This window comes from Polaribacter sp. M10 (assembly GCF_054968445.1).
This window is the reverse complement of the sequence record NZ_JBSSBG010000024.1, coordinates 1-42196: the sequence shown is the minus strand read 5'-3', so window position 1 is coordinate 42196 and position 42196 is coordinate 1. Positions and strand designations below refer to the sequence as shown.

Annotated in this window: 65 protein-coding genes; 52 read left to right on the top strand and 13 right to left on the bottom strand. The window is 32.6% G+C overall.

The genetic code is table 11. The features are described from left to right. Positions 1-94: 94 nt before the first annotated feature. Entirely contained in the window at positions 95-796 is a 702-nt protein-coding gene (locus ACWYN7_RS15845; protein WP_462860952.1) for a suppressor of fused domain protein, read from the bottom strand. A gap of 571 nt (positions 797-1367) precedes the next feature. Beyond that, the gene (locus ACWYN7_RS15840; RefSeq protein ID WP_462860951.1) at positions 1368-2147 is read right to left on the bottom strand and encodes a S24 family peptidase; all 780 of its coding nucleotides are present in this window, start codon (positions 2145-2147) and stop codon (positions 1368-1370) included. 64 nt (positions 2148-2211) lie between these two features. Between ACWYN7_RS15840 and ACWYN7_RS15835 the strand changes: the two genes are divergently transcribed. The 23 genes from ACWYN7_RS15835 to ACWYN7_RS15725 all read left to right on the top strand — a co-directional run bounded on the left by ACWYN7_RS15835 (position 2212) and on the right by ACWYN7_RS15725 (position 13269). Further along, entirely contained in the window at positions 2212-2442 is a 231-nt protein-coding gene (locus ACWYN7_RS15835; RefSeq protein ID WP_462860950.1) for a hypothetical protein, read from the top strand. Positions 2443-2448: 6 nt separating this feature from the next. Next, a complete protein-coding gene (locus ACWYN7_RS15830) occupies positions 2449-4494 on the top strand; it encodes a hypothetical protein (RefSeq protein ID WP_462860949.1) in 2046 nt (681 codons plus the stop codon). Positions 4495-4504: 10 nt separating this feature from the next. Further along, positions 4505-5350 (top strand): AAA family ATPase, encoded by an 846-nt coding sequence (locus tag ACWYN7_RS15825; RefSeq protein ID WP_462860948.1) that lies wholly within the window; start codon positions 4505-4507, stop codon positions 5348-5350. Then, entirely contained in the window at positions 5350-5805 is a 456-nt protein-coding gene (locus tag ACWYN7_RS15820) for a hypothetical protein (RefSeq protein WP_462860947.1), read from the top strand. Before ACWYN7_RS15825 ends, ACWYN7_RS15820 begins: the two co-directional genes overlap by 1 nt. Further along, positions 5798-6424 carry an ATP-binding protein gene (locus ACWYN7_RS15815; RefSeq protein WP_462860946.1) on the top strand — a complete coding sequence of 209 codons (627 nt, stop codon included), beginning with the start codon at positions 5798-5800 and terminating at the stop codon, positions 6422-6424. Before ACWYN7_RS15820 ends, ACWYN7_RS15815 begins: the two co-directional genes overlap by 8 nt. Before the next feature lie 6 nt (positions 6425-6430). Next, positions 6431-6787 carry a hypothetical protein gene (locus ACWYN7_RS15810; protein WP_462860945.1) on the top strand — a complete coding sequence of 119 codons (357 nt, stop codon included), beginning with the start codon at positions 6431-6433 and terminating at the stop codon, positions 6785-6787. A gap of 5 nt (positions 6788-6792) precedes the next feature. After that, positions 6793-6966, top strand: coding sequence for a hypothetical protein (locus ACWYN7_RS15805; RefSeq protein WP_462860944.1), 174 nt, complete (start codon positions 6793-6795; stop codon positions 6964-6966). 12 nt (positions 6967-6978) lie between these two features. Further along, positions 6979-7605 carry a DUF3164 family protein gene (locus ACWYN7_RS15800; RefSeq protein WP_462860943.1) on the top strand — a complete coding sequence of 209 codons (627 nt, stop codon included), beginning with the start codon at positions 6979-6981 and terminating at the stop codon, positions 7603-7605. Between the two features lie 245 nt (positions 7606-7850). Next, the gene (locus tag ACWYN7_RS15795) at positions 7851-8033 is read left to right on the top strand and encodes a hypothetical protein (protein WP_462860942.1); all 183 of its coding nucleotides are present in this window, start codon (positions 7851-7853) and stop codon (positions 8031-8033) included. Next, positions 8030-8248, top strand: a complete 219-nt coding sequence (locus tag ACWYN7_RS15790) for a hypothetical protein (protein WP_462860941.1) — start codon at positions 8030-8032, stop codon at positions 8246-8248. Before ACWYN7_RS15795 ends, ACWYN7_RS15790 begins: the two co-directional genes overlap by 4 nt. Next, positions 8217-8666: a hypothetical protein gene (locus ACWYN7_RS15785; protein ID WP_462860940.1), complete on the top strand. Its 450-nt coding sequence runs from the start codon at positions 8217-8219 to the stop codon at positions 8664-8666. Before ACWYN7_RS15790 ends, ACWYN7_RS15785 begins: the two co-directional genes overlap by 32 nt. 4 nt (positions 8667-8670) lie before the next feature. Continuing rightward, on the top strand, positions 8671-8823 hold the full coding sequence (locus ACWYN7_RS15780; protein ID WP_462860939.1) for a hypothetical protein: 153 nt from the start codon (positions 8671-8673) through the stop codon (positions 8821-8823). Positions 8824-8975: 152 nt separating this feature from the next. Continuing rightward, on the top strand, positions 8976-9128 hold the full coding sequence (locus ACWYN7_RS15775; RefSeq protein ID WP_462860938.1) for a hypothetical protein: 153 nt from the start codon (positions 8976-8978) through the stop codon (positions 9126-9128). A gap of 187 nt (positions 9129-9315) precedes the next feature. Beyond that, on the top strand, positions 9316-9549 hold the full coding sequence (locus tag ACWYN7_RS15770) for a hypothetical protein (protein WP_462860937.1): 234 nt from the start codon (positions 9316-9318) through the stop codon (positions 9547-9549). A gap of 1 nt (position 9550) precedes the next feature. Next, positions 9551-10096 carry a hypothetical protein gene (locus ACWYN7_RS15765; protein ID WP_462860936.1) on the top strand — a complete coding sequence of 182 codons (546 nt, stop codon included), beginning with the start codon at positions 9551-9553 and terminating at the stop codon, positions 10094-10096. 37 nt (positions 10097-10133) lie between these two features. Then, positions 10134-10580, top strand: coding sequence for a hypothetical protein (locus ACWYN7_RS15760; RefSeq protein WP_462860935.1), 447 nt, complete (start codon positions 10134-10136; stop codon positions 10578-10580). A 37-nt stretch (positions 10581-10617) separates the two neighbouring features. Continuing rightward, entirely contained in the window at positions 10618-10824 is a 207-nt protein-coding gene (locus tag ACWYN7_RS15755; protein ID WP_462860934.1) for a hypothetical protein, read from the top strand. Between the two features lie 2 nt (positions 10825-10826). Further along, complete coding sequence (locus ACWYN7_RS15750) at positions 10827-10973, top strand: hypothetical protein (RefSeq protein ID WP_462860933.1); 147 nt, start codon at positions 10827-10829, stop codon at positions 10971-10973. Between the two features lie 5 nt (positions 10974-10978). Then, positions 10979-12028: a nucleoid-associated protein gene (locus ACWYN7_RS15745; protein ID WP_462860932.1), complete on the top strand. Its 1050-nt coding sequence runs from the start codon at positions 10979-10981 to the stop codon at positions 12026-12028. Between the two features lie 120 nt (positions 12029-12148). After that, complete coding sequence (locus tag ACWYN7_RS15740; protein WP_462860931.1) at positions 12149-12343, top strand: hypothetical protein; 195 nt, start codon at positions 12149-12151, stop codon at positions 12341-12343. Between the two features lie 184 nt (positions 12344-12527). After that, a complete protein-coding gene (locus ACWYN7_RS15735; protein ID WP_462860930.1) occupies positions 12528-12692 on the top strand; it encodes a hypothetical protein in 165 nt (54 codons plus the stop codon). After that, entirely contained in the window at positions 12689-13135 is a 447-nt protein-coding gene (locus ACWYN7_RS15730; RefSeq protein ID WP_462860929.1) for a hypothetical protein, read from the top strand. The genes ACWYN7_RS15735 and ACWYN7_RS15730 overlap by 4 nt, the downstream gene beginning before the upstream one ends. 2 nt (positions 13136-13137) lie before the next feature. Beyond that, positions 13138-13269 carry a hypothetical protein gene (locus ACWYN7_RS15725; RefSeq protein ID WP_462860928.1) on the top strand — a complete coding sequence of 44 codons (132 nt, stop codon included), beginning with the start codon at positions 13138-13140 and terminating at the stop codon, positions 13267-13269. 410 nt (positions 13270-13679) lie between these two features. Here ACWYN7_RS15725 and ACWYN7_RS15720 read toward each other — a convergent pair whose 3' ends face one another. Further along, complete coding sequence (locus tag ACWYN7_RS15720) at positions 13680-13943, bottom strand: hypothetical protein (RefSeq protein WP_462860927.1); 264 nt, start codon at positions 13941-13943, stop codon at positions 13680-13682. Between the two features lie 140 nt (positions 13944-14083). Here ACWYN7_RS15720 and ACWYN7_RS15715 point away from each other — a divergent pair, with 140 nt between their 5' ends. The 5 genes from ACWYN7_RS15715 (at position 14084) to ACWYN7_RS15695 (ending at position 16279) form a co-directional block, all read left to right on the top strand. Further along, positions 14084-14452 (top strand): hypothetical protein, encoded by a 369-nt coding sequence (locus tag ACWYN7_RS15715; RefSeq protein ID WP_462860926.1) that lies wholly within the window; start codon positions 14084-14086, stop codon positions 14450-14452. Positions 14453-14454: 2 nt separating this feature from the next. Continuing rightward, positions 14455-14670 carry a hypothetical protein gene (locus tag ACWYN7_RS15710; RefSeq protein ID WP_462860925.1) on the top strand — a complete coding sequence of 72 codons (216 nt, stop codon included), beginning with the start codon at positions 14455-14457 and terminating at the stop codon, positions 14668-14670. Between the two features lie 91 nt (positions 14671-14761). Next, entirely contained in the window at positions 14762-15427 is a 666-nt protein-coding gene (locus ACWYN7_RS15705; RefSeq protein WP_462860924.1) for a hypothetical protein, read from the top strand. Positions 15428-15593: 166 nt separating this feature from the next. Beyond that, positions 15594-15791, top strand: coding sequence for a hypothetical protein (locus tag ACWYN7_RS15700; protein ID WP_462860923.1), 198 nt, complete (start codon positions 15594-15596; stop codon positions 15789-15791). 2 nt (positions 15792-15793) lie between these two features. Beyond that, positions 15794-16279 (top strand): hypothetical protein, encoded by a 486-nt coding sequence (locus ACWYN7_RS15695; RefSeq protein WP_462860922.1) that lies wholly within the window; start codon positions 15794-15796, stop codon positions 16277-16279. Positions 16280-16575: 296 nt separating this feature from the next. On the opposite strand, the gene ACWYN7_RS15690 is transcribed toward ACWYN7_RS15695, so the two are convergent. The 7 genes from ACWYN7_RS15690 to ACWYN7_RS15660 form a co-directional block, all read right to left on the bottom strand. Next, the gene (locus ACWYN7_RS15690) at positions 16576-17121 is read right to left on the bottom strand and encodes a hypothetical protein (protein ID WP_462860921.1); all 546 of its coding nucleotides are present in this window, start codon (positions 17119-17121) and stop codon (positions 16576-16578) included. Then, on the bottom strand, positions 17118-17639 hold the full coding sequence (locus ACWYN7_RS15685) for a phage virion morphogenesis protein (RefSeq protein WP_462860920.1): 522 nt from the start codon (positions 17637-17639) through the stop codon (positions 17118-17120). Before ACWYN7_RS15685 ends, ACWYN7_RS15690 begins: the two co-directional genes overlap by 4 nt. Positions 17640-17710: 71 nt before the next feature. Continuing rightward, the gene (locus ACWYN7_RS15680; RefSeq protein WP_462860919.1) at positions 17711-19540 is read right to left on the bottom strand and encodes a tape measure protein; all 1830 of its coding nucleotides are present in this window, start codon (positions 19538-19540) and stop codon (positions 17711-17713) included. Further along, positions 19541-21991 carry a phage portal protein family protein gene (locus tag ACWYN7_RS15675; RefSeq protein WP_462860918.1) on the bottom strand — a complete coding sequence of 817 codons (2451 nt, stop codon included), beginning with the start codon at positions 21989-21991 and terminating at the stop codon, positions 19541-19543. Between the two features lie 3 nt (positions 21992-21994). Beyond that, positions 21995-22435: a phage protein Gp36 family protein gene (locus ACWYN7_RS15670; RefSeq protein WP_462860917.1), complete on the bottom strand. Its 441-nt coding sequence runs from the start codon at positions 22433-22435 to the stop codon at positions 21995-21997. Positions 22436-22454: 19 nt separating this feature from the next. Continuing rightward, positions 22455-24023: a hypothetical protein gene (locus tag ACWYN7_RS15665; RefSeq protein ID WP_462860916.1), complete on the bottom strand. Its 1569-nt coding sequence runs from the start codon at positions 24021-24023 to the stop codon at positions 22455-22457. After that, entirely contained in the window at positions 24023-24454 is a 432-nt protein-coding gene (locus ACWYN7_RS15660) for a hypothetical protein (RefSeq protein ID WP_462860915.1), read from the bottom strand. Before ACWYN7_RS15660 ends, ACWYN7_RS15665 begins: the two co-directional genes overlap by 1 nt. A 183-nt stretch (positions 24455-24637) precedes the next feature. Between ACWYN7_RS15660 and ACWYN7_RS15655 the strand changes: the two genes are divergently transcribed. The 24 genes from ACWYN7_RS15655 (at position 24638) to ACWYN7_RS15540 (ending at position 40666) form a co-directional block, all read left to right on the top strand. Further along, on the top strand, positions 24638-25804 hold the full coding sequence (locus tag ACWYN7_RS15655; RefSeq protein ID WP_462860914.1) for a Clp protease ClpP: 1167 nt from the start codon (positions 24638-24640) through the stop codon (positions 25802-25804). 3 nt (positions 25805-25807) lie between these two features. Then, positions 25808-26722: a hypothetical protein gene (locus ACWYN7_RS15650; RefSeq protein ID WP_462860913.1), complete on the top strand. Its 915-nt coding sequence runs from the start codon at positions 25808-25810 to the stop codon at positions 26720-26722. Positions 26723-26795: 73 nt separating this feature from the next. Next, the gene (locus ACWYN7_RS15645; RefSeq protein WP_462860912.1) at positions 26796-27242 is read left to right on the top strand and encodes an N-acetylmuramoyl-L-alanine amidase; all 447 of its coding nucleotides are present in this window, start codon (positions 26796-26798) and stop codon (positions 27240-27242) included. 20 nt (positions 27243-27262) lie between these two features. Next, entirely contained in the window at positions 27263-27832 is a 570-nt protein-coding gene (locus ACWYN7_RS15640) for a hypothetical protein (protein ID WP_462860911.1), read from the top strand. A 12-nt stretch (positions 27833-27844) separates the two neighbouring features. Then, positions 27845-28348, top strand: coding sequence for a hypothetical protein (locus ACWYN7_RS15635; protein ID WP_462860910.1), 504 nt, complete (start codon positions 27845-27847; stop codon positions 28346-28348). 5 nt (positions 28349-28353) lie between these two features. Then, entirely contained in the window at positions 28354-29580 is a 1227-nt protein-coding gene (locus tag ACWYN7_RS15630; RefSeq protein WP_462860909.1) for a DUF2586 family protein, read from the top strand. Positions 29581-29585: 5 nt separating this feature from the next. After that, positions 29586-30011 carry a hypothetical protein gene (locus ACWYN7_RS15625; RefSeq protein WP_462860908.1) on the top strand — a complete coding sequence of 142 codons (426 nt, stop codon included), beginning with the start codon at positions 29586-29588 and terminating at the stop codon, positions 30009-30011. 5 nt (positions 30012-30016) lie between these two features. Next, on the top strand, positions 30017-30454 hold the full coding sequence (locus ACWYN7_RS15620; RefSeq protein WP_462860907.1) for a hypothetical protein: 438 nt from the start codon (positions 30017-30019) through the stop codon (positions 30452-30454). Between the two features lie 192 nt (positions 30455-30646). Next, positions 30647-31264, top strand: a complete 618-nt coding sequence (locus ACWYN7_RS15615) for a DUF6046 domain-containing protein (RefSeq protein ID WP_462860906.1) — start codon at positions 30647-30649, stop codon at positions 31262-31264. Continuing rightward, entirely contained in the window at positions 31264-32241 is a 978-nt protein-coding gene (locus tag ACWYN7_RS15610; RefSeq protein ID WP_462860905.1) for a hypothetical protein, read from the top strand. The genes ACWYN7_RS15615 and ACWYN7_RS15610 overlap by 1 nt, the downstream gene beginning before the upstream one ends. Further along, positions 32241-32744, top strand: a complete 504-nt coding sequence (locus ACWYN7_RS15605; protein WP_462860904.1) for a hypothetical protein — start codon at positions 32241-32243, stop codon at positions 32742-32744. The genes ACWYN7_RS15610 and ACWYN7_RS15605 overlap by 1 nt, the downstream gene beginning before the upstream one ends. Beyond that, complete coding sequence (locus ACWYN7_RS15600) at positions 32744-32926, top strand: hypothetical protein (protein ID WP_462860903.1); 183 nt, start codon at positions 32744-32746, stop codon at positions 32924-32926. The genes ACWYN7_RS15605 and ACWYN7_RS15600 overlap by 1 nt, the downstream gene beginning before the upstream one ends. Further along, the gene (locus tag ACWYN7_RS15595; RefSeq protein ID WP_462860902.1) at positions 32926-33219 is read left to right on the top strand and encodes a hypothetical protein; all 294 of its coding nucleotides are present in this window, start codon (positions 32926-32928) and stop codon (positions 33217-33219) included. Before ACWYN7_RS15600 ends, ACWYN7_RS15595 begins: the two co-directional genes overlap by 1 nt. A gap of 15 nt (positions 33220-33234) precedes the next feature. Further along, positions 33235-33651 carry a hypothetical protein gene (locus ACWYN7_RS15590; protein WP_462860901.1) on the top strand — a complete coding sequence of 139 codons (417 nt, stop codon included), beginning with the start codon at positions 33235-33237 and terminating at the stop codon, positions 33649-33651. Then, positions 33648-33935, top strand: a complete 288-nt coding sequence (locus tag ACWYN7_RS15585; protein WP_462860900.1) for a hypothetical protein — start codon at positions 33648-33650, stop codon at positions 33933-33935. The genes ACWYN7_RS15590 and ACWYN7_RS15585 overlap by 4 nt, the downstream gene beginning before the upstream one ends. 4 nt (positions 33936-33939) lie before the next feature. Further along, positions 33940-35907, top strand: a complete 1968-nt coding sequence (locus ACWYN7_RS15580) for a hypothetical protein (RefSeq protein ID WP_462860899.1) — start codon at positions 33940-33942, stop codon at positions 35905-35907. 18 nt (positions 35908-35925) lie between these two features. Then, positions 35926-36723: a hypothetical protein gene (locus ACWYN7_RS15575; RefSeq protein ID WP_462860898.1), complete on the top strand. Its 798-nt coding sequence runs from the start codon at positions 35926-35928 to the stop codon at positions 36721-36723. 74 nt (positions 36724-36797) lie between these two features. Beyond that, on the top strand, positions 36798-37646 hold the full coding sequence (locus tag ACWYN7_RS15570; protein WP_462860897.1) for a hypothetical protein: 849 nt from the start codon (positions 36798-36800) through the stop codon (positions 37644-37646). Beyond that, positions 37646-38128, top strand: coding sequence for a hypothetical protein (locus tag ACWYN7_RS15565; RefSeq protein ID WP_462860896.1), 483 nt, complete (start codon positions 37646-37648; stop codon positions 38126-38128). Before ACWYN7_RS15570 ends, ACWYN7_RS15565 begins: the two co-directional genes overlap by 1 nt. Next, positions 38125-38895 (top strand): hypothetical protein, encoded by a 771-nt coding sequence (locus ACWYN7_RS15560; protein WP_462860895.1) that lies wholly within the window; start codon positions 38125-38127, stop codon positions 38893-38895. The genes ACWYN7_RS15565 and ACWYN7_RS15560 overlap by 4 nt, the downstream gene beginning before the upstream one ends. Positions 38896-39072: 177 nt before the next feature. After that, on the top strand, positions 39073-39213 hold the full coding sequence (locus ACWYN7_RS15555; protein ID WP_462860894.1) for a hypothetical protein: 141 nt from the start codon (positions 39073-39075) through the stop codon (positions 39211-39213). Continuing rightward, positions 39210-39905 carry a hypothetical protein gene (locus ACWYN7_RS15550; protein ID WP_462860893.1) on the top strand — a complete coding sequence of 232 codons (696 nt, stop codon included), beginning with the start codon at positions 39210-39212 and terminating at the stop codon, positions 39903-39905. Before ACWYN7_RS15555 ends, ACWYN7_RS15550 begins: the two co-directional genes overlap by 4 nt. Next, complete coding sequence (locus ACWYN7_RS15545) at positions 39886-40017, top strand: hypothetical protein (RefSeq protein WP_462860892.1); 132 nt, start codon at positions 39886-39888, stop codon at positions 40015-40017. Before ACWYN7_RS15550 ends, ACWYN7_RS15545 begins: the two co-directional genes overlap by 20 nt. Further along, positions 40010-40666, top strand: a complete 657-nt coding sequence (locus ACWYN7_RS15540) for a formyltransferase family protein (protein WP_462860891.1) — start codon at positions 40010-40012, stop codon at positions 40664-40666. The genes ACWYN7_RS15545 and ACWYN7_RS15540 overlap by 8 nt, the downstream gene beginning before the upstream one ends. A gap of 170 nt (positions 40667-40836) precedes the next feature. Here ACWYN7_RS15540 and ACWYN7_RS15535 read toward each other — a convergent pair whose 3' ends face one another. The 3 genes from ACWYN7_RS15535 to ACWYN7_RS15525 form a co-directional block, all read right to left on the bottom strand. After that, a complete protein-coding gene (locus ACWYN7_RS15535) occupies positions 40837-41373 on the bottom strand; it encodes a hypothetical protein (protein ID WP_462860890.1) in 537 nt (178 codons plus the stop codon). 144 nt (positions 41374-41517) lie between these two features. Then, a complete protein-coding gene (locus tag ACWYN7_RS15530; protein WP_462860889.1) occupies positions 41518-41817 on the bottom strand; it encodes a type II toxin-antitoxin system RelE/ParE family toxin in 300 nt (99 codons plus the stop codon). After that, entirely contained in the window at positions 41810-42058 is a 249-nt protein-coding gene (locus tag ACWYN7_RS15525) for a type II toxin-antitoxin system ParD family antitoxin (protein ID WP_462860888.1), read from the bottom strand. Before ACWYN7_RS15525 ends, ACWYN7_RS15530 begins: the two co-directional genes overlap by 8 nt. Positions 42059-42196 lie beyond the last annotated feature (138 nt).

The following is a 42196-nucleotide window of genomic DNA, read 5'->3' as shown; positions in this document are numbered from 1 at the left end:
AAATAAAAACCGAATAGAAAATCCGCGAGGATTTTCGTAAGTAGGCTAGAACTAGCAATAAATTATATACGGTGTTGGCAATTGGCTTTCTTTTTTATTTTCCTAATATTCTATTCCAAATCGACTTTTTGGAAAGTAGATTTTCCCTTTTCAAATCCAGCATTTCCTTTCCGTTCGATTTTATTAATAAGTCCAACAACTTATTATATCCGTTTTCTATTTTAAATTCCATCTCATTTTTATAAAGAGGTAGAACGTTGTAAATATTTATTTTTCGACCATTTTTCTTTATTTCTGTAAAATCTTTTCCGAATGTCACAGAAGGAAGAATTAATGCACCTACATAGTCCGTATCTGTGCTATAAGGCGTCAAATCCTCTTCTGCTTGTATTGTATGTCCAATTCCTATCCAAGTATCATAAAAGTGAGGAAACTTTGCAGTCTTTTTAAGAATAGTAATTATCCAATCATTTTTGTTTTCTCCTGTGTAAATTTGGTCAAATTCAATGTCTTTTGGGATTAACATCATTAATTCTGCAAATTCTAATTCCTTTGGATTTTCGGCTTGTTCAGACACATTCATTTTTAGAGTGCTCATTCCAGAAGTCAAAAGAATATTGAAAGGTGCATTTTTTGGTTTTATAAAATAAACATCAAGATGTATGTCAAAAGTTGGAATTTCGTGAAATACTGTTGTTAAATTCTCGTCAAAAAAATCATCTATATGTTCAGCAATCCATTCAGTGTGTTCGTAGTAATGTTTTCTGTCCGAGAACGGATTTTTGTATTCAGCCATAAGTTCTTTTTCAGCTTGTTGCCAACGTTGTTGTATAAGGTTTGTTGCTTGGTTTAAGCACTAAATTACCCCCCAAAAAACGAAAAGTACAAAAAGGTTTTTTAAATAAAACCCCAAAAAGCCAATAAAAACAAGGGTTTTGAGCGTTTTAGGTGTTTTTACATAGCTTAACAAAAAGTACAATATACTATAATTTAATGCCATTTAACTATAATACTACTACCAGTTAAATACCACCTTTTAATAATTTACTACTACTATTTTGTAATAATGCTATAATACTACTGTATTTAAGGCTTTAGCGCATATTTAGTACCCTTTAAATAACTGTTTAAACCCATTTTTGGGCCAAGAATGAGTACCTTTTTGTTGATGCTAATAAAATGGTAAAGAAAGGGTTTGCAGTCACTATAGGTGTCACAAAAGGTGTCACAAAAAAAAGTAAAAAACTGGTTGAGTTTGTGTAAAAAAGAAGCTAAAAAATGCTTAAATACTCAAAAAAAGTATTGAGTTGATAGGGGTATGATGTATGATTAAGATTGAGTTTATTTCTTAAGGTGTTGTAATATAGTTACTTAGAGTTAATTTGATGTTTTAGGTTATATAATTCTGCCTCTAAATCATTCATTCGGTCATATAAATCTGTAGGATCTGGCAGATTATATAATAACGCTAATTTTACTTCCCAAACTTCTTTTATATTAGTTACTTCTACTGGGTAACTTGGGTATTCTCTTCTATTATCTGATTTACAAAAGATGGTGCCATATTTTTTTATTCTATTTAAGCAGCGTTTAATTACAACACCCTCATTATCAGTTACAACTATGTAAATTCTGTTGTCAACAATATCATTCTGCCAATTTTCTACAAATTGACCTGTAACTATCGATTTGTTGTGTAGAGTTGGAACCATTGAAAAACCTGATACCTGGAACATTCTAAAAATACCATTATTTACATTTGGAAGCCTGTAGCTTGGTAATTTTTGTATGAACTTAGGACTGTTATATCCGTTTAAATAACCGGCTTGAGCCTTTTCAGGTACAAACACAATATTATCTTCTTGTTGGCTATCAACTGTAACTATTTGAGGTGTTTGGTAACTTATAGGTGGCTCACTAATTAAGTTATCTTTTTTTATCATATCTCCCCTATTAGCTAAAAGCCATTCGGCACTGACTTCTGGGTATGTTGCGAAAAATTTCGCAATATTATCTTCTGATAAACCTGTTTTTTTATCTAATGTGCTCCTTGTAATACCAGTTTCGCGGTAAAAAGTCGCTTTTTTAATCCCTTTGAAATCAATGAATTGAAGTATTTTTTTCTTGAAAAGCGAATTATCTTGCATAATATTTTGTTTTTAAGCGAATTATTTCGTTAAATTTGTCCTGTACAAAAAGACAAAATAAACAATGTGTAAACCTACGAAAAAAAGAATCAATTACAATGAGGATATTCTAAGTGCTTTAAATATTAAGTACGGATACTCTATTGACTATATCAGAAAGTCTATACGTGGAGATCGTAAAGGTGTAATGCCTGACCAACTTACCAAGGAGTATAAAAAATTAGTTGCAGAGGATAAGCTCCTTAAAGAAGAGGCAAAAAAGCAACTTCAAGAAAAAGCAAATAACTTAAACTAATAAATTATGTTTGAATACCACCAAAATACGTTATGTGTAAGGGCTAATTGGCTTGATGAAATTGGAGTAATATCTTCATCTTACATTCAAAACTTAAAAAGTCAAGGCAAAGTTAAAAAGGCTAAAGCTGGTGGTGGCCTTGGAGGTTATGCTTGGTACGTATACGAAAGTTTACCACAACGTTTCAGAAATATTATCGAACACGATTTGCAAATAGATCCTTATGAGCAAAGTAAAACAATTGACTTCTCTAAATATTTAAAGTACGATGAAAATGCGGCTGCTTTCTTTGCAAATTACGAGTTGGAAGATGGGCGTTTTTTAAGTGAGGTTAATGAGGGAGCAGTTGAAGAGTATACTGCTAATGCAATTGTTTTTAATGCTATTAGAACAGTCCATACAAAAGTAACTACTGCAAACCCAAAAATTAACAAAGGCGAATTATGGACCAGGTTTGCGAAATCAATTCAGAATTTATCCAATGATATTAAACAACGTTATCCTTTTGATGTACCAACCAATCCAAGAGCTTTAAGAGCAAAATACGAAGCCTGTATTTTACAAAAAGCAAATAAGCGTTATTCAAGAATTGGACTTGAAGGTTTAATTCACGATAACTATTGTAATAACAACTCTACTAAGATTTCTGATGAAATTGGTGACTGGTTAATGGCTTACAAGTGTTTACCTATCAATTATTCCTATTACGAACTTTGGGATTTGTATAATGAAACAAGAGCCGAAAAAGGCTGGAGTTATTTATCTGAAGGCGCAATCCATAACTTTTTAACCAAGCCAGAAAATGTACGTATTTGGACTTTAGCATCTGAGGGTAAAGACGAATACAACAAACAATATGCGCATACTTTAAGTAAAGACAAAAACAGATTATTCCCCAATGCACATTGGGCAATTGATGGTACAAAATTCGATGCAGTGCATTATTGGGACACTAACTCAAAAATGGCAGCAGTTTGCAAAATCAATGTGGTTATGGATGTCTATTCAGAAAAGATAATCGGCTATTCCTTCTCACAAACAGAAAATCATGTTGATCATTTTATAGCTCTAAGAATGGCAGTTGATGAAGCTGGGGCAAAGCCTTACTTATTTACCTATGACGCTCAATCTGCCCACAGATCTAAAAAAATGCAAGAGCTGTACTCTAAAGTAATTGCAAAAGGTGGGCAACATTATCATCATAAAGTAGGTCGTAAAGGTAATCCTATAGAGCAACGTTTTAACAGGCTTCAGCAACAAGTTATTATGAAAAGATGGTTTTCTGATGGACAAGGGATTAAAACCAAGCAAAGCAGATCTAAGGCTAATATGGATTTTATCCACGAAAATAAAGGTGCATTACCAACTTTTGAGGAATTGCAAAAACATTGGGAGCTAATGGTTCTGGAATGGAACAACAGCAAACGAACTAGAAAAGACACCAAAACTAGAAACGAATTTTTCAATACGGCTTCTAAATACACTCAAAAATTAGACACGTTAGATAGAGTTTCACTCTTCTGGATTAACGAGCGTAAACGTAAGCATTTAGCACACGGAATGCCGTTAACAGTTGCTGGTGTAGATTACTTATATGAAGTATATACAGAAAATGCTGAAGGTAAAAAAGTGGTTGATATCGATTTTAGAAGAAAGTACGTACAGCAAAGTTTAATTGTGAGTTATGACCCTGATTATCTAGATGATTTTGTGGCACTCTATAGGCTTAACGAAAAGAATGAAAAGGTATTTGTGGCGTATGCTGAAAAGAAACGTACCAGTGTAGAAGTTGCCATTTTACAGCAACCAGGAGAATATGACAGGGTGTTGGAAGATATCGCAATAAGAGCCAAAGAAGAGGCCAGAGACTGGAACGCATATATGGAAATAGTAGAACGTACTGGAATTAGTAGAGAGGCCTTAATTGATGAACAAAACAGCTGGGTTGCCAATAATGCAGAATTCAATGCAAAAAGAGCCGCATTTGCAACCAAAGAAGAAAATTTAGAAAGTGATAGCAACTCGCTATTTGATAGAATGTTAAATAAATAATTACAAAACGATGGAACAAAAAGAGAAAATAAAAATAGTTGACTTGTTAAAAGTATACATCAGCAACAAAGGTTCACAAAATAAGGCAGCGGCTTCTTTAAAAGGAGTTTCGTCAGCAGTAATATCTCACTTGGTAAATGGCAATTGGGAACCTTATGCAGATGATATGTTCAGAAAAATAGGAAACCAAATTGGCTATAACTCTCAAAACTGGCAATTTGTTAATACAGAAAATGCTAAAACTTTATTTAATGACTTAGATAGCGCAAAGCAGTCTCAATCTGTTTTAACTTTTTTAGCTCCTGCAGGTTCTGGTAAATCAGAAATTACAAAACAGTATGCTAAAGAAAATCCAGACGTAATTAGAATTGAATGCGCTGGTCATTGGGATGATAGATATTTCTTACAAAAATTATTGAAGCAAATGGGTGTTAAAAACCCGCATAACAAAGTTCCTTTTATGGTTGAGGAAGTTATAGACTGCCTAACAGCATACGACACACCCCCACTTTTAATATTGGATGAAGTTGATAAGTTAAAAGATCCTTTGTTGTGGTTTTTAATCACCTTTTATAACGAATTAAAATGGAAATGTGGTATCGCCTTATTTTCAACTTACTATTTCAAAAAAAGAATTGAAGATGGTGTTAGGGTTCGAAAAAAAGGTTATGAAGAGCTACAAAGTAGATACGGAACCTACGTAGAATTTGAACAAACAAGTGCCCTAGATGTAAAGAAATTGTGCGAGGGGCAAGGAATTATTGACAGTACTGCTATTTCTAAAATTCAGAAAAGTTGTAAAGGAGATTTAAGAATAGCATCTGAAGCTATTAGAATTTTAAAAACTTGTAGATAATGTATAGATATCACCCAGAAATAGAAGGCTTAAAAGTAAATGAAGATGGTACCTCAGTGCTTTATTTAGGAGAAACCTTAGAAGTTAGAAAAGCCAACAGAAGCTCTAGAAACAACGATTTAAAATACGTCTACTTTAAAGGCAATATGTACAGCATAGCAAAGTTAGTTTGCGAATGTTGGAATGGAATGGCAGAAAATCCAAGATGGTGTGCCACCAGAAAAGTAAAAGCAAAAGGTTTTCATTATACCAACTTATTTTTTGCGCCTTGTGGTACCAATCCAGAAAAGAAAAATGCCAAACGATCTTCAAGAAGTAAAATAGCTAAAGTGGATATCCCAAAAATAGAAAAAAGATTAAAAGCGGGCGAAACTTTAAAGACAATTGCCAAAGATTATAACACATCTGATATGTCTATTTCAAGAATTAAAAAACGAATGCAAAAGAATGAGTAAAAGAGCCTTTAATGTAAAAGATTTATTAAGTAAAAAGTTCGATTTAATGCCTTTTACTGGTTCTTGGGAAGAAAGCTTTGGTAAACCCTGTAAACAATTTAGTATGATAGTTTATGGCGAATCTGGAAGCGGAAAAACAGAGATGGCAATTCAGCTGAGTAAGTACTTAACCAATTTTGGTAAAGTAGCTTATAACAGCATTGAGCAAGGATTTAGCCACACTTTACAAATGGCTATGGAACGTAATAATATGGAACAAGTAGCAGATAAGTTTTTGATTTTAGATAAGGAACAACTGCCAGAGCTTACGAAAAGGTTGAGAAAGCAAAGGTCGCCAGACTTTGTAGTTATTGATTCTATTCAATATTTCAGAATGAATAAGGCTGAGTATTTCAATTTCAAAAATGAGTTCTACCCTAAAAAAGGAATCATCTATATCAGCCATATAGACAAAGGAACCCTAAAAGGAGCATTAGCAAAAGACATCTGGTATGATGTAGATATACAAGTGCCAGTTGAAGGTTTTAAAGGTTTCCCCAAGAAACGATTAAATGGTGGTGGAGAGCCTTATGTAATTAACGCTGAAAGAGCAGCAATTTATCACGGAGACTTAAAATAAATAACGATGGAGGAAAAAATTTTACAATTAATAGGAGGCTCAAAAGCAAAATACGAGCGCATTCTCTACAGTACTTATATGCACTGGTGCAGAATACAAAGTAGTGAAAGCAGTATTGTTTTACAACGTATTATGCTCGATAAAAAAGTGAACAGCTGGTACATCTTAGAACAGCAGAAATTAGAAAAGAAGTTTTTAAAAGAAAACGAATGCTTTTTAGGCTCAAAATATATCAATCAACAAAATATGAGAGACGCCTATAAAATAACGCTTCAAAAAATATTTCTTTTTTATCCAAAGCCGCTACTAGATAGTTATAAGCCTAAGAAAGCAGACTACATTAATTTTCATCAACTAAACTAAAACCTATGGCAAAGCTAACAGTAACTCAACTAGAAAAAAAAGTGCAAGAATTAAACGATTTAATGTTAACCAACGGACTACTGCACAAAGATTACAAACAATGGGAAAGTAGCCGAAATTACTATGTAGGCAAACTCACAGAAATGGACGAAAAGGATTTAAAAACAATAGAAATTTAATAATCAATAATTATGAAATACAATCAGCAAAAAGCATCAGATAAGGTTTGGATAGATGAGTCTGGAACAAAAATACCTTACAACAGAACCACAAAAGTAGAACGTTTGCACGAACGCTCTGCAAGTAAAGCAGTAAAAGCTGCCTTAGATGTAAATAAAAGACTGCAAGCCTTAAACGATTTGTTAACAGATTTATCTCAAGAAGCTTATGACGCTTATATGCTATCTAAAGGCATCAGCAAAAAAACGAAAGGAAATTATACCTGGTACAATTTTGATAGATCTATTAAAATTGAAATTAATGTTAACGAGCCAATTGTATTTGATAGCCTAACTATAACAGCAGCCAAAGAAAAACTAGACGAGTTCTTAGATAATAATATAGAGTCTAAGAACGAATTTATAAAGCCAATGGTTATTGATGCTTTTGAGGCACAAAGAAGTGGCAATTTAGATACTAAGCAAGTATTAAAGCTTACCAGATACGAAGATAAAGTAAAGTCTCCATTATTTTCAGAGGCTATTAAATTAATTCGAGAAGCAATTAGAAGACCAAGATCTAAAACATATAGAAGGGTTTGGATTAAAGGTGAAGATGGTAAATACCATAATATAGAACTTAACTTATCTAGCCTATAATGGAAAAGATATTACCATACTTAATATTTTTCATCTTGATTTTAGTACTGCTAAAAAACAAGAAACCGCCAGAAACTTTTAATTAAGGGGAGGTATCCCTTGAAGCGTATGCTTAGCAGTTGGGGGACTGCTCCAAAAGCGATTTTGGCAAGGGAGCATAAACAAGAGCCGAAAAGGCATAGACTATTGCAGCGCCTCAGCAGGCAAGGAACTGCTGAGGCAATCACTAAAAACCACTTATCACTATGAAAAAACATACCAAAGCCGATGTTGATAAAGATAACAGAAGCTATTTACAAACAAATCCGAAAGATCTAAGAGAAAAAGCCAAAGAAGCATTAGCCAAAGCCAAAGCATTAGAAGCTGAGAAAATGGCAAATGGTAAAAAATGGGTACGAGTTGATCATAAGACAGAAGTATTAAGATGAAAACGAATTATACAATCTCAACACCTTTAAAAGATGGTGAAACTAGATTTAAAATAGTTTTCGAAGGTTTTGGAGTTGAGTTTTCAACAGAAATTGATGCTAAGGATAAAGATGAAGCTCGAGAAAAATTTAAGGGATGCTATTCATATGTAGCAGAAATAAAACAAATTTTAAAAAGTAGAAATGGAAACAGCAGAAAAACCAGTACTAATTGACAAATACCAAGTTCAGCAAATACAAATTAAGCTGAGCAAAGAAAAGCTAGATAGAGCTGAACGCCTTACTTTTTTATCAGCACAAACTGGTAGAAAAATTACAACCACAAAAGAACTCACCAGAATTGAAGCTGAAGACATACTTTTCTTTTTAAATAATGGAGAGGTTGATACCACAAGCTGGGGCAAGTTCGATAAAAATAACACTCAGCACATGTCTTTACTCAGCAGGCTAAGAACTGCACAATGGGTGGTAAAACATAATGATTATGGAGAGGTTGCAGATTTAGAACGTTTGCACAATTTTTTACGATCAGACAAAAGTCCAATTAAAAAACCATTGCGTGCAATGACACCTAATGAAGTAAGCAAACTCATTTTTGTTTTTGATCAAATTATTAAAGGAACTTATAAGTAGCATTATGGCATACAAATTCAAAGAACTAGAACCAGGAACCTACCAAGTAGAAGACCATACCATTATAAAAGATTGCAATGGTAATTGGATTGCAAACCCACCAATAGAAAAACCAAGTTTGCAAACAGCTTTTTTTAACTATATAAAAAATTTATAATATGATGGACGATAAATGCCCAACGTGCCCAATTTACGGAACAGGCCAAGCTTGTAATTGCGCACCAGAATCTAACCCAGTTGGTGTAGGTTGCTTTTTATTAATTGCAGTAGCTATGATATGCCTAACACTAATAGTAATCTTTGGTTAATATGTACACAATAACCACAACAGACGCTCAATTTAAATTTGAAAGCCACAAGAACTTTAAACTTGCTGAGGCTGTAGAGCGTACGCTTAGAAACGATTATACAATTCAATTTCCAGATGGTGCCATTTTAGAGTGCCAATTTAAAACCAAGTAATATGCCTAAAGTTCAAAAAGTCTTTACATTAGATGTAAATCCTAACACTTATTTAAGGGCTTGCTCCACAGAAGAGCTCGTGGAACTACAGCTGCTTTTAAATAAGCCTTGTTACAGTAAAAGAATAAATAAGGCTCTTAACCCGAATTCAACAAAATAAGGTATTTAACCCGAAGAAATAAAAAGTATGCCACAACTAATAAGAGATAAACAAGCAGAAGTTTTAGAGATGTTTTTATCAAAATTGATAAAAAGACACCTCAGAAAATTCGCTAAAACTACAGAAATGGAAAGATCCAATTTTGAAGATTTTTTACAAGATTGGGTTTGGTCATTAAAAGACAATTCAGAAATAGCCCATCTATATCAAGTTTATTTACAAATTAATGGAAGAATCTCGATAATAGAAATAGATTTTTAAAATGACTACACACCACAACATACACCTTGTAGAGCAGAAAGTAGATTTAAAGGTTACTTACAGAGATGGCAAGTTTCTGCAAGTAAAAAAAGTTCGAGGTCCTTTAGATGAACTTGTTTTAAAATATATTGGCTATCTATTCCCATTAAATGAAAAAGACTTCGACGCTTTTATAAAAAAGAATCAGGCCACTGTGGTTTATACTTCAGAAGTGCAAAAGCCAAAAACAGAATTCTCAAAGTTTTTAAGTGCCTGGTACCAATTCTACAGAAAAGAAAATAACAATCTAGATCCTAAACACGCTGGTGCAGAAACCAATGCTTTAAAAGCCATCATTGTTTATCTCAAAAAAATAAATAATGGCGATGAAACTGCAGCCTTAGCCAACTGGAACCTGCTCTTAAATAGTTGGGACAGCTTAAGTGAATTTCATCAAAAGCAAATGGATCTAAAATACATAAACAGTAAGCTAAATGTCATTATCAGAGAAATCATCAGAGAAAACGGAGTTAACACTACTGGATCTAACAGCTCAGTCTCAATATAAAAACAGACTGGTTGTTAAACATTTTGGCAATTTAACTATGCAGAGTGCCTTAGAAAGTAAGAGTAAAAGTATAGGCTTAATTGCCAAGGTAGATGAAGACAAAGCCATTAGATGTATTTGCAATTTATTTCAGTCAGTTGCTTTGTATTTCGATACTAAAATGCCATTTAGCAAAGCTGAAGCAATAGCCACAGAAATTTTATACAAGTACGAATACAGAAATTTAAAGCTCGAAGACTTAGTAGTAATCTGCATTCGATTAAAAGAAGCCGAAATCTACAAGCTTTCTCCAGCACGCATTTTAAGAGAAATAAAAAAATACAGCCAAGAACGCGAAAAAATGGCTATTAAAAAGAGTTTGAGCAGAGAAACGAATATGAATGAAGATTTGGAAAAAAGATTGCAGAAAAACTACTATTTAACCCCAGATGCAGAAAAATTAGAGCGTAAAAGAGTAGCAACCGAACACAAATTTAAAAAGTAATTAACCCGCCTTTAAAAGGCAATTAAATAGAGAGAAAATGGAACAAAAAAAAGTAATTGACCGTAAAAATATTCCTACAAGATTTCCAGTTGTGGGGACTTATGTAATTGTACAAGGTTTGCATTATTGGAATGCACCACAATTGGTTTGGGGTATTGTCATCACAATTTTAGTATTGTTTTGGGTTGCCTTATTCGTAACCTTTTTTAATGAAGATAAAGTAGATGTTTTAAAAGATAAATAATTATGCCAGAAACAAAAGAATACATTCCTTATGGGGCAGAATGGAAAGCAGAAATGATGAAGCACCCCAAAAAGTTTTTAGTAGACGAACTAAAACGAGCTTACATCGCAAAAATTGAAGCAGAAACAAAATTAAAAACCCAAAAATAAAAGTTATGATTAATACAACCAGAGCAGAAATGCCAAAAGTAATTCTACACAAAGTAGCCAATAAGTTTAATAGCGGACACAATGCATTTTCAGATGATACCATAAAGTTCGATGAAGAAAGCTATGATCTATTAAAAAGATTTTTGTTAAAACCATTTATGAGCTTAACGCAAAGTTATCGTTTTTTAAACTTCAAAGATATAAAGTTAAATAATTTGAAAGATTTTTCAGAAAGGATATTTGAAGAGCCTTATGACTTTATTGACGTATCCAAAGAAATAGTTGATCATCTTTATAAACAAAGTAACTCAGCCCAAATAAAAACAGGAGACGTATTAGTTGTGTATTTTGAAGGCCTACAATACCAGGATATTTTAACAGAAGCTGTAGGAGTTTTTAAAATAGAAAACAAAGCCGATTTTTTTCAGACCTACAAAGAAGACAATGTATTTGATGTAGCCTTGCAAAAAGGGATCTCTACCCAAAAGCTAGACAAAGGCTGTATCATCTTAAATACTTCAGATACAGAAGGCGCAATTGTATTATCTGTAGACAACAATAATTATGATGCCCAATACTGGATTAAAAACTTTTTGGGTGTTAAACCTGCAGATGATTATAATGCGCACACCAAAAATTATTTACAATTATGTAAAGACTTTGCAGATGAAATGATACAGCCAGAATTCGGAATTCAAAAGAAAGCCCAATTTATTGCAGATACAATAGACTATTGCAAAGAACACGAATCTATTAAAATTGATGATTTTGAAGATGAAGTATTAGAAAATGATAGCTTAAAAGAATTGTTTTTCAATTACAAAAAACAATTTGAAGGTTTAAATGATGTCTTAATAAGAAACTCTTTTGATATATCAGACAAAGTACTAAAAAAGGAAAAAGCCAAGCTAAAAACCGAAATTAAGCTAGATACTAACATCAGTATAAAATTAGATGTAGATGCACCAGATGCAGCCTCAGAATATTTAGAACGTGGTTATGATGATGAAAAGAAAATGAAGTTTTACAAGGTTTATTTTAATGATGAAAAGTAGTTCTCTGAATTTGACCTAACGCTTGGGCTATGAATTGAAGCCCTAATACTAAAGTTTAATTCACACAATAATCTTAACAGGGCTTTTATTTATAGGCTTTGTTAGCATTTCGTTTTAGCGATGGCAAATAAAAATTTAACATCTTGGAAAGACCAAGTAAGACTTCAGAAAAAAATAGGAAAACTTAAAGATGCAGCTTGGAAAGAAATGAACGAAGTAAGCGGTTTAAGCCCTTTGTATGGAAATAGACTAAAAGTATGGCAAGCATTAGATAAGCTGCATACAGAACTTGGTGCGGTGGCAAATGAATGCTAACTACTAAAATAAAAAACGTTTTAATGTTTTTTTATTGGCGGTTATGTCAAGTTCAAAAATTAACGAGACATCAAATAAAGCAATAATGCAGTTGCACAATCTATAGCCAGAACCACAAATAATAAAAGCAAAAGCCTTTTAAATAACGAGATAACATTTTTCATTGCTTAAAAATACTAAAAAGATGAGCACCAAACCAATAGAAAAAACTAAAGTACACCTACAACCACATATTTTAAATAAACAAAAAGTGTTTGATTTAAGTATTGGTATTAACTCATTAGGTACCTACACAGAAAGTGAGCTGTGCCACATAGTGCAGCAAATAGATAATACAATTATGCAATGAAAACCTACGTAATAACATTTTCAAGAAACTTTTTAAAAAGTCATCCTGCAGCAGGAGAACCAACCCATTTTGTAGAAAGTATTTTAGAAGGTAGCAAAACCACAACCATTAGAAGTGATGAAAAAAGCCATTGGAAAAAAGTTGCACGAGCTGTAAATAAAGGAGAAGCCATTCTCTCAATGCGCTTTTGGAAAGGTGAAGCTTACAAAAGCAAACAACAGGAGTTTGCAAAGTGCACCAAGCTTTCTACCAAAAGAGTTTTTGTTACTAATGATCATAATGGTTTTGAAATGTCTGTTAATGGACAATATCAATATAAATGGGATATACAAGACATCATTGAAAAGGAAGGTTTTAAAGATGCAAATAACTTTTACGACTGGTTTTCTCAAGATGAGTTTTCTGGTATTATGTTGGGCTTTTTAGAATTAGAGAAAGTTTAAATATGACACCAGAACAACTAGCAAATAAATGGATTAAACAAATGCAAGATTTTGGATTAACCCCAGATGAAATGCTAAACGTTATTGCTCTTGCTAAAAGGAAAATACAATATTTAAATATTCAAAAAACTTAATAAAGTACACAAAACTATAGCAATGTACATAAAACTATAAAAATTAACTTTTTTGTGTACATTTGTACAACATATATATATATATTTGTACTGAAAAAAAACAAAGAGTGCAGCCCTTCCAAGACATGCACCCTCTGAAATTTTAATGTAAGGATAAGTTACATTGAGAGTATTAGGTAAATCCATTTAAGAATTTCTCTAATAACCTCGGACATCTTGAGCCATTGCTCCCTTGGAGTGTTTGGCTCTTTTTTATGAATACTCATAATCTTAAATATCTTTTTTAGTTAATGCTGCCTTATGAGTACCAAACCTATTCACAAAAGTAGGGCATTAGTTTTGGTTAAAAATTAAATTTAATTGCAGGTTATCAACAAAAAAAGTGTTAATTGTTAAAAGTTTCTTAGACTTTAAATTTCACAAACCAACTCATAAGCCTCTTCTTTTATTCTAATTGCTTCCGAAATTACATTGTAGTCTATATCTTCAATAGTTCTATATGAGGCAGGAAATTTTTTAATCTCTTTATAGAGCTCTTTTAGACGTTTTACAATATGCTTTTGTTTTTTTACGTTTTTGTCATTTAATGCCCCAATAATTCCCATGCTAATATTGTTAACAGCATACCTGTAACAAAGCGTTTCTCCTTCTAATTTTTGTAAATAAGGTTTCATAAATTATGTTTTAAATTAATAATATTCAAAAGTGCTGCTTTTTGCTAAAAACAAAAAGGACAAATTTTCTACAAAGGTATTTTAGCTGTTTTAGCTTTTTGTGATATGGAGAAAGTATGATATCTTTACTAAAAAAAAATATGGAGTATTTCGAAAAAGAAGTTTTAAGTTTTGTAAAAAACAGCGATAGTGATGTATGTAAGTTTATTATAAATCACTGGTCAGGACAATATGCAAGATTTGGATTTAACCATTATTTCCAAGAAGTATTCTTATACAAAACAGGAGCAATTTCTGTGAATACAGTTCCAATATTAAATTCTAATAATAAATGGGCGGCTGAAATAACTTTTACAAATGATAATTTATATTATGAGCAATCTGGAGGTAAATTATTAACAAAAAATCCGTTAAATAAAAAGAAAGCCGAATTGAGAATTGCAAAATATTTTATTGAAATTCTTAATTTTATGCCTCTGGATAAGGTTAAAATCTATCTTAAAAAATAATTATGAAAAAACTACTATTACTATTATTAATCACATTTGCAAGTTGCACTGAAGAATGCTCCATAGATAGCGAAAAATTAAACACTTTAGGTGCAGAAGCCGAAATTATAAGAGAACAATTAAATAATGCGCCTACAGAAGCTTCAAGAAATATATATCAATTACAATTAGATCAAAAGCAAAAAGAAATGGATGCAGTAGCACAAGCTTGTCAATAGCAGTTTAACTGCTTTTTGTTTCTTTCAAGCACTTTATTTTTTATATTTACAAAAAAAAATGTAATACTTATAAATATTTAATAAAAGAAAAATGAAAAAGTTTTTTAAAATTGCGGGTTTAGGATGTGCTGGTTTAATTGGTTTATTTATTGTTTTGGGAATTATTGGTGCAATTTTCAGTGATGAAACAAAAACTGAAATAATTGATAATAATAGTAATTCTATTGTTAAAGATAGCTCTGAAATAAAAAAACAAATTAGAATTAAAGATAGTATTAACCTTATAAATCAAGAAAAAAAAGATAAGGCAAAAATAGCTTTAAAAAAATTTGAAAATACAGTTGACGAATTTGAAAATACTATTTTTTACAATGATCCTAGAACACCTAACTTTATCAATGTAAATTTTATTTATCCTTATATTGGTCAAAAAGGTGAGAACTATTGGTTAAGATTAAAATTGCAATACACGTCTAATGATTGGCTTTTTATAAAAGAAGCAATTTTTTTAGTTGATGATGAAAAATTTACACTAACTGGTTCTTGGAAAAAAGATAATGATTCAAGAATTTGGGAATGGCTCGATATAAATGTGGGTAACTCAGAATATCTTCTACTTAAAAAGATAGCTAACTCAAAAACAGCAAAAGTAAGATATGTTGGTTTGCAATACCATAAAGATAGAATTATTACCAGAAAAGAAAAAAATATCATCAAAAGAACCTTGGATACATATGATGGTTTAATCTTGCAATAACTTTTAACTTGACAATTATAAAATTTTACTATATTTGAATAGAGGCAAGGCCTCATTCTTTTTCACAGCAATTTTTTTTAAACCACTCAATTTGAGTGGTTTTTTTATATAGCCTATTGTAATTCTAACAAATAAAAGTTATTTTTGAAAAACCACCACAACAAAAATGCCTGAAGTAAAACAAATAAATCCTAAAGTATTAGCTCGTAATGAACGTATTAGAGAAAAGTATTCTAAATATGTTGATAGTAAACGTTTGGCTAGTGATTATGCTTTAGAATTGTTAGAAGAGGAGTTTTTGCCATTAACACAAAAAACCATTTGGTTAATTGTTTCGCAAACTGGTTTTTATAAAAACTACTAAAAATGAAATTGCTATTCCTTTTTTTGATATGTCCTTTGTTGACATTTGCTCAATTACAACCTAAAGATAGTATTGCTTTACAAAGTGTCTTGAGCCAAGCTTCTGGTTTGTCTGAATATGATTACAAAACAGCCTCAACAATTTCTGAAAAGCTATTGTCTAAATACCCAAACGATTCTTTGGTATTGCTTACCCAAGTGAATTTGTACAATATGTACATCAAAAAAAACAAGTGCCAAAGTTACCTGGTACCTAAAAATAGTAATCTCTGTAACAAAGCCATAACGTTTTACAACGCTGTTGATGATAAACTCAATAACCCAAGGCTTGCCATTGCAAAAGGGATGGTGTACTACTATTTAGCAAAAAAAGGCGACAAAACCGCTAAAAACAAAGCCACAACTTATTTTAATGATGCTATTACTACTGGCAATCTCGCTGAGTTTGAAAAAAGAGAACTGAATTTGTTAATTACTAGATTGCAATAATGGAAATACAAAAATTCACTGCTAATTTACCGACAAAAAAACGCACTTTAGAGAATTTTCAAAACCCTAGAGGTTTGAGAGAAGGAGATAAAAGAGTTTTGACATACGATGTGAAAATTGATAAAAGATACAATAAGAAAGAATTAATTCTATTATCTAGGTACTTACAAGATTTAATATTTACAATGGAAAACGTAAAACTAAACTGATGAATGAACAATAGTAATTCATCTTTAAATAGCCTTTAAAGGCAAATATGTAAAAACTCCATTAATTAAATTAATGGAGTTTTTTTATTAAGGCAAAATAAACTCATCACTTTCACCTTCAACTGGCTTTGTTAAAACTACTTTGTGTTTCACTTCTAGATCTGGTTCTACTAGCGTAAAGTTTTTTCCCTCTTCAGCAGCATCATTAATTAAAGTACCAGAAAACTCCATAATGGTAACAATTACATTTTTATGGTCAGCATCATCTTCATCTGCAGATAATTCTAAGTTTCGTAAATAGGTAGTGCTTAAACCTTGCAAAGCCTTAAATACTTTTTCGTTAAAATCAAAAAATTCCAAAGCTTTCTCCTGGTTAATAGATCCATCAAAACTATCTGCATAGTTTTCGTAACCAATTCTAAAACGTAGGGTAACATTACCTTTTAATACTTTATTAGATAATGTTTCGTAAGGAGTTCTACCATAACTCATTAAAATATAGGGAAAAGGCAACACGTGGTTGTTCATGTTTTCAAACTGGCCTTTGTCCTTGTCAAAACCTTTTAAGTCGCTTAATTCTTGTTTTAAATAGGTTTCAATTTCTTTGTGGGTATGTCCTTTTACGCTGCTCATTTGGTATATTTTTGAGTTATTTTTTTCAGTTCTTTACTGGTGCGTCTGTTTAAACGAGGTTCCATTGCTAAAGTGTTTCCAATAAACTGTCTTTTTGGAATATCAAAATGTGTTTTTTTGGTTAAAGCCATTGATTTCCACATTTCAGCTTCAGCATTAATTTCTCTATTTTTTTTAGTTCTTGCCTCTCTTTTTAATTTTACATTAAAAAGAACTTGATTGGAAGTTTCAATATACTTCGCCCAAAAAAAACGTCTCATTTTCGGTGTGATTTCTAACTTTCCACCAGAATTATGGAGCTCTGCATATTTAATATTGGTATCTACACTAATAACAATTTTTCCAGCAGAATAACTTTTCATATGTATTCCCCTTTTTAACCTTCTGGATTTCGTTAAAATTTTTCTACCTTTTTTTCTATTAGTAGGTTTCCATTTTTGCAAACGTCCATTACCAGCAATAAAGCCTTCTTTGTCAAAGTTTTCTTTAAATAGATTCACAGCTTCAATACCATACATTCTAGGTAGCTTTCTACGTAAAGCCTTATAATCTTTGAGAAACTGTTCAAAATGTTGGGCGTTGTTATTCATTAGTTAAAAGCTTGGGTTTCTACATCGCGCATCATTCTAATAAAAATATCTTTCACTTGCTTTTCAACATCAATCATTCCTTCTTTTAAAGTTTGTGGCTGTATTTTCAATTCTTTAACCAAGCTCTCAATTTTAAAAGTGATGTTCTTACTGGCAGTACTACCAGAAACGCTTCCAGACAATTTTTGTGAATTGCCTGCAACATTGCTACCTGCAACTGCATTGGCATTGCTATTGGCGGTTGCAGTTCCTTTTACGGTATTAGTTGTAACTTTATTAGTAGCATCAAATAAATTGAGATCTTTTGTATTGTTGGCTTTGGCTTGGTTTACACCATCCACATAAGCCTTGCCAGCATTAACGCCTGTTTTTTTAAGGTTTTCAATTAAATTTTTGTTGGCATCTGTACCCAACAAATTTTTCATAGATTCCTTACCAGCTTCAATCCCTTTTTGCCAATCTCCATTCCAAAAGTGTTTAAAAGCTGTTGCAATACCAGTTAAACCAGAAATCATTTGTTTGAATCTATCTATTACATAGGTTTTTATGGCACCACCAAAACCTTTAATAGCTTCCCAAGTTGCCATAATTCCACCTCTAAACCAATCTACTTTATTGTAAGCATAAATTAAACCACCTGCAAGAGCAGCTATTCCTGCAATAATTAAACCTATTGGGTTTGCAGTCATTGCAATATTCCAAGCCCATTGAGCTGCAACAATAGCTAGAATTAAAGGGGCAAAAGGCTCTAAAACATCAATAACAAAACCCAAACCTTCAGCAGCTATTTCTACAACTACAGCCAATGCATCAATAGTGCTTTTTAATCCGTTTGCAACGCCATCTGCACCACCCATTGCTGTACCAAAACCAAACAAACGATCTGTTAACGGTTTAAATGCTTTGGCTAAATTAACTACGGATGATAATATAGGATTCAGCTTTGGTAAAAACTCCTCAAGAAAACCAAAAAATTGTGTTTTTAAATTCAGAATGCCAATAATAGCAGGTTTCATATTATCACCAAACGATTTTTTGAAACTTACTAAAGCATTATTCTTTTTATTGATTGCAGCTTGCATAGAATTGGCAGCTGCTGGCAAACCACCTTCAAACGTTTTCTTTAATTCTTTGGCAAATTTTGGAAGAAAGTCATTAGCATATACTTCTCCATTATCTAGCATTTTATTTAATTCTCCTTGAGTAACCCCCATTGCTTTAGCTGCAATACCTAATGCACCAGGAATACGTTCTCCTAATTGTCCACGTAATTCCTCTGCTTGTACTTTACCTTTAGATGCCATTTGACCTAGTGCTAAAAATGCGCCTTTACTTTGATCAGCAGATAAGTTCATTGTTGTAGCTGCTATTCCAACAGCTTCAAAAATATCTCTGGTGGCTTTACCTTCTAGAGCTGTGCCTTTTAAACTACCAGAAATAGTTTGAAAACCTTGGTAAGAACTGGTAATATCTAAATTGAGATCTTTAACTGTTTTTTGGAGAAACTGTAAATTTTTCGCACCATCTTCTCCAGAGGCAAACTTTATGGCGTTTTCGTAACCTTCAAACTTTGAGGCTTGGTTGGTTATTTCTGTACCAAAAGCCTGAACTTGCCCAATTGCAAAAACCAATCCTGTTGCAATAGCGGCTCTTTTTGCCCAGGTAATAATTGAGCCAAATCCTTTTTTAGAAGATCCTTTTAAACCACCTATATGATTGTTGGTTTTGCCAACAGCTTGGTCTAAACCTTCAGTATTCTTTTTGGCGGCTTTCATTCCACCAGAAAAAGATTTGTCTATTAAGTTGATTACATAATCTAATCCTACCATTTACTTATTTTTTTTATTGTTATAAATTAGTAAACCATTTCTCTTTTTGTCTGGATTTTTATACTTTTTAAAAGCAGTTAATTGTGCTTTTTTTATACCATCTGCAATAACGATTGCTTGTAAACTACCATCTTTAAAATGCTTGAAAAAACGTTTTTCAGTTTTTTTATTTTTGTCAGACCAAAAAACTTCATCAGGATTTTTTAGAACATCTTCTATTTTATGAGCGATGTTTTCATCGATAGTCTCAAAAAGTTTTGCGGTTATCCAAACAGGCAATTTTTCAATAGTTTTAAAAACAGCTTCACCAGAATTGTCTTTAAAATCATTAAAATCAATATTTTTTTCACCTATTAAACCATGTTTAAATACCTTTTCAAAGGCTTTTAAACCAAATGTTTTAAAGCTAAACTTATCAACATTTAAGGGTTTGATATTTAATTTATACAAATAACTCTGACTTGCTGTAAACACTTCTTTTTGATTTCCCCAGTTTACATTGTGTCCGCTTTTTTTCATTTTCTCCCAACCTTCAGGATCTAAACCAATGGCATCATCAAAAGAGATAATTTCTCCATCATAATCAATTAGTTCTGTATCATCACATCTACACTTCCATCCATTTGGGGCTAGAAATTTCCAAGCATTGGTATCAGTTTTTCTAAAAACTTTGTTGTGTAATTTCCAATGTTCAGGACGTACTTTATCATCGGCCACAGTTTTATATTGCCAAAAAGGAGCAATATCTGCATTGTCCATATATCTTCTATAAGATGCAGCAGCTTGAGAGGTTGAGAATGCCTGTTGCCATTCTGTTTGCGCCCAAGTTCTTTTATAGTTAGGAAATACTTTTTGTGCTCTTTTAAAGAACTTTTCAACCGTATCAACATCAGCATCTTTAATGATGTTGTTTAAATCATAGATTTGTTTTTGCGTTTTATCAGTTCCAAACCTATGGATGTTATTTTGCAAAGCTTCCACCACCAAATGATCTGTACTTTCAAAATCGAAATCTACATTACCAAAACCACCTCGTAAATTAGAAATCAATTTACCATGAGTAGCCATAAACTCTTTGTAACTCCAGTTGATGGAATCCCTATTTTCCCAAAGTTCACGTAGCAGTTGTTCCTCATCGTTTGTCAATTGGTTTGTAATTTCCAAATTGATAACACGATAAGTATCTGAACACGCCCCACAACCACAACTTACATTATAATTGTGGGGCAAATTAAAATTTGATGGAGGCTTAGGTGGTTCTGGTGGTGCTTGATCGTCAAGCTCTACATCCAACTCCGTTTCAATTTGTTCTTTTTTTACTGAATACCCTAGATTTTTAACACCTTCAAAGATTTTTAAACGCTCTTCTGGAGTAGTAACTTTGTTATCATTCCATTGTACTTCATCCTCTTCAGTAAAAGGATAGCCTCTTTGAATTAAAAATGGTAGTAGCTGCTCATTAATAGAAAACAAGGCAGTAGTTGCATCATCTTTGGTAATTTCTTCTTGAGTTTTCTGAATTACAATACCTGCCTTTGCATTAGAGCCGCTTTCTGTAGAACTTTCAAACTGGCCATCAAAGAGAATGGCAATTTCTTCATTACAGGCTTTTCTTTTCTCATTAAATACCTGAAAAGCATCTCTACTTTGCGATTCTTTAATTTCTAAATCTGTACCTTCTTGAAACATTCCATAACCTGCACTTCCCAACGTTTTTAACCATTTTTCAACCTCATTTTGTACTCTTTTGTCTGAGGTTGCTACTTTTGCAATACGCATAGGAATTCCAAACATTTCTTCAAATTCATCCCAATTTTGCCAAGAGTGTTTTTTGAAAATCCATAAAGGAGCTGCTTTGTTTAATAAGCCTAAATCATCTACATCACCCAATAATAAACACCATTCTTTTAAAGGAGATTCATCAAAACGTACACCTGATTGATCATAAACATTCTTTAAAATCTCACAAGTTTCAGGAACTACATTGGTTCTGGGTACAATGTCTAAATCTTTTATCAATCCATCTTCATCCAAGTTTTTAGGAAAAACCAAAGTAGGTCCAAAAGCTTTGCTGTCCATATAATACTTTAAATAACGATTAAACCATAACTTTTTTAAGAGTTTAGTTTTTTCGTCATTTACTTCACCATTATTAACCACCTGAATGTCCTTATTAGAAATTCGGAGTTTTCTGTTGTTCCAACGCCCAAAAATAAAGCCATCTTCTAAAATGTCAATATAGAGTAGTATTAAATCTGCTCTACGTGGCATATCTTGATCTAATGCCGAAATTTTAGCCATCTTCCATTCTTTTATTTCTTTTCGGTACAAAGAATGTTGACGTTTTATTTGCGCTGTAATTTGCTTAACAGCGTTTTGTACTTTCTGTTTTTCAGAATTACCAGGAAACAAAGTTTCTTTAAATTCTTGATATGTTTTTTTGAAATCCATATTTTAATATCTTTCAGTTACTTTTTCGTTAGAACCGCCAAAAAAGAATTGAGAACCTCCTTTATCAAAAGGATTTTCAGACTCTTCATATTCAGGTAGGTTTGGACTTATTTTAGCATCAGAAACCTTTTTGAGCCATTCAATGGCACGTGTATATCGCAAATAGCGAATTTCAGGAACGTTATCTGGTGTGATGTTAGAATGCAAATGATACAAAGCCATATCTACCATATACAGCACAATCAACTTGCTTCTATCTTCATCTTCTTGATCTAAATCAAATATTTTGGCTACATCATAACGTGTTCTTAAATAGCTTTCAATTTCTTCTTGAGCTGCCAATTCTGCTGTGTGCAAAGTATCATCAGTTTGATTGGTCAACACATTTAAGACTTGACTTCTTATTTGTGCATTGTAATCTGTAGGTTTTAAAAAATAACTCATCCGTATTTTTGTTTTTTAATTAATATCTTCTATCCTCATCTACTTCTCGAGAGCCAATGAGAGGATCAAAAGCTTCATCATCATAATGAAAGTCTAAATAGTACCAAGCTCCTTCATCAGCATCAGGAGAGTCATCAGGCGTATTGTAACCAGGTTCTATGGCTTTGAGTTGATTGTTCCCTTCAATCATATCAGGATCATCTTTTTTATCGATGTTGTAATACACAGATCCATTAGTATAATCTGGTTCCATACGAACCATACGTGTGTACTTGTTTGGTTTTTTTCGATGGTCTGTAATTACATTTAATTTATAACGCATTTCACGTTCAACCTTTCTTTGCGCTCTTTGAATACTTTTGTTGATAAATTGCTTTTCGATATACCAGATAACAGCTACATTGTTAGGTAACTGCTTTTCTACGGATATCATCCATTTAAAAGCCTCTTCTAGTTCGCATCGTCTAACAAAGCTATCAATACACCATTTTTTGTTGTTATAAATTCCCCAAAGTCGAACCGCTTTAAAATCGGAAGTTGCAGAATTGACAAAAGAAGGATCAAAATACCCCACAATTACTTTCATTTTTTGTAACCTTGGCATTCTTGCAAAACGAAACAAATGGTTTTTAAAGATTTTCCCTTCTACTTCTGTTTTATGGAAAAATTCACGCATTGCCAAAACGTGACCTGCTTTTTGCATTTTTGCTAAAATTTGTTGAAAGGTGTATCTTGGCCAAGATGGAATACCACCAATAATATCTCCTGCTGTATTTCTTATAATACTTCTTAATTTCAAAGCATATACTTTAGAATGATAAACGCCTTTTCGTTTTTTGCCATCTCTTTTAGTATCGCCTACAATGTTGGCTAAAATAGAGTTGTGATGTATTCTGTTACCAGCAACCACCATACGTGCGCCTTTTATGGATAAAGCGAAATACAAAGCCCCCATAATGTTATTGACCACCTTATCAACTCGCTTGGAATTGTATACAATTTCATCATCATCAACATCGTCAATAACAGCATAATTTGGTCGCTTTTCATTTTTACGAGCTCCCCTTGGAGATTGATTTCTACCAATTGCTAAAAAACGTAACCCTGCTTTTGTGGTAAAATCGCCTTCTTCCCAAGAACCGTAATTGTATTGCTGTCCAAAATCGTGCGCAAAAAGTTCATTGTATTGCAATTGGGCTTGTAAATCTGCCAAAAGATTACAGGCATCATCATTGTTTTTACCCATTAAAATCATTCCTGTTAGCTCTCCGTGAGCAATTAACCACATAGGTATTATAATGGTGGCATGAACTGATTTTGCATGTTCTCTTGCCCACTCTAAAACTGCTAGAATGTTTTTATCTTTTAAAATGGCATTGGCAGCTTTAATGTGAAAATCGGCACAATCTGCATCTGCATAAATGGGGAAGTAAGTTTTAACAAAATAATTGTAATCTCGTAAACCTCTTTTTTTACGAGCATTTTGCTCTTCTTTATCTTCATTAAAGCGAATACCGGTGCTGTTTTGTACCCGTTTACAAAACTCCAGCCAATCTTTATAATCTTTTTTAGTGATTATTTCTGCCATTAATGATTATCGATTTTATGTTCTACATATGCCTTTTGTAATTTGTTGATGAGTTTAGCTCCTTCTGGGTCAATTTCAAAAGCAAATGTGGTAAAGTCTTTAAATACGTTAATAATATTGCTTACTGTAATTTTCTTATCAGTTAGGCTTTCAATAGATTTTACAATTTTAATAATGGCATCAGCATCCACCTTTTCAGCTTGGCTCATGGTGTGTGCTTTCTCCATTAAATTGGCAACAATATTCTGAGCAGTAATAGAAAAGGCTTGTTTGTGAATTTCCCAATCGTGTTTCTTTTTCCAAGAGGTAAAAGTTGCTTCAGTTATATGAACTCGTTCACAAATTTCCTTTTGAGAAAGCTGTGTATTCATGTACAAGTCGTAAGCGATGTTCTTTTTATCCTCGTTAGAAATCTCTCTTTTTTTAGCCATAATCAATGTATTATCTATGCAAATATGGTTTAGACTTTACACATTATAAAGCACTTCAATTCGTCACTAAATAAAAATATTTAGTCACTTAACTATTTGATTTAGTGACGAACTAACAACCTTTTTTTACTTGAAAATGTGTTTCATATTTGCCTTAACAAATCGTTATTAAAATCGAATTCATTGAGCAAAAAAAGCATTTTTAAAGTAGTAAACGGAGCTAAGAAACCAACCATTACAATGATTGGTTATGTAGGTTCTTATAAAGTAAATTCAGAAGATTTGCGAAACGCTATTACTGAAATGGAAAATGATAATGTTACAGATTGCGACATTCTTATCAATTCAGGTGGAGGCTCAACAATTGATGGTTTGACTATTGGAGATCTATTAACCAACTCAACTATTAAATTTCACGGCATTGTAATTGGTATGGCAGCCTCTATGGCAGGTAGTATTTTGCAGTTCTGCAATACGCGTTCTGCGTATAAAAATGCCAGAATAATGATTCATAAAGTTCAAGGTGGTGAATTTGGCGAGTCTGATGCATTACGAGCTATGGCAGATTTAATTGATCAAGAGGAGGAAAAAATTATTGATCAGTTTGTATTGGCAACTGGCCAAACTATTGAAAAAGTAAAAGCTTGGATGAAACCAGGAGTTATGAAATGGTTTACTGCTAAAGATGCCTTAAAAAACAAGTTGATTGATACCATTATAGAATCTGATGCAAAACCAAAAGATGCTATTGAGAACTCTGTATTAACAGATGAATTAGCAGTATTAAATGCCTACAACCCTTTGGTGAATGAGATTATAACAAATAACTACGAAAACAAAAAAACGCAAGTAAAAACAATTATGAACAAATCTGAAATTATCGCACTATTGGTTGCAAATAATTTGCAGGGTAACTTAACAGAAAACTCTTCTGATGCTGATGTAAAGGCACTATTAGAGCAGGTGGTTGCAGATGCAAAAACAGGCAATCAGCACAAAACAAAATTGGATAATTACCTAAAAGAAAGTGGAGAAGTTATTATTAACAAAGCTGCTACTGAAGGTAAAATTCCAAGCAATGAAAAAGCACAATGGCTAGAAGATTACATTGAAAACCCAACAATGGTAACTAGAGCTATTAGTAGAATGGCAGGAAAGCCAAATCCAAAAAATGGGATCCAAACTCCAGAACCTAGAAATGAAGGAGAGGATGAAGCGCACAAATTATTTAAAGGGCGTGAATCTTGGAGCTTTGCTAAATGGCAAGATGAAGCTCCAGAAGATTTAGCTGTTATAGAGGATGAAGCTCCAGAGCAGTTTGAAACATTGTTTAACAAAACAAATAAATAAAAGATGGCAGTATTAGTAGATGGTGCATACTTACAACAGTATTTAGCACCGCAATTATTAAAGGAATTTAGAAACTTTAAAGACGATTTTATCGGCTTGTTAATGGCGGCTCCAAAAGCAGCTGTATCAGCAGATGGTATTCGTTTTAACAAGTTGATCAATAATGTTGAGTTTTTAACCAACAATACAGATGACTTTACACCAACCAAAATGGACTTTAAAAAGACATTGGTTGAGTGGGACAAACACGATACAACTCCAACAGAAGTTGATGATGCAGAAATCAGATATATTAATACTGATAAAAGAAACGCTGTAAGAATGAAGCATTCTGAAGCTTGGAAAATTGGGATGCGTAATTATGTTTTACAAAAATTAGCACCTCAAGCTGATGGAACAGGTTTGCCTGTTTTAAGAACTACAGGAGATGTTGTGAATGGTAGAAAAAGATTGACGTATGCTGATTTAATTCAATTCTGGTCAATTGTTGAAAGTTTAAACTTAACTGATAAAAAGAACTTTCATTTGAATTTATGTAATGAGCATAAAACAGATTTAATTATTGATAGAGCCTCTGTAAATAATTATAGAGACATCAGAATCGATACCAAAACTGGTGAATTAAAAGGGTTTTATACATTGAATTTACATTCAAATAACCATAACCCAAAATATGCAGCAGATGGTACTTTAAAGGCACTTGGTGCAGCACCTGTTGCAACTGATAAAAACGCTTCTACTTTCTTTTATCCACCAAATACGGTGCATCACATTGAGAAAGTGAAAATTATTTACAAACCAGAAAATATTGACACAAGAAGTGCAGATCCAACCTCTGAATTCAGATTACAATCTTATGGATTGACTGATAAAGTTCAAGAGTATGGTTTTGGAGCAATTGTATCTGGAAACGAATAATTATTTGAATTAAAAAGGGGAGCTTAACTCATTGCGAGTTAGCTCCAACCCTTTAGGGTAAATAAAACAACTTATGGCACAGCTTAAATATTTAGTAATTCATTGTACAGACACTCCTGCAGGAAGAGAAATCCACCAAAAGGATATTGAGCAATGGCATCTCAAAGAACGAGGATGGTCTAGAGTTGGTTATTCAGACTTGATTCATTTAGATGGTAGCATTACAAACTTAATTGAGTTTGATCAAGATGATACCGTTGATAATTGGGAAATTTCAAACGGTGCAGGAGGTTATAATGGTGTTTCAAGACATGTCTGTTATACAGGTGGTGCAAAAGGAAAAGATACCAGGACAGAATCTCAAAAATATGCTTTAGAAGTTTATGTAAAATATATGCTTTTAAGACATCCAAATATTAAGGTTATAGGACACAACCAGTTATCTAACAAACGATGTCCTTCCTTTAACGTGCCAATGTGGTTGCGTTCAATAGGAATAACCAGTAAAAACATTTTATAACTAAACATCAAAACAAAAGAATGAAAAATTTAATCACATTATTAATGCTATTTGCATTTACAATCTCTTTGGCAATGCCAAAAGAAGTATCAAAAAACGAAAAACAAACTACGTATGAAAACATTTATAAAGCTGATATTCCTGGTGATTGCATCAATATTGATATTGCAGTCTTGCAAAAGTCAGAAGTTAATTGGGGAAACATCCAAAACAACTACAACAGTAAAGGATTCTATATTTTCAACATTCAAGAGAGTAGATTCACTAGCGGTTTTACGAAAAGCGGATTCAGCGAAAATATCGATACCAATTGCAAAGATTACTTCAAAACCACAAATAGTAAAATCAAAACATTCTACAGTAAAGTTATCAAAGAAAAATGGCAATATAGAAGCCGAATGTATATGCGAAGAATACAAAGAAGTAATCGAGCTGCAGAAAGAAGTAATTACGCAATTAAGAGAGATCATTACTTTAAACGAAAATACAGCTACTTATCAAGTTTCAAAAATACCAAATTGGGCAATGCCTTTAATATGGATTGGAGGTGTTTGCGTCTTATTAATAGTAATCAAATTGCTAAAGCTTAAACCTTTTTAGAGATGGCAAAAAAAGTAAACTTAAAAAAGATAGCAGATAATCTGTTAAAAGATAATCCAGATCAAGTGAAGGTTTGGGTTACAGAAGATGGTCAAGGATTCTTTAAACAGAATTACGCAAAAAACAATGCTGATAACAAAGGGCTAGAAGATCCTGAAGTGTTTTTTCGTGAAGGGCATAGTGATGAAGGTACTCAGGATTTGGAAGAGGCTTTGCAAGAAACTGAATCTGCATTACAAGGTTTGGAAATTATTCTAAATACTGTAATTGATGCATCAAATACTGAAGCTGAAGAGCCTTACGAAGTTAAAGGAGATGATCATGAAGCTGTAAAAGCGGTTGCAGAATTGCGTAACAAGTATGATGCTGCTATTGTGCAAACCAATGCTTTTAAATTAGAGGTAAAAGACGAACTAGATTTTAACGCTAAAGTCGTAGAACTTATTGAAGGTAATGACACAAAATTAGCAGAATCAATCAGAGCATTAATCCCAACTAAAGACTAAAAACTATGTCAAGAGGTTTAAACATCATAAAAACAAATGGCAACTTAGGGCGCACAGAATCTAATACAGATATGATATCTGCATTGGTAATGAATGGTATTGCAACAAGCGAATTAGCTTTAGGTACTGTTTACGAATTACGTTCTTTAGACGATGCTGTTGGTTTGGGTTTAGATGCCGACTATGATGATACTAACAGCGTGTTAGTTTATCATCACATAGAACGTGCATTTTTAAGAAACCCATCTATTATTCTGCACATTATGTTAGTAGCTCAGGCAGTTACTTTAACAGAAATGGTAGATAAAGAAAATGACTATTTAGCGAAACTTTTAAGAGAAAAGAATGGTGAAATAGTACAATGGGCAGTTGCATTAAATCCTGTGGTTGGTTATACACCAACTTTAGTAACTGGTTTAGATGAAGATGTAGTGAATGCCATACCAAAAGCGCAAGAACTCATTGAATTTGAAGAAAGCCAGTATCGTTTTTCTGATGGTTTTATAGAAGGTAGAAGTTTTAACGGAACTGCTACTGCAGCTCTCGATGTAAGAACCTTGGCCTCCGATGGAATTTCTGTGGTTATTGGTGCTGATAAAGACATTAGTAATGCAAAAGCCATTTATAACGGTTATGCAGCAGTTGGTGATGTTTTAGGAGTTTGCTCTTTGGTAGCAGTATCTCAAAATATAGGTGAATTAGCAGATGAATTTAACTTAACAGATGCAGATAATGATGCTTTTGTTACAGCTGGTTTATCATCTAACAAACCAATGTCTGAATATACAGATACAGCCATTGAGACTTTAAATACCAAGGGTTACATTTTTGCAGAAGCTACACCAGGAAGAGCTGGGTTTTGGCTAAATGATAGCCATACGTGTACAGTTTTAACTTCTGACTTTGCTTATAAGGAAAATAATAGAACTATTAAAAAGGCTATTAAATTGGCTCGAGTGGCATTGTTACCTAGAATTAAAAGAAGAATTCCTGTAGATCCAGATACTGGCTTTATTGCCAAAACAGAAGCCAAAGATTTAGAAACGCTTTTAAATACTTCTATTGCAGTAATGCAATCTGATGGAGACATCTCTGGAGGGATTGATGCGTATGTAAACCCAGAACAAAATGTGTTAAGTACTTCAAAATTTGAATGTGAGTTAACTTTTGTACCTGTGTCTATTGGTAGAGCAATAACATTAAAAATCGGGTTTAATAACCCATTTAAATAAGAATTATGAATAGTCCAGCAATTAATGGTCAGTTTTATTCCTGGTCCTCAATTAGATTTAATTTTTTAGGATCGTCATTTAGCACAGTAACTGCTATTAAATATGAAGAAACTGACGAATTGAACGATGTAAAAGCTGTAGGAAATAAAAAAGTAGGCTATACGCAAGATAATACAGCAACCACTGGTAGTATTTCCATTTTGGCAGAAACTTTAGAAAGGATTGCAAAGAAAGTGCCAAATGGAAGATTGCAAGATATTGCGCCTTTTCCTATAACAGTTTCTTATAGAGACAATGTAGGAAACTTAAATACTCACGTATTAATAGGTTGCAAATTCACTAAAAACAGCAGGGAAGCAACAGCTGGAAGTTCTGATGCGTTAAGCGTAGAAATTCCATTGTACATCCACGATATTAACTGGAAAGGATAAAAATTATGAAACCAACATTAGAAGAAATTAGAACTGAAGCTAAAGAATTAGGAGTTGAATTTAAAAACTCAGATACCATTGCTAACATTCAAAAGAAAATAGATGCTTTTAAAAACAACGAATCTTTGAAAAAAGGAGTTGTACCAAAAACACAATTAGACGCTTGGAAAAAGAAGTTTGGTAAGGTGCATGAAATCACTGTAAAAGTATCTGAAAATGACACAGCAGTTGGGTATTTAAGAAAGCCTAACAGAGATCATAAAGCTATTGCCTTATCATCTTATGCTCAAAACAAAATTTTAGAAACAGGAGAGTTTTTATTGCAAAACTGTTGGTTGGGTGGTGATGAGCGTTTACGAGATGCTGAAGATATTGCAGATGCTGCTGCTGTACAAGCCAACTCAATTGTAAATTTTTTACAAGGGAGCTCCAAAGAGATTTAAGCTCCCACCAAGCATTAAACGACAGAGAAGGCTTTGATTTTGTTGAAAAAGTAAATGGCTTGTTAAGTTATCATTTTAACATTCCATTTCCAGAGCAACTAGAAGATCAAGTTTATTGGCGAAAATTTAGACAACTGACTTGGGTATTGAGTTTTGAAAACAAAAGAACAAACTTAAAAGAAGGCGAAACAATTGGCATTTAAAGTTAACATACCAGAACTTATTAAAAAACATTTTGGTTTAGATGTTCAAGTTTCAAGCACTCCACCAATAACAAACAACCAGTCTTTAACTGATATCACTGTATTGGGTGGTAGAGACAAAATGATAAATGGAGCTCCTGTTACGAAACACTCGTATATGGGAACTCCAATTTTTGATTATATAAAAGTTGAAGCTGGTAATTATTATGATTGGAATGGTGTTTTAAAAAGTTATCCTGGTTACGATTTTCCTTTTGAATGTGTGGTAGAGTTAAATCAACCTACCATTATAGAAGAGACCTATTTAAAAGGTCGTAGATCTGGAAGTGTTAAGGAAATTATCGGCTTAGATGATTTTTACATCACCATAAGAGGTTTTATCATCAATTACGAAAGTTTAGATTATCCAACAGAAGCTGTAGAAGCTTTTAGAGATGTGATAAAACTCCCAACAGAATTACAAGTTGAGAGTCCGTTCTTAAATATGTTTGATATCAATGAAATGGTCATTTTCGATAGAAACATCCCTCAGATAGAAGGGAGTTTACATTATCAACCTTTTACGTTGATGTGTAAAAGTAATCAACCCTTTACACTCGAGGTATAATGTTAGTAAGAGTAAAAGTAGAAATAGGATCCTTGGTTTTCAATTCAGTTGAATCAGTAGAAAGGCGCAAAAGTATTCGTGAGTTTACAGGAACTGCTACCATTCAATTGCCTAAAAAAATGCGATTTAAAAGTAGTGGTGCTACTGATAGTATGTATGAACCCACAAAAACGGTTAAAGATTATATAAAAGTTGGTGATGAAGTTAGCATTTGGATGGGTTATGATCAACATTTATTAAAACGCTTTGAAGGTTATGTGGCTAGAGGTGTGCAACCTTCCATACCTATAAAAATTGAATGTGAAGATGAAATGTTTCAATTAAAGCGAAAAGAGGTAAATGTAAGTTTAGAAAATGCCACTATTAAAAAAGTTGTAGCAGCTATTGCACCAAGTTATGAGTTGGATGTTTTGGATGCTGAAATTGGTTCATTTTCAGAAAAGCAAACTACAGCTGTAAAAGTGTTGCAGATTTTAAGAAAACGTTATGGATTGTACAGCTATTTCATAGGTAAAAAGTTGATTGTTGGCAAACCATTTACCAATACAGAAGTGATTGATTTACCCATAAAAAACTTTGAATTTGGTAAAAATATTATTGATAGTAGCTTAAAATTTAGAGCTGCTGAAGATGTTAAGCTAAAAGTAAAAGCAATTAGCATTCAGCCAGACAATACAAAATTAGAAACTGAGGTAGGTGATGCAGATGGAGATGTAAGAACCTTGCATTATTATGATATTCCCAATGTTGCTGAGTTAAAAAAGTTGGCAACTATTGATTTGGAAAAGTTTAAAGTAGATGGTTACGAAGGTACCATTACTGGTTTTGGTTTCCCAATTGTAGAACCAGGACAAAAAATAAGAATTATTGATAATGGCTATGACAAAAGAGATAGTACCCATTATTGTGAAGAAATTACAGAATCGATTGACAACGGTTATCGATTAAAAAAGAAAGTAGGTAGAAAGGCAAGCTAATGTATGAGATTTTTGAAGAGTTTATTAAAAAGCAAATACCCATAACCTTAGATGTTGGAGTGGTTACAAAAGTGGAAGAAAACACCTGTACAATTCAGAGTTTAACCACTAATAAAGATTTCTTTAAATGCCGTTTAAACGCTATTGAAAAGAATGAAGGAGATTATTTAAAGCTCACACCCAAAATTAACTCAACAGTTGTTTTTGGGGTTTTTAAAGAAACAGAAAAAGCAATTGTAATTGCAACCAGTCAAGTAGAAAAATTAGAATACAAAGTTGGATCTACTTTTTATAAAGTTGATGAGAATGGATTTGAGATTATCAGCCAAGAAACCAATTTAAAAGAGGTTCTAAAAAAAGGATTAGAAAATCAGAATGAAGTAAATGAAGTTTTACAAAAGGTAGTTGTAGCCATTGGAACGAGTCCAGATGTTCCAAAACTAATTGAGATAAAAGAAAGTACGGATGCAACCATTGTAAATCTTTTAAAAATATTGAAATAATGGCATTTGATAAAAGCACATTGATTACAGATTTAAAACAAGTTTTAAAGCAACCTAATTCAGAAGACAATGTCGATACTGTTGCAGAAGGTTTGGCAAATGCTTTTGATAAATATGTAAAAACAGGTAACGCTACAGGAACAGATAGTAGAGGAGATTCACATAATTTAAGTTTAAGCTAATGGCAAATGATATTTTATTTGATGATTCTGGAGATCTATTGATTAAAGTTGGAGATTTTGTGATTGGTGATTCTAATAACCAAGAAATTGAAAATTTGTTGGTAAATGCCAAAGGCGAATTTAAAGAGTTTCCGAAAACTTGTGCAGATATAGAGCTATTGATAAAGTCGAGAGCTGGCCAAACAGCAATGCTAAAGGAAATAAAAAAGCAATTAAAAGAAGATAATTTTGATGTGTCAAAAGTAAAAATCGATGGATTTGATATTGAAACAGATGCCTTAAGAACGAATTAATCAAAACTTTACATAATGAACTTCATTCAAGAAAACATAGGTCAAATATTAGGGTATCTCTTTGGTGCAGGTGGTTTGTTAGGGTTTCTATTTGAAAGAAGAAAAAACACAGCTGTAACTAAAGGAGTTGAAGCAGATGCAGATGCAAAAGAAATTAACAATGGTACAAAAGTAATTGATCTGTACAAAGAAGCACTAGACGACTTACAGAACCGCTACGAAAAACGTTACAACGAAATTTCTGAAATGTTTGAAAAGAAGTACCAGTTAATGCGTGATGAAATGCAGCAACTAGAGGCCTCTTTTGAGCGAAAAAACAAGCTTCTGGAAGATGAAATAAAATTGAAAAATAAATTTATATCAAGTTTAAAAAGAGAGCTAAGAGAACGTGATGCTGAAATTAAAAGATTAAAAGCACAAGCAGCAAAATGACAATAACAGTACTACATAACCAGTCTTTATTAGACATCGCAATTCAATACACGGGTATACCAGAAAACTACCGGCAGATTGCAATGGAAAATGATTTAGTACCCACAGATCCAATTACACCAGGAATAACTTTAACCATTCCTGATGATATAGAAACAGACGAAGACATTGTAAGGTATTACACCGCAAATGGCATACAGCCAGCAACAGAATTAACAGAAACACAAACAGAAGCTTTAGAGTTAACCTTCTGGCAAAAAGTAATAAAAGCATTTACAAAATAGAATTATGGCAATAGTAAGTAAAAGCACAATTTTAGGATATTTAGGCAGTACCACAGAAGAGGTATTAAACCAAATCTCAAACATTTTAGAATCTCATTTTCATAAAACTGAGGGAAAAATTATAAAAACGCTTACAGAAACATCTGGAGTAATAACCATTAATTTTTCTGATGATACAACAAAAGTATTGTACAGCAAAGAAGAGTTAGACGCAATTATTGCACCTATATTAAATAACCAGGTATCTGGTTTTATTGCCAGAAAAAACAAAGCCGATTTACCTGCCACTGGTAATGCAGATATTGCCTACTTTGTTTTAGATGATACCACAGACGAAAATAATAATGGTACCTGGGGTTGGGATGGTGCTGATTATTATCAGGGCAAAAAATTGCCGATTGTAAATACCACAGAAAAGCCAACGTTAGGTTCTGCCAATTTAATTACATCAGATAAAATTAAAGAAGGTATAGATGAAGCAGTGGAAAATAAAGAAGATAAATCAGAAGTTTCAGAAAAAAATGTATTTATTTCTGAAGAAAACAAAGTAGAAATATTAGATGAATTAGGAAATCTTATAATGAAGTGGTACAATGAAGGTTTGAAAACTACTGATATTGAAGCTAAAAATATTACTACGGATTCTTTAAATACAACTGTTTTAACAGGTATTCTATCTTTAATTTTAGATAAATTAGAAACATCTTTTATTATATCAGATTCAAATCAAATAGAAATAACGGATGGAGCAGGTAAGGTTATATTCAAAGCGGATAAAGATGGAATTACATTTATAGGTAAAGATGATGCATCACATAGATTAAAAGGAAAAAGTTTTTCATCTTTAGGAGATAGTTTAGCACAATCTAGTTATTATGAAAATGCTTTTGCTGAACTTTCAGGTGCAATTTATACAGGTGGTTTTAGTGCTGGTGGTTCTAACTCTATTCCAAATGGTAGTAATTCCACTCACGATAGATTATTACAATATTTGGCTAGTACAGACCAAAAAGATTTTTTATTAATTGAAAATGTAAATGACGATTGGCAAGCAATAGCAAGTCATTTAGGAACAATAGAAGATGCTAAACCTTTTGCTTTATCACAGTATTATGCTTATAATAATAATTATAACACTAAAGCAGAAGCAGAAGCAGATTGGATTGCAAACTTTTCAACTATTGTAAGTGGAGTTACAAATAAAATAAAAGGAACTTGTGTTCGATTAGAATATGATACAGATTCTATTTTAATTCAAATTACTGGTTCTGCAACCTCTGATGGTAATATAATTATAGATGTAGGCTCTAACTCTTATTCTACAGCTATTGCAAGCGGAGACACACCTTCTGAAATTGTATCAAAATTAGAGGTAACAAATTACAATGGATATGCTAAATCTATCGTAAATGGAGATACTTTAAAATTAGTTGAAGATTCTGATACTCCAGAAGCAATTTCAATATCTTTTAATGATACAGGTGCAACTATTTCGATTACAACTTCTACTTCATCTTGGTATACCAATAGATATTTTATGGGTACTGTAGAATCAGAATTTACAGACATTAATAATTGGCAAGATTATTTAAGCCTTTATAGTTCTTATAAAGGAATTATAGAGAAACTACAACAAGAAGAACCTCAATTAGAAATATTTTGGGTAATGCCAACGAAATTTGCTGTGGCTTGGGAAGATACTCATTCAAGTTATAACGCTAGTTTGATGAATGCTGACGGAACTTTTGATACAAGTGCTTACAAAAGCAATTATTACTTTAACAAATACAATCTACTTGTAGAAATACAAAAAGAAGTCTGTAAATACTACAGATTGCAATATGCTGATTGCCACAATGAAAGTGGTATCTCAATACAAAATGTACAAACTTATTATGGGCAGGGAGATGTACACCCTAAATCATTAACTTATGATGTTTGGGCTGAATTAATAAATAGAAAGACTCAATAATTTTTAAATAATATAACAATGAAAATAATTTTAAAAGGTGCTGATTTTTCAGCAAACAATATAGGTACAACAGATATTCCATTATTAACAACTACAGAAAGTCAAGCATATTTTGATGCAATACCTACAAGTTTTGCTGCAATGAGTAATGCTCATAAAACAGCAATTAATGGGGCTATTAACTCTATGGTTAGTCAAGGAATTTATTCATTATCAGACCATTTGTATATTCATTTACCTGTTTTAGATGCTTCTGAAAGGTGGGTTAATTTAGCTAATCCTACAGAAACTTTAGCTTATCCTGCAAGTGGTTATGCTACTTTTGATGCAAATGGTTTAAATGCTGTTCAGGGATGGAATACTGGTATAACAGTAGATAGAGATAATAGACACGCTATATTTCATAACTCTACAAATGAAATACCTTCAAGAAACAATATTACAATAGGAGCAACAGGTTTTAGTGGATGGGTAGGTAGAAGAGTAAATACTGGTAATTCTGGTTATCTATATGATTCAAGTAATAAAGCACAGTTTGTTAATAGAACTAATGTAGTAGGAACTCTTATTGGTGTAAATGATGCTGCTAATTCTAAATTATTTGCTAAAGATGCAGAATCTAGTAGTGTTTTAAATGTAGCTTATGGAGTAGGTTCTACTGATTCTATTGTTTTATTTGCTGCTGTAGAGGGTTCTGCAAATTCAACGCCTGAGCAATCAATATCTGTTACTGGTTGGGGTCAAGCTATGAGCGAGGCACAAGCAGAAAGTTATATTTCTATAATTGATTCTTTAGTAACTTCTTTAATGAGTTAGAATGAGTAACATCTTACAAGTATAAAGCAACAAAAAACAATTCATTTAATTGGATTGCTTTGTAAAAAAAAATAATGTCACAAATACAAACATACAAAGACTTACAAACCTCAAAAAAAGAGGCAGCACCAGAACTGGTAAATTTAAACAGTACCTCAAAAGTATCTGTTTTTAATTTATGGTTTTACATTGTAGCATTTATTGCCAATGATTTAAGAGAGTTGTTTGCAGTACACCAAACAGAGATCAACGCACTAATCAAAGCGCAAAAAGTCACTAATATAGACTACTACAGAACTATTCTTTTTGCTTATAGAGATGGCCACACGTTCGATAGGCAAGCTCTAGAATATACAGGCACTTATACAGAGGAGCAAATTGCAGCAGCACAAATTATTAAAAGAGTAGCAGTCCAACCTTTAAAAGTAGAAAACAGATTAACGCTCCAAGTAAAATTGGCCACAGAAGATGAAACTGGAGCTTTAGTAAAAATTGATGAAGAAACTTTGGCAAGAATCGAAGAGTATGTATTTGTAAACTCAAATGGAGTACAAATTCAATATTTCTCAGACAAAGCAGATGATTTAAGGCTAGAATTCGATGTCTATATAGATAATACCATTCTAAATTCAGATGGTAGCAGAATAGATGGTACAGATAACACACCAGTTCCAGATGCTATCAATACATTTTTAGAAGATAAAAATTTCAAATTCGATGGCGAAATTGTCTTATCACAATTAATTAATGCCATTCAATTGGTAGATGGTATAGAAAGCTATGCAGTAAGAACCGTTTCAGCTGAGGCAAATTATCAAACACCTGAGGCTTGGGTAAGTTTTAATGAACGCTACACAGCTAGATCTGGGTACTATAATTTAACAGAAGATAATTTAACAATCAATTACATCATCAAAGAATAATGTTGTACAATAACGCCTTTAAAGTCAATTACTACACCTTAGCCATTCAGCTAATGCCCACCAATTGGCGCAAACCAATACACATGGCATTTGTAAAAGTGTTGGTATCACCTTTTGTTTTGATTTTAAGGAAGTTCAACTCTTACAGAACCGAAACCATTTACAAACTACAGCACGATAGCAGAATAGGCAGTATCGAAAAGGTTTTAAATGACCAGTTCGATTATTTTGAACGAAGAATTTTAATTATTGAAGGTCAGCGATTAAACCACCAATATAGTTATTACAGCTACGAAAATAAAGAGCAGTTAGTAACCCCATTTTACAGCTATTCACCAGAAGAAATATCAGAGTTTTCAGCAGATTATAAAATCTGTATTCCCACAGCTGTAGGATTAATAGAAAGCGATTTACAAAGATTAAACACGTTAGCAAAATATTATGCTGACAAGGACAAACACTTTATAATAAAAGTAATATGAAACACATAGCAGATATACAACCAGGAGGATTTATTGTTGATAACGAATACCACAAAGCCATAGGTGAAATGCTACAAGAGAGAGATGCAGCTATTTTAGCATTGGCAGGAAACAAAGCCATTATTTCTGGAGTTGAAGCTGATGGTGCAAACACTACTGCAGGAGTAGTAACTTTCAATGGCAAAATTTACAGATTTGTAGCAGGAGAAACTGCAACAAATGTAATTACAAAAAGAATTGCTATTGATAGGCCAAATGCAAGTCAAATAGATGCGCCCGCTTTTTACGAAGACGTAATCGAGTTTGGAGACACCCCAGACACAGGTTTTGAAACGTTTCCTTTTGCGGATTTTACAAGAGTTAAAAACCTGCAAGATCTAGCTGTTGATGAAAATTTGGTAAATGTAGTTCCAACCTGGGAATCAATAACAGGAAAACCTGCTTTTTTAGGCGTTAAAGTTTTAGGAAGGTTAATCATTGGCGAGCTAGGTACAGGAAATACAGTAACAGTATCTGGAGATCTAACTTCTGCAACTGTTGTAGAAGACAATAATGATGATCAAAGATTTAGAGTGAATTTTGCCAGTTTAGGAACTACAAATTATTTTCCACAAGTGCAGGTGCTATCAAAGGCCACCCAATTTACACATGACAATGAAATTATAACCACGGTTAGAAATCTAACAGCCACATCATTTGATATACTAACAAGAGAGCTAGTATTAACAACGCAAAACATAGAAATATTGGTTCAAATAATTGTGTAACCAAAAGAAAAACCTTTGGCAGGACAGGTTTTAAAAAAGTCCTCCAACAAAAAAAATACTTCTCACAGTAATTTAATTTTAGCACCAAAGCCACAGTTGGAGGACAAAAAGTCTTCTAGTTGTGGCTTTGGTATGTTTAAATGTTACTGTGAGAATTACAAAGATAAAAATTAAAAGATGACAAAAAACAAAACAAAAGAAATTAAGTACAAATCGCAATATGGAGTTATTGCTATTTGTGAAAGCGAAAAGGAGCAAATACAGCTCTACGAGAAATTAAAAAAACAAGGTTTAAAATTAAAAGTAGTAACAGTATGATAGTAGAATTAAAAAATTCTTGTGATGAGTTTGACTCTTATAGATCTGCAAGAGTAAAAAGTATGTTTAATGCCGAAACTGGTGCAAATTGGCAAAAAACAGTAAATTTAGATTTGCCAGAAGATTGGGGAGTAGGCTTAATAGTGGGTAAGTCTGGAAGTGGTAAAACTTCTTTAGGTAAAAAAATATTTGAAACTGATAAAATATACAATCTTTATGAAAATTGGCAAAACAACAAGCCTATCATAGACTGTATAAACGAGAACGGAAGCTTTGATGCTGTAACATCAGCACTTTCAGGAGTTGGTTTGGGTGATGTTCCATCTTGGCTAAGACCTTTTAGATCACTATCTAATGGCCAGCAATTCAGGGCAGGTTTAGCAAGAGTTCTATGTGAGGCACCAAATGAGGTGGTAATAGATGAATTTACAAGCGTTGTGGACAGGCAAATAGCTAAAATAGGTGCAATGGCTTTTGGTAAAGCCTGGAGGCGTAATAAAGGCAAAAAAGCTGTTTTATTAAGCTGTCATTATGATATAATTGAGTGGCTACAACCAGACTGGGTTTATAACATCGACACGAACGAATTAAAAAAAAAAGCGAAATTGAGTCCAGACCAAAGTTCAAACTTGACATTTGGAAGGTCAACCAAAGTGGATCTATACAAAATCTATGCTTTTCGGAGCAAATAAGTTAAAATCAATAAAATCAATTCTAAAAACTGGAAAGGGAGGAATAACAGGAAGCGGTTATGGAGGACACTTTAGAGCAGTTCAAGGATTTAAATACATAGGAAATGAATAAACTAAAAATTTTTATAAGCGGTCAGAAATACTTCGGAGAGCAAATATTAGATCTCTGCCTGAAGAAAAATATGGATGTTGTTGGAGTTTGCTGTCCAATAAATGATAAATATATTAGGAGGCTAGCAAACCTAAATAACATACCAATTATACCTTCAGGGATGCTAAATGGTGATACTTTTCCAGAAGGTGTTGACTTGGGTATATCAGCCCATTCATTTGATTATGTTGGTAAACGTACCCGATATAAGCCCAAATTAGGATGGATTGGTTACCACCCATCTCTTTTACCTCTTCATAGAGGTAGGAGCTCTATACAATGGGCAATTAAAATGAAAGAACCAATTACAGGTGGCACAGTTTTCTGGTTAAATTCTGGGATTGACAGAGGTGATATTGCATACCAAGATTTTGTTTTTATTAACCCAAAGTATTTATCAATGAAGCTAAGCGTTGCGGCTAAACAGTTATGGAGAGATAAACTACAGCCTTTGGGGGTGGATTTAATAAGCAAGGCTATTGATGATATATCTATAGGAACCATAATAAAGAAGCCACAGGATTCCAGTTTATCAACATTTGAGCCGTCTATGGACGTTAAAGATATATATAAGCCAGATTTACTAATGATCGAACAGAGAGCCTCTTAAAACCTTTTTAAATAGTGTTTAAAATGTACTTTTTGATTTTAATTTATGTACTTTTTGTTTTTTCGATTATAAAATTTACTAAATAATTATAGACTAAGAAAGTCCGCGAGGACTTTCGTAAGTGAGCAAAAAGCCAGCAATAAAGTTTATACAGTGTTGGCAACAGTATTTTAGTTTGTTTTTATTGGTTCAAAAGGAATTCCGAACATTCCTTTTTTAAACTTTAATGTAATAGTTTCTTTTTCCGTTATTTTATTAAATTCAGTTTGTTTGAGTTTTACTTTGTCAAGTTCTGATTCATAATTCCGATTTGTTATTCTTCCAAGAATATAAGGTTCATTTTCTCTCTTAAAGTTGACTATAAATTCCCGAGTTAAAAATTCTTTTTCAGATAACCTATTTAAGTAAAGTCCAATTGTCGTAACTATTTTTGAATTTTGTTGGAATAGAAAATAACTCATAAATCCAATAAATACGATTTGAATAATTTTAGTAAAATTTTTTCCTGTGAAGTCTTTTTTTTCAAAAAATGCTAAAAAAACAATAATAAATGATATAATAGCTGAAATTGGAACGAGTGTATTCTCAAATTCTTTAATATCACTTTTTAAATAATATTCAGATTCTTTTGGAAAGAAGAACAAAATAATTGATGTATAAATCAATGTAATTCCTATGATGAATATTATTCGATTTCGTTTTTTCATATTGTTGCCAACGGTTTAGGCTATTGGTAGTTGCGTGGGTTTGGCACGGAACTTTGCAAATATAGACAAAACTTAAAATTCCAACGGAATTTTCAGAGTGGGCGAGTCCAAGCAATTACTTATGCCATTGTTGGGTGTAGTTTTTTATTCAGCTATTCTTTTTTTCAAGTCCATTCGTTCGTGTAAAATTCTTGTGATTTCAATAGGATTAACTTCGGATTTTCGATAAAATATTATGTGTCGATTTGCCTTTAGCCCGAAAAGTTCAGATTTAATTCCGTCATAGTTTTTTCCTAAATCTGGATTATCGGCAATGTCTTGGCAAATATCAAGAAGCATATCATAATACCTGTCAGCTTGGTTTTCCGACCAATTTTCCAATGTGTATTCCCAAATTCCGTTTAAATCCGCAACAGCTTTGTTGGTCAATTCGTATTTAGCCATTGCTTTTACGTCTTGCTTTTAATTCCTCAAGGTTTTTTTTAGGGTCGAAATCGTGAGCAATTCCACTATCAATCCCTTCCTGAATTGCATTTTTTAAAGCAATTACTTTACTTTCCTCATTTTCTAAAAGTCGAAGTCCAGCTCTAATTACTTCGCTGACATTTTTATATCTTCCAGCAGAAACTTGAGTGCTTACAAACTGGTCAAAATAATTTCCGAGTGATATTGATGTGTTTTTCATTTTTTGAATATTTTTTCAAATTTACCAAATATTGGTAAATATTCCAAATTTCTCGATTTCGTGTATTATCCTGATATAGGTTGACCTTTTTTTAGGTTTAATTTATACCGTTCAAATTATTTTTTTAGCCGTTTAGAA

Excerpts from the sequence above, each read along its gene's own strand:
- ACWYN7_RS15625 (WP_462860908.1), top strand. The coding sequence starts at position 29,586 with ATGAATAGTCCAGCAATTAATGGTCAGTTTTATTCCTGGTCCTCAATT.
- ACWYN7_RS15705 (WP_462860924.1), top strand. The coding sequence starts at position 14,762 with ATGAAAAAGTTTTTTAAAATTGCGGGTTTAGGATGTGCTGGTTTAATT.
- ACWYN7_RS15715 (WP_462860926.1), top strand. The coding sequence starts at position 14,084 with ATGGAGTATTTCGAAAAAGAAGTTTTAAGTTTTGTAAAAAACAGCGAT.
- ACWYN7_RS15665 (WP_462860916.1), bottom strand. The coding sequence starts at position 24,023 with ATGGCAGAAATAATCACTAAAAAAGATTATAAAGATTGGCTGGAGTTT.
- ACWYN7_RS15800 (WP_462860943.1), top strand. The coding sequence starts at position 6,979 with ATGAAATACAATCAGCAAAAAGCATCAGATAAGGTTTGGATAGATGAG.
- ACWYN7_RS15630 (WP_462860909.1), top strand. The coding sequence starts at position 28,354 with ATGTCAAGAGGTTTAAACATCATAAAAACAAATGGCAACTTAGGGCGC.
- ACWYN7_RS15570 (WP_462860897.1), top strand. The coding sequence starts at position 36,798 with ATGTCACAAATACAAACATACAAAGACTTACAAACCTCAAAAAAAGAG.
- ACWYN7_RS15785 (WP_462860940.1), top strand. The coding sequence starts at position 8,217 with ATGGAAACAGCAGAAAAACCAGTACTAATTGACAAATACCAAGTTCAG.
- ACWYN7_RS15620 (WP_462860907.1), top strand. The coding sequence starts at position 30,017 with ATGAAACCAACATTAGAAGAAATTAGAACTGAAGCTAAAGAATTAGGA.
- ACWYN7_RS15640 (WP_462860911.1), top strand. The coding sequence starts at position 27,263 with ATGAAAAATTTAATCACATTATTAATGCTATTTGCATTTACAATCTCT.
- ACWYN7_RS15815 (WP_462860946.1), top strand. The coding sequence starts at position 5,798 with ATGAGTAAAAGAGCCTTTAATGTAAAAGATTTATTAAGTAAAAAGTTC.
- ACWYN7_RS15745 (WP_462860932.1), top strand. The coding sequence starts at position 10,979 with ATGATTAATACAACCAGAGCAGAAATGCCAAAAGTAATTCTACACAAA.
- ACWYN7_RS15565 (WP_462860896.1), top strand. The coding sequence starts at position 37,646 with ATGTTGTACAATAACGCCTTTAAAGTCAATTACTACACCTTAGCCATT.
- ACWYN7_RS15555 (WP_462860894.1), top strand. The coding sequence starts at position 39,073 with ATGACAAAAAACAAAACAAAAGAAATTAAGTACAAATCGCAATATGGA.
- ACWYN7_RS15675 (WP_462860918.1), bottom strand. The coding sequence starts at position 21,991 with ATGGATTTCAAAAAAACATATCAAGAATTTAAAGAAACTTTGTTTCCT.
- ACWYN7_RS15845 (WP_462860952.1), bottom strand. The coding sequence starts at position 796 with ATGGCTGAATACAAAAATCCGTTCTCGGACAGAAAACATTACTACGAA.
- ACWYN7_RS15595 (WP_462860902.1), top strand. The coding sequence starts at position 32,926 with ATGGCAAATGATATTTTATTTGATGATTCTGGAGATCTATTGATTAAA.
- ACWYN7_RS15530 (WP_462860889.1), bottom strand. The coding sequence starts at position 41,817 with ATGGCTAAATACGAATTGACCAACAAAGCTGTTGCGGATTTAAACGGA.
- ACWYN7_RS15540 (WP_462860891.1), top strand. The coding sequence starts at position 40,010 with ATGAATAAACTAAAAATTTTTATAAGCGGTCAGAAATACTTCGGAGAG.
- ACWYN7_RS15525 (WP_462860888.1), bottom strand. The coding sequence starts at position 42,058 with ATGAAAAACACATCAATATCACTCGGAAATTATTTTGACCAGTTTGTA.
- ACWYN7_RS15725 (WP_462860928.1), top strand. The coding sequence starts at position 13,138 with ATGACACCAGAACAACTAGCAAATAAATGGATTAAACAAATGCAAGAT.
- ACWYN7_RS15770 (WP_462860937.1), top strand. The coding sequence starts at position 9,316 with ATGCCACAACTAATAAGAGATAAACAAGCAGAAGTTTTAGAGATGTTT.
- ACWYN7_RS15760 (WP_462860935.1), top strand. The coding sequence starts at position 10,134 with ATGCAGAGTGCCTTAGAAAGTAAGAGTAAAAGTATAGGCTTAATTGCC.
- ACWYN7_RS15685 (WP_462860920.1), bottom strand. The coding sequence starts at position 17,639 with ATGTATGGTATTGAAGCTGTGAATCTATTTAAAGAAAACTTTGACAAA.
- ACWYN7_RS15535 (WP_462860890.1), bottom strand. The coding sequence starts at position 41,373 with ATGAAAAAACGAAATCGAATAATATTCATCATAGGAATTACATTGATT.
- ACWYN7_RS15585 (WP_462860900.1), top strand. The coding sequence starts at position 33,648 with ATGACAATAACAGTACTACATAACCAGTCTTTATTAGACATCGCAATT.
- ACWYN7_RS15840 (WP_462860951.1), bottom strand. The coding sequence starts at position 2,147 with ATGCAAGATAATTCGCTTTTCAAGAAAAAAATACTTCAATTCATTGAT.
- ACWYN7_RS15810 (WP_462860945.1), top strand. The coding sequence starts at position 6,431 with ATGGAGGAAAAAATTTTACAATTAATAGGAGGCTCAAAAGCAAAATAC.
- ACWYN7_RS15550 (WP_462860893.1), top strand. The coding sequence starts at position 39,210 with ATGATAGTAGAATTAAAAAATTCTTGTGATGAGTTTGACTCTTATAGA.
- ACWYN7_RS15635 (WP_462860910.1), top strand. The coding sequence starts at position 27,845 with ATGGCAAAAAAAGTAAACTTAAAAAAGATAGCAGATAATCTGTTAAAA.
- ACWYN7_RS15650 (WP_462860913.1), top strand. The coding sequence starts at position 25,808 with ATGGCAGTATTAGTAGATGGTGCATACTTACAACAGTATTTAGCACCG.
- ACWYN7_RS15545 (WP_462860892.1), top strand. The coding sequence starts at position 39,886 with ATGCTTTTCGGAGCAAATAAGTTAAAATCAATAAAATCAATTCTAAAA.
- ACWYN7_RS15750 (WP_462860933.1), top strand. The coding sequence starts at position 10,827 with ATGCCAGAAACAAAAGAATACATTCCTTATGGGGCAGAATGGAAAGCA.
- ACWYN7_RS15755 (WP_462860934.1), top strand. The coding sequence starts at position 10,618 with ATGGAACAAAAAAAAGTAATTGACCGTAAAAATATTCCTACAAGATTT.
- ACWYN7_RS15590 (WP_462860901.1), top strand. The coding sequence starts at position 33,235 with ATGAACTTCATTCAAGAAAACATAGGTCAAATATTAGGGTATCTCTTT.
- ACWYN7_RS15780 (WP_462860939.1), top strand. The coding sequence starts at position 8,671 with ATGGCATACAAATTCAAAGAACTAGAACCAGGAACCTACCAAGTAGAA.
- ACWYN7_RS15720 (WP_462860927.1), bottom strand. The coding sequence starts at position 13,943 with ATGAAACCTTATTTACAAAAATTAGAAGGAGAAACGCTTTGTTACAGG.
- ACWYN7_RS15765 (WP_462860936.1), top strand. The coding sequence starts at position 9,551 with ATGACTACACACCACAACATACACCTTGTAGAGCAGAAAGTAGATTTA.
- ACWYN7_RS15825 (WP_462860948.1), top strand. The coding sequence starts at position 4,505 with ATGGAACAAAAAGAGAAAATAAAAATAGTTGACTTGTTAAAAGTATAC.
- ACWYN7_RS15790 (WP_462860941.1), top strand. The coding sequence starts at position 8,030 with ATGAAAACGAATTATACAATCTCAACACCTTTAAAAGATGGTGAAACT.
- ACWYN7_RS15580 (WP_462860899.1), top strand. The coding sequence starts at position 33,940 with ATGGCAATAGTAAGTAAAAGCACAATTTTAGGATATTTAGGCAGTACC.
- ACWYN7_RS15820 (WP_462860947.1), top strand. The coding sequence starts at position 5,350 with ATGTATAGATATCACCCAGAAATAGAAGGCTTAAAAGTAAATGAAGAT.
- ACWYN7_RS15735 (WP_462860930.1), top strand. The coding sequence starts at position 12,528 with ATGAGCACCAAACCAATAGAAAAAACTAAAGTACACCTACAACCACAT.
- ACWYN7_RS15600 (WP_462860903.1), top strand. The coding sequence starts at position 32,744 with ATGGCATTTGATAAAAGCACATTGATTACAGATTTAAAACAAGTTTTA.
- ACWYN7_RS15575 (WP_462860898.1), top strand. The coding sequence starts at position 35,926 with ATGAAAATAATTTTAAAAGGTGCTGATTTTTCAGCAAACAATATAGGT.
- ACWYN7_RS15660 (WP_462860915.1), bottom strand. The coding sequence starts at position 24,454 with ATGGCTAAAAAAAGAGAGATTTCTAACGAGGATAAAAAGAACATCGCT.
- ACWYN7_RS15645 (WP_462860912.1), top strand. The coding sequence starts at position 26,796 with ATGGCACAGCTTAAATATTTAGTAATTCATTGTACAGACACTCCTGCA.
- ACWYN7_RS15805 (WP_462860944.1), top strand. The coding sequence starts at position 6,793 with ATGGCAAAGCTAACAGTAACTCAACTAGAAAAAAAAGTGCAAGAATTA.
- ACWYN7_RS15700 (WP_462860923.1), top strand. The coding sequence starts at position 15,594 with ATGCCTGAAGTAAAACAAATAAATCCTAAAGTATTAGCTCGTAATGAA.
- ACWYN7_RS15560 (WP_462860895.1), top strand. The coding sequence starts at position 38,125 with ATGAAACACATAGCAGATATACAACCAGGAGGATTTATTGTTGATAAC.
- ACWYN7_RS15775 (WP_462860938.1), top strand. The coding sequence starts at position 8,976 with ATGTACACAATAACCACAACAGACGCTCAATTTAAATTTGAAAGCCAC.
- ACWYN7_RS15795 (WP_462860942.1), top strand. The coding sequence starts at position 7,851 with ATGAAAAAACATACCAAAGCCGATGTTGATAAAGATAACAGAAGCTAT.
- ACWYN7_RS15605 (WP_462860904.1), top strand. The coding sequence starts at position 32,241 with ATGTATGAGATTTTTGAAGAGTTTATTAAAAAGCAAATACCCATAACC.
- ACWYN7_RS15835 (WP_462860950.1), top strand. The coding sequence starts at position 2,212 with ATGTGTAAACCTACGAAAAAAAGAATCAATTACAATGAGGATATTCTA.
- ACWYN7_RS15610 (WP_462860905.1), top strand. The coding sequence starts at position 31,264 with ATGTTAGTAAGAGTAAAAGTAGAAATAGGATCCTTGGTTTTCAATTCA.
- ACWYN7_RS15670 (WP_462860917.1), bottom strand. The coding sequence starts at position 22,435 with ATGAGTTATTTTTTAAAACCTACAGATTACAATGCACAAATAAGAAGT.
- ACWYN7_RS15710 (WP_462860925.1), top strand. The coding sequence starts at position 14,455 with ATGAAAAAACTACTATTACTATTATTAATCACATTTGCAAGTTGCACT.
- ACWYN7_RS15730 (WP_462860929.1), top strand. The coding sequence starts at position 12,689 with ATGAAAACCTACGTAATAACATTTTCAAGAAACTTTTTAAAAAGTCAT.
- ACWYN7_RS15690 (WP_462860921.1), bottom strand. The coding sequence starts at position 17,121 with ATGAGCAGCGTAAAAGGACATACCCACAAAGAAATTGAAACCTATTTA.
- ACWYN7_RS15830 (WP_462860949.1), top strand. The coding sequence starts at position 2,449 with ATGTTTGAATACCACCAAAATACGTTATGTGTAAGGGCTAATTGGCTT.
- ACWYN7_RS15740 (WP_462860931.1), top strand. The coding sequence starts at position 12,149 with ATGGCAAATAAAAATTTAACATCTTGGAAAGACCAAGTAAGACTTCAG.
- ACWYN7_RS15695 (WP_462860922.1), top strand. The coding sequence starts at position 15,794 with ATGAAATTGCTATTCCTTTTTTTGATATGTCCTTTGTTGACATTTGCT.
- ACWYN7_RS15680 (WP_462860919.1), bottom strand. The coding sequence starts at position 19,540 with ATGGTAGGATTAGATTATGTAATCAACTTAATAGACAAATCTTTTTCT.